Origin of the sequence: Methanobrevibacter cuticularis, from assembly GCF_001639285.1 — an archaeon.
In the GTDB taxonomy this organism is placed as follows: Archaea; Methanobacteriota; Methanobacteria; order Methanobacteriales; family Methanobacteriaceae; genus Methanobaculum; species Methanobaculum cuticulare.
Genome location: NZ_LWMW01000033.1, coordinates 1 through 57,671, shown reverse-complemented (window position 1 = coordinate 57,671; position 57,671 = coordinate 1). Strand labels below are relative to the sequence as shown.

General features: G+C 25.0%; 41 protein-coding genes. 10 read left to right on the top strand and 31 right to left on the bottom strand.

Features of this window, described 5'->3' with window-relative positions:
* Positions 1-309 precede the first annotated feature (309 nt).
* On the top strand, positions 310-1,398 hold the full coding sequence (locus MBCUT_RS01085; protein WP_067257709.1) for a Coenzyme F420 hydrogenase/dehydrogenase, beta subunit C-terminal domain: 1,089 nt from the start codon (positions 310-312) through the stop codon (positions 1,396-1,398).
* Positions 1,399-1,720: 322 nt separating this feature from the next.
* Here MBCUT_RS01085 and MBCUT_RS01080 read toward each other — a convergent pair whose 3' ends face one another.
* From MBCUT_RS01080 to MBCUT_RS01070, 3 genes are all read right to left on the bottom strand, one after another.
* A complete protein-coding gene (locus tag MBCUT_RS01080) occupies positions 1,721-2,764 on the bottom strand; it encodes a ribonuclease H-like domain-containing protein (protein WP_067257690.1) in 1,044 nt (347 codons plus the stop codon).
* A gap of 463 nt (positions 2,765-3,227) precedes the next feature.
* On the bottom strand, positions 3,228-3,518 hold the full coding sequence (locus MBCUT_RS01075; protein WP_067257687.1) for a hypothetical protein: 291 nt from the start codon (positions 3,516-3,518) through the stop codon (positions 3,228-3,230).
* A gap of 443 nt (positions 3,519-3,961) precedes the next feature.
* Positions 3,962-6,910: a DEAD/DEAH box helicase gene (locus MBCUT_RS01070; protein WP_084270667.1), complete on the bottom strand. Its 2,949-nt coding sequence runs from the start codon at positions 6,908-6,910 to the stop codon at positions 3,962-3,964.
* A gap of 994 nt (positions 6,911-7,904) precedes the next feature.
* Between MBCUT_RS01070 and MBCUT_RS01065 the strand changes: the two genes are divergently transcribed.
* The gene (locus tag MBCUT_RS01065; protein ID WP_067257679.1) at positions 7,905-8,510 is read left to right on the top strand and encodes a TetR/AcrR family transcriptional regulator; all 606 of its coding nucleotides are present in this window, start codon (positions 7,905-7,907) and stop codon (positions 8,508-8,510) included.
* A 495-nt stretch (positions 8,511-9,005) separates the two neighbouring features.
* Here the strand turns inward: MBCUT_RS01065 and MBCUT_RS01060 are convergent, their stop codons facing one another.
* Positions 9,006-9,479, bottom strand: coding sequence for a flavodoxin family protein (locus MBCUT_RS01060; RefSeq protein WP_067257675.1), 474 nt, complete (start codon positions 9,477-9,479; stop codon positions 9,006-9,008).
* A 1,014-nt stretch (positions 9,480-10,493) separates the two neighbouring features.
* Entirely contained in the window at positions 10,494-11,105 is a 612-nt protein-coding gene (locus MBCUT_RS01055; protein ID WP_067257672.1) for an IS1096 element passenger TnpR family protein, read from the bottom strand.
* Positions 11,106-11,503: 398 nt separating this feature from the next.
* Between MBCUT_RS01055 and MBCUT_RS01050 the strand changes: the two genes are divergently transcribed.
* Together MBCUT_RS01050 and MBCUT_RS01045 are read left to right on the top strand one after the other, a co-directional pair.
* Positions 11,504-11,947, top strand: a complete 444-nt coding sequence (locus tag MBCUT_RS01050; RefSeq protein WP_067257668.1) for a hypothetical protein — start codon at positions 11,504-11,506, stop codon at positions 11,945-11,947.
* A 2-nt stretch (positions 11,948-11,949) separates the two neighbouring features.
* The gene (locus MBCUT_RS01045; protein ID WP_067257665.1) at positions 11,950-12,354 is read left to right on the top strand and encodes a type II toxin-antitoxin system VapC family toxin; all 405 of its coding nucleotides are present in this window, start codon (positions 11,950-11,952) and stop codon (positions 12,352-12,354) included.
* A 382-nt stretch (positions 12,355-12,736) separates the two neighbouring features.
* Here the strand turns inward: MBCUT_RS01045 and MBCUT_RS01040 are convergent, their stop codons facing one another.
* From MBCUT_RS01040 to MBCUT_RS00990, 12 genes are all read right to left on the bottom strand, one after another.
* Positions 12,737-14,089: a nitrilase-related carbon-nitrogen hydrolase gene (locus MBCUT_RS01040; protein WP_067257662.1), complete on the bottom strand. Its 1,353-nt coding sequence runs from the start codon at positions 14,087-14,089 to the stop codon at positions 12,737-12,739.
* A 9-nt stretch (positions 14,090-14,098) separates the two neighbouring features.
* Positions 14,099-15,223, bottom strand: coding sequence for a hypothetical protein (locus MBCUT_RS01035; protein ID WP_067257659.1), 1,125 nt, complete (start codon positions 15,221-15,223; stop codon positions 14,099-14,101).
* Between the two features lie 36 nt (positions 15,224-15,259).
* The gene (locus tag MBCUT_RS01030; RefSeq protein ID WP_067257657.1) at positions 15,260-16,270 is read right to left on the bottom strand and encodes a hypothetical protein; all 1,011 of its coding nucleotides are present in this window, start codon (positions 16,268-16,270) and stop codon (positions 15,260-15,262) included.
* Between the two features lie 37 nt (positions 16,271-16,307).
* Complete coding sequence (locus MBCUT_RS01025; RefSeq protein ID WP_067257654.1) at positions 16,308-16,880, bottom strand: hypothetical protein; 573 nt, start codon at positions 16,878-16,880, stop codon at positions 16,308-16,310.
* Between the two features lie 59 nt (positions 16,881-16,939).
* The gene (locus MBCUT_RS01020) at positions 16,940-18,202 is read right to left on the bottom strand and encodes a hypothetical protein (RefSeq protein WP_067257651.1); all 1,263 of its coding nucleotides are present in this window, start codon (positions 18,200-18,202) and stop codon (positions 16,940-16,942) included.
* A gap of 3 nt (positions 18,203-18,205) precedes the next feature.
* Positions 18,206-18,874 carry an HNH endonuclease gene (locus MBCUT_RS10460; protein WP_084270665.1) on the bottom strand — a complete coding sequence of 223 codons (669 nt, stop codon included), beginning with the start codon at positions 18,872-18,874 and terminating at the stop codon, positions 18,206-18,208.
* A gap of 703 nt (positions 18,875-19,577) precedes the next feature.
* Positions 19,578-20,306 carry a transposase gene (locus MBCUT_RS10455; protein WP_169805345.1) on the bottom strand — a complete coding sequence of 243 codons (729 nt, stop codon included), beginning with the start codon at positions 20,304-20,306 and terminating at the stop codon, positions 19,578-19,580.
* Positions 20,307-20,451: 145 nt separating this feature from the next.
* Positions 20,452-20,916, bottom strand: coding sequence for a helix-turn-helix domain-containing protein (locus MBCUT_RS01005; protein WP_169805344.1), 465 nt, complete (start codon positions 20,914-20,916; stop codon positions 20,452-20,454).
* 156 nt (positions 20,917-21,072) lie between these two features.
* On the bottom strand, positions 21,073-21,216 hold the full coding sequence (locus MBCUT_RS10690; RefSeq protein ID WP_157082419.1) for a hypothetical protein: 144 nt from the start codon (positions 21,214-21,216) through the stop codon (positions 21,073-21,075).
* Positions 21,217-21,289: 73 nt separating this feature from the next.
* The gene (locus MBCUT_RS01000; RefSeq protein ID WP_067257645.1) at positions 21,290-21,670 is read right to left on the bottom strand and encodes a type II toxin-antitoxin system VapC family toxin; all 381 of its coding nucleotides are present in this window, start codon (positions 21,668-21,670) and stop codon (positions 21,290-21,292) included.
* 1 nt (position 21,671) lies between these two features.
* Complete coding sequence (locus MBCUT_RS00995) at positions 21,672-21,983, bottom strand: hypothetical protein (protein ID WP_067257642.1); 312 nt, start codon at positions 21,981-21,983, stop codon at positions 21,672-21,674.
* A gap of 498 nt (positions 21,984-22,481) precedes the next feature.
* The gene (locus tag MBCUT_RS00990) at positions 22,482-25,832 is read right to left on the bottom strand and encodes a beta strand repeat-containing protein (RefSeq protein WP_169805343.1); all 3,351 of its coding nucleotides are present in this window, start codon (positions 25,830-25,832) and stop codon (positions 22,482-22,484) included.
* Between the two features lie 1,113 nt (positions 25,833-26,945).
* Between MBCUT_RS00990 and rhuM the strand changes: the two genes are divergently transcribed.
* The 4 genes from rhuM (at position 26,946) to MBCUT_RS00970 (ending at position 33,005) form a co-directional block, all read left to right on the top strand.
* On the top strand, positions 26,946-27,230 hold the full coding sequence (gene rhuM, locus MBCUT_RS11490) for a RhuM family protein (RefSeq protein WP_245634921.1): 285 nt from the start codon (positions 26,946-26,948) through the stop codon (positions 27,228-27,230).
* A 250-nt stretch (positions 27,231-27,480) separates the two neighbouring features.
* Positions 27,481-30,306: a DEAD/DEAH box helicase gene (locus tag MBCUT_RS00980; RefSeq protein WP_067257632.1), complete on the top strand. Its 2,826-nt coding sequence runs from the start codon at positions 27,481-27,483 to the stop codon at positions 30,304-30,306.
* A gap of 380 nt (positions 30,307-30,686) precedes the next feature.
* Positions 30,687-31,868: a PD-(D/E)XK nuclease family protein gene (locus MBCUT_RS00975; protein WP_067257629.1), complete on the top strand. Its 1,182-nt coding sequence runs from the start codon at positions 30,687-30,689 to the stop codon at positions 31,866-31,868.
* Between the two features lie 372 nt (positions 31,869-32,240).
* Positions 32,241-33,005: an exodeoxyribonuclease III gene (locus MBCUT_RS00970; protein WP_084270663.1), complete on the top strand. Its 765-nt coding sequence runs from the start codon at positions 32,241-32,243 to the stop codon at positions 33,003-33,005.
* A gap of 266 nt (positions 33,006-33,271) precedes the next feature.
* Here MBCUT_RS00970 and MBCUT_RS00965 read toward each other — a convergent pair whose 3' ends face one another.
* The 3 genes from MBCUT_RS00965 to csa3 all read right to left on the bottom strand — a co-directional run bounded on the left by MBCUT_RS00965 (position 33,272) and on the right by csa3 (position 36,370).
* The gene (locus MBCUT_RS00965; RefSeq protein ID WP_067257626.1) at positions 33,272-34,003 is read right to left on the bottom strand and encodes a hypothetical protein; all 732 of its coding nucleotides are present in this window, start codon (positions 34,001-34,003) and stop codon (positions 33,272-33,274) included.
* Between the two features lie 324 nt (positions 34,004-34,327).
* Positions 34,328-35,359 (bottom strand): glycosyltransferase family 2 protein, encoded by a 1,032-nt coding sequence (locus MBCUT_RS00960; RefSeq protein WP_067257623.1) that lies wholly within the window; start codon positions 35,357-35,359, stop codon positions 34,328-34,330.
* A 417-nt stretch (positions 35,360-35,776) separates the two neighbouring features.
* Complete coding sequence (gene csa3, locus MBCUT_RS00955) at positions 35,777-36,370, bottom strand: CRISPR-associated CARF protein Csa3 (RefSeq protein WP_067257619.1); 594 nt, start codon at positions 36,368-36,370, stop codon at positions 35,777-35,779.
* Positions 36,371-37,640: 1,270 nt separating this feature from the next.
* On the opposite strand from csa3, the gene MBCUT_RS00950 reads away from it, so the two are divergent.
* On the top strand, positions 37,641-38,339 hold the full coding sequence (locus tag MBCUT_RS00950; RefSeq protein WP_067257616.1) for a DUF169 domain-containing protein: 699 nt from the start codon (positions 37,641-37,643) through the stop codon (positions 38,337-38,339).
* Between the two features lie 37 nt (positions 38,340-38,376).
* Here the strand turns inward: MBCUT_RS00950 and MBCUT_RS00945 are convergent, their stop codons facing one another.
* The 5 genes from MBCUT_RS00945 to MBCUT_RS11450 all read right to left on the bottom strand — a co-directional run bounded on the left by MBCUT_RS00945 (position 38,377) and on the right by MBCUT_RS11450 (position 46,549).
* Positions 38,377-39,066, bottom strand: a complete 690-nt coding sequence (locus tag MBCUT_RS00945; RefSeq protein ID WP_067257612.1) for a nucleotidyltransferase family protein — start codon at positions 39,064-39,066, stop codon at positions 38,377-38,379.
* 116 nt (positions 39,067-39,182) lie between these two features.
* Positions 39,183-40,370 (bottom strand): hypothetical protein, encoded by a 1,188-nt coding sequence (locus MBCUT_RS00940; protein ID WP_067257609.1) that lies wholly within the window; start codon positions 40,368-40,370, stop codon positions 39,183-39,185.
* Between the two features lie 113 nt (positions 40,371-40,483).
* A complete protein-coding gene (locus MBCUT_RS00935; protein WP_067257606.1) occupies positions 40,484-43,963 on the bottom strand; it encodes a Mur ligase family protein in 3,480 nt (1,159 codons plus the stop codon).
* A gap of 555 nt (positions 43,964-44,518) precedes the next feature.
* Positions 44,519-45,808, bottom strand: a complete 1,290-nt coding sequence (locus MBCUT_RS00930) for a Mur ligase family protein (RefSeq protein ID WP_067257604.1) — start codon at positions 45,806-45,808, stop codon at positions 44,519-44,521.
* Positions 45,809-46,375: 567 nt separating this feature from the next.
* Positions 46,376-46,549 (bottom strand): hypothetical protein, encoded by a 174-nt coding sequence (locus MBCUT_RS11450; RefSeq protein WP_211263742.1) that lies wholly within the window; start codon positions 46,547-46,549, stop codon positions 46,376-46,378.
* Between the two features lie 885 nt (positions 46,550-47,434).
* Here MBCUT_RS11450 and MBCUT_RS00925 point away from each other — a divergent pair.
* Positions 47,435-47,827, top strand: coding sequence for a nuclease (locus MBCUT_RS00925; protein WP_067257601.1), 393 nt, complete (start codon positions 47,435-47,437; stop codon positions 47,825-47,827).
* 211 nt (positions 47,828-48,038) lie between these two features.
* Here the strand turns inward: MBCUT_RS00925 and MBCUT_RS00920 are convergent, their stop codons facing one another.
* From MBCUT_RS00920 to MBCUT_RS00895, 6 genes are all read right to left on the bottom strand, one after another.
* A complete protein-coding gene (locus tag MBCUT_RS00920; RefSeq protein ID WP_067257598.1) occupies positions 48,039-50,777 on the bottom strand; it encodes an AAA family ATPase in 2,739 nt (912 codons plus the stop codon).
* A 347-nt stretch (positions 50,778-51,124) separates the two neighbouring features.
* Positions 51,125-52,297, bottom strand: a complete 1,173-nt coding sequence (locus MBCUT_RS00915) for a metallophosphoesterase family protein (protein WP_067257595.1) — start codon at positions 52,295-52,297, stop codon at positions 51,125-51,127.
* Positions 52,298-53,060: 763 nt separating this feature from the next.
* The gene (locus MBCUT_RS00910) at positions 53,061-54,599 is read right to left on the bottom strand and encodes a helicase HerA domain-containing protein (protein ID WP_067257591.1); all 1,539 of its coding nucleotides are present in this window, start codon (positions 54,597-54,599) and stop codon (positions 53,061-53,063) included.
* Between the two features lie 12 nt (positions 54,600-54,611).
* Positions 54,612-55,070, bottom strand: a complete 459-nt coding sequence (locus tag MBCUT_RS00905) for a GNAT family N-acetyltransferase (protein ID WP_067257588.1) — start codon at positions 55,068-55,070, stop codon at positions 54,612-54,614.
* A 259-nt stretch (positions 55,071-55,329) separates the two neighbouring features.
* Positions 55,330-56,421: a DNA double-strand break repair nuclease NurA gene (locus tag MBCUT_RS00900; RefSeq protein WP_067257584.1), complete on the bottom strand. Its 1,092-nt coding sequence runs from the start codon at positions 56,419-56,421 to the stop codon at positions 55,330-55,332.
* Between the two features lie 201 nt (positions 56,422-56,622).
* A complete protein-coding gene (locus MBCUT_RS00895; RefSeq protein WP_067257581.1) occupies positions 56,623-57,369 on the bottom strand; it encodes a geranylgeranylglyceryl/heptaprenylglyceryl phosphate synthase in 747 nt (248 codons plus the stop codon).
* Between the last annotated feature and the right edge of the window lie 302 nt (positions 57,370-57,671).

The following is a 57,671-nucleotide window of genomic DNA, read 5'->3' as shown; positions in this document are numbered from 1 at the left end:
AGATAGTAAAGTTTAAATTATAAAATATCCAATATAAGTATTATCTAATATAAATATTATATAGATTATATTTTCTTTATATTCATTTTACTAATTATTTTTATTAGCCTGTTTAATTGCTAGGATTATAGTATAGTAATTATCGTAATTATGGAGAATAAATAAGGCAACAATAATGAAGATAATTATTGATAATGAAGATAATTATTGATAATGAAGATAATTATTGGTATAAATATAATTATTAGTAAATTATTTAAGAATAAACTACTTATAAAAATTATAAAAAGATTATTAAGGATCGATAATATGGAATTTAATAATAAAACAGCTATGGTGGGGACTCCTTGTCAAATTTTAGCTGCTACTAAAATTAATAGCTATTCTGAAGAAACTGGAGGATCTCCAATTGATATAAAAATTGGATTATTCTGTATGGAAAATTTTTCATATACCTATTTAAAGATGTTTTTAGATGAAAAAAAAATAGATTTAAAAGATGTTAAAGAGTTTCGTATTGAAAATAACATGTTTAAAATATTTTTAACTAATGGAAAAGAGAAAGATTATACAATAGCTGAAACTGATTCCTTTAAAAGAAGAAATTGTGAAATTTGTGTTGATTTTACTTCAGATCTTTCTGATATTTCAGTAGGGTCCGTTGGTTCACCTAAAGGTTTTTCAACTCTAATTATTAGAACTTCCAAAGGTAAAAAAATAGTTGAAGGAGCTATTTCTGAAAATTATATATCCTCTGAACCAATCACTGAAAAAGGAAAAAAATTACTTGAAAAAATAGCTAGTAAAAAGAAAAAAGAAAATTTGAATTATATAACATCCAGAGAAAACATTTCCCATCCTGTTTTATATGAGAGAAAAGTTACAGATGATATTATAAATGAATTAGCTATTCAAAGTCAATTTGAAAATTTGGATAAAGATGTGATAAGTGAAGGTGCTTGTGTTCTTTGTGGTGCCTGTGAATTTGTTTGTCCATCCGATATAATTCAAATCAATGAACGTAAACCAGTACGAAAAGGAAACTGCCCTGAAGATTGTCATGCATGCTATTTTGCTTGTCCAAGAACGTTTCTTAGTGAAAACATACGCTCACATGATTTAAATTCTAAGCCATTAGGAGATTACTTAGAAATACTCACTGCTAAATCAAAAAATGTTACAGGGCAAGATGGAGGAGTTGTAACTTCAATACTACTATATTTGTTAAATAAAGGATTAGTTGATGAAGTATTTGTAGTTGGTGAGGAGAAAAAGAACCCTTGGAAACCAATAGCCAGACTAACTAATGATACAGAAGAAGTTTTAAATGCCGCAGGAACTAAATATAGTACCGTTCCAGTAGCTTTTAAAGCATTAAAATCTAAAAATAGTTCTTAGATATGTTTTATTACAATTGAAGTAGTTAAATTTTTATTTTATGTTAAATCTATTTTACTAATTTTATTTATTTAATTTTATTTATTCTTTTTTTAATTGTATCTAATTTTCTAGAAAAAATATTATTTTATTGAAAATTTATTGATGTTACTATAATGTATAATAGTAATGTATAATAGAAATTAAGTTTTAAATGATTAAATTAAAAATAAAGAATAAAAATTAAGTTTTAAATGATTAAATTAAAAATAAAGAATAAAAATTAAGTTTTAAACGATTAAATTAAAAATAAAGAATAAAAATTAAGTTTTAAACGATTAAATTAATTAATTTCATCACACATCCTCATTAAAAAACTAGCTAATGAGACAATATCCATACGATTGTGTTCAATTATTGGAACAAGAGGACCAATATTATTCTTTTTTAGATAAGTTTCATAATATTTAGGGATCTGAGAACCTGGAACATCATCAACTCGATTTATATCAAAAAGATGAGATTCTATTGTAGTTAATTTACAATCAGGGACTTGATTTTTCCATAATCTCCTTGCAAAGTAGAGAAGATCATAATTAATTAAATTATGAGAATAATCCATCCTATAATAATTAAATCTATTTTTAATAAATGGAATATCAAAACTAGCACCATTATAAGTTACAAAGACTGAATCCTCATCTAAATGAGAATTAAATCCTTCTAAAAGAGCCGGTTCCTCTATTTTATCTCTAAGCAAATATTGAGTAGATTCAATATATTTTCCTTTAATCTCAGCTAATCCCATAAGAATGATTGGAACATTGGATAATCCCAATGTTTCTATATCCATGAATTTGAAATTTTCTTCTTCTACAGAACCTGCACATTTTAAAACATTGTTTGGAGAATAGCTATTTTTTCTAACTAAATGAAAAGTTTCAACAAAAGAACTAGATTCAATTTTGTCAATAGCTATTTGAGCCAACTGGGAAAATTTTTCATGTTCTAACAAAGAAGGAATATCGGTATAACCTTCTTTTAATAACTTTTGTTCAGTAACTTGACCAATTTTTGGAACCAAAGTTAAATCACTGAATAAATGTTTCTTAAAATCATTCTCTTTTAATGAAAAGTCGATTTTCTGTTTTCTGACTATCTTTAAAGTCTCTCCAGATTTTGTTTCAAAAATCTCACTACCTTCAATATCATCTATTTTCTGATTTTGATATTCAGTAAGAAGCTTTTCCTTTAATTCTGTATATGAATTGTTGGAATTTAGATGAGCTTTAGCTATTGTCTCTTTAGATGGATTTTTTGAAGACAGTGATTTTGATAATATTGATTTCAATATATCATCTTTATGTGTTTCATAATTGGATGGCATTTTTATCTACTTCCTACTTTTAATATAAATTTAATGATTATTAGTTAGTAATATTTTTTTAATTAAAGTAAAATATAATGAATTATGATGAAAAACTTGATAAAATTAATAAATATGATAAAATTAATTTATACTATAGATACCTAATAATTATAATTTTCCATCAAAATACAGACTCAAATAATATCTTTTAGTAAAATTATTATAACAACATACTTTATTTCATCAAAATACAGACTCAAATAATATCTTTTAGTAAAATTATTATAACAACATACTTTATTTCATTAAAATACAGACACGAATATATTATATTAAAATATATAACAACATACTTTATTTCATTAAAATACAGACACGAATATATTATATTAAAATATATAACAACATACTTTGTTTCATTAAAATACAGACACGACCAATTTATTTTAATAGAATTATACTAAACAGGATTTATTTTACACTATATATCTATTTTAAAACTAATTAAAATGTAATTGGGAGTACAACAAGATTGAATATTCTCTATGTTGAAGCTATTTTTACCATAGGCATCAAATAAAGATTTAAGTTCAGATTTAACTTCATCAATATTTTCAGTATCAAAGAATTTAATATTTCCTAAGTATGATTTTTTATTACTTAATGAAATTGTAGTGATATCTTTAAGCTCGGATGTATATTTTTTTAATAAATCTTGTGTTTTTAACAAAATCTCTGTTTTAATATGATTATCTTTATTATTTTCAGTCATAATTGATCACATATATAATTAAATCCATAATTGAATTTTGATACATTATTATTATTATTATTATTATTTGAATTTTATATTTTTTATCTAAAATATTTAATTTAATATTTTATCTAAAATAATTTAGATTGTTATAACCTATGAATAATTAATTCAATAAAATTTATTATAACGATTTATTTTATATTTTAATTTAATGATAGCAATTAATTTAATGATAGTAATATATTTGTTTGAAGTTACATAAATATTTGACTTAAGAAATATGATAATAGATAGTAATATAAGAAAACTATTAGTTAAAAATAAATGCTAGGTATTATTTTTATCATTTATTTTTACTATGATAGTTATAATAGTTCTTATGATTTTTGTATATAAAATCATGAAAGATATTAAATGAAAAATATGATTCTTATGATTTTTCTATATAAAATCATGAATTATTTTGCTTGATTTTTCAGTTTTTCCAACAATAAATAAGCATTTTCATGAGTAGGATCTATAATTAAAGCTTTTTTTAAGAAATTAGATGCACCTAAATAATCTTCTTGAAGTTCTAAAATGACTCCTAGAAGATACCAAGCATTAGAATATTGTTTATCTTCATTTATTATTTCTACAAGAATATCTTTGGCATAGGTATAATTTCCTTCTTCAAAAAGACTTACAGCTTCCTCATATTTGGTTTTAGAATCATTTATATTAATACTTTTATTAATATTAATCTTATCATTAACATTAATACCCTTATTAATCTTATCATTAACATTAATACCCTTATTATTCTTATCATTAACATTAATACTATTATTAATCTTATCATTAACATTAATAGCCTTATTAATCTTATCATTAACATTATGATGTTGATTATTTATATTGGTAACATTAGAATCATTTAGACCAATATCATCCTTAATCTTATCAACGGTGCTGGAAATAGCTATATTAGAATCATTATTTATCTGTTCTTGAATGTAATTCAATATATAACTAGTTGCATCTTTATGAAGAGGTTTATTTTCATTACCGCATTTAGGAGAATAAATACATGCAGGACAACCATCACTACACTGACAGGTATCAATTAATTTAGTTGTTGAATCTATAAGATCTGTGAAAACTTCCATAGCTTTCTCAGTAATTCCAATTCCACCTTCATAAGCATCATAAATAAAAATTGTAGCTTCTTGAGTATCTTCATGATAATTAGTAGAAAGTCCACCTATATCAAACCTATCACACATGACATGAAGGGGGAAAAGTCCAATTAAAGCATGTTCAACACCATGGAGACCTCCTGCAAATACATCATCTTGATCGAACTTCTTTTCTAAGCTATCTTTTATCACTTTTGGAATTGTAAACCAAATTCCTTTTGTTTTAAACTTCAATGGAGGTAAATCTAGGAAATATGTCCCAATAGTTTTAGAAAAATGCATCTTCTTATACTTAAAAAAGTCTTCAGATACTTCTAATTCTCCAAAATTTACAGTAAAATCTCCAATTTTCTTTCTTTTTAATTTTTTTCTTATATTGATATCAACAGTCTTTAAAACAATGGTATGATATTCAGTAGCTCTCTTAAATACATTTACATATTTATTTTTTAGATTTACACTATCAACTATGTAGGTTTCTCCTTTATTAATTAAAACAGCCCCTTCATGAGCTTCTCTATAAACCTGAGATCTCTCCATTATTTCAAGTAGTTGATTGTTATTCATTACTTTAAAAATATCTGTAGATAGCTGATCAAGAGAATGGTTAAAAGAAGGTTGATCATCATAAGGATAGATATATTGACCTCTTGAATTTTCAACAAGATCCTCATTTTCAATTAATTTATTTAAATAATTATTCCCTGTTTCTTCATCATGAATATTGAAAATATTTTCAGCCTCATCATTGGCAATAGGAAGTTCATTAGCTGCACAAATAACATGAGAACTAGCTATTATTTCATTATTCAAATCTACAATTGCATTTTCATGAGGTTTATCAAAGAAAAATCTTGGATTATTCATGAAATATTGATCCAATTGATTTTCAAAAGCAAGTAAAATCACCAATGATTTCTGATTTTCTCTTCCTGCTCTTCCAGCTTGTTGCCATGTGGAAATCATGGTTCCAGGATAGCCTGAAATGATAACTGCATCAAGGGATCCGATGTTGATTCCAAGTTCCAGTGCGTTGGTACATGTCACTCCTAAATATTTCCTAGATTTAAGACCTTCTTCGATTTCTCGCCTTTCATTTGCTAAATAACCTGCCCTGTAGGCAGTTATATTATCTGCCAATCTTCTTTTATAAGCTAACATATCCTTTTTAGCCCACATAGCTATGAGTTCAGCTATTTTACGAGATACTGTAAAACACAAAGTTTGAATGTCTTTTAATAGAAGATACAGAAATATGTTCTCTGTTTCTTGATGAATTGATAATCCATCAGCTATTTTAGATCCTTGATCAGAATTATTGGTATTAGCTATTCTATCTTCAATAAATTGATCTTCAGTATTATTTCTATTGATTTTGTTATTATTCTTATTAAGCAAAGCTTCATTATCATCTTTATTATTTTTATCCTTAGTATTTTTCTTAATATTCTTATAAAAAGGATTATAAAATATGAAATCTTTTTCTCCACTTGGAGAAGTATCTTTATCAATTAAATGGAAATTTTCTCCTACAAGTTTACTAGCTAATTCTTTAGGATTAGCTAAAGTTGCAGATGAAAGAATAAACTGAGGTTTGGAGCCATAAAAATTAGCTATTCTTTTTAAACGCCTAATTAGATAAGCCACATTTGAACCAAATATGCCCTTGTAATAATGAGCTTCATCAATTATTATATACTTTAAATTACTATAAAATCGCTTCCATTGATGATGCCAAGCTAAAATATGATGTAATTGATAAGGATTAGTGAGAATAACTCTTGAACTTTGGCGAATCCCATAACGTTCACTTTTTTCAGTATCTCCATCATAAGTAGCTGGTTTAATATTTATATTTAAATTCTTTTCAAGGATAGAAAGAACATTTAATTGATCATTAGATAATGCCTTAGCAGGATAAATATACAATGCAGTTGCATCCTTATTAGATGAAAGTGTATCTAAAACCGGTAAATTAAAAGCAAGTGTTTTTCCAGAAGCCGTAGGTGTGGTAATAATTATATTATTTCCATTTTTAATCTCATCGTAAGCTTGAGCTTGATGTTCATAAAGATGAATATCTTCATCTTTTAGATATCTAGCTATTTTATCATTTAGATTGTTCACTTCTTTAAAAGTAGCTATTTTTCCAGGAATAGTCTCAACATGAGCTATTTTATGGCGAAAACGAATATCTTTTTTAAATTTATCAATAGCTATTTTGTCCATAAGAATCATTATTTAATTAAATAGGTTAGATTAATAAAAATGGATATAATGTTATTAAACTCAATTATGCTAGTGTAATTAATTGTTATCACATTCACAAATAATGTTAATTTTATAATATATAGTAACAATTTATTTCTTATTTCTATTCTACTAATGATTATATATTACAAGTAAATAAATATTTTCCTAACCTCATATCAATTATTCATTATAACAAAACTTTGAGAGTGTTTCATAAGTTACTTTTTTGGAAATTTTCATGAAATTAATTTTCATATAAATCCTTTAAATATTAAACTATTGTAAAATAGCTACTAATCACTATAATAAAGTAGCTATTTTATTTTAAAAAATTTATATTATTTTAACTATGTAGAAATCATATTAAGTATGATGGAATCAGATATTAGTATTAACCAAAATAATAGTGTGATTCCATTTTAGTTCATGCAAAAATGAGTTAATAAAATTTACCTTTGTGTCTTTTAAGTGTGTTAAATGTCTTTATCAGAGTATTCTTGTGAAAAAATTTCTTTATTTCTTAACTAAATCATTCTAATGAATCTTTGATTTATAAATTTAGACTTTTGGCCGACCCTCAATCAATGAAAAAAATTAATTAGTAATTATTATATGAATAAATATTATTAGATAAATAAGATTATTGAATAAATAAGATTATTAAAGTAATTAGTATAGTTAAATATTTCATTAGATGACTTCAGCAATATTTATATACTAGTTTGCTATAAGAATATATACAACAGTTCGTTTGTTAAGATATTTGTTAAATATTTTATTTGAAATTTTTTATTATAAGAATAATCATATAGTTTGATAATTCACTATTAATATCATTAGTAATTATTTAATTATATCATAATAGTTTAAAAGTTATATTATAACTATAATGTTTTTTATATATATAATATAAAGAGTGCTTTTTCTTTAGTTAAAAATAATCAGTTTATAATTAAATTGGGGAGATATTATGAGTAATAAAGATAAAATAGCTGAGGCGACATTTTTGTTAGCACTTAGCCATGGTTTTGATAATGTAACTATAAAGCAAATTCAAGATACTGCCGAAGTTACTACTGGTGCGATATACTATCATTTTAAAGATAAAAATGATATTTTACTTTATTTACTTAATAAGTATTTTTTATCTCAACTCGATGAGTTTAGAAGAATTTTACTCGATTATGAAGGTTCAACTACTGAAAAATTGAAACTTCTTTTTCATTGCCATATAGGTTCTGATATTAGGAATGAAATTGCTTTTGATATGTCAGGCCTTGAAATCAATTATAAAGACTACCATCTCTTGCTTAAAGGTATTTATCATCAACATCCTGAGTTCAGACACTTATTCCATGATTATGATCTTAAAGCATGTAATCTTTATAAGGAAGTGGTTTTAGATCTGTTTGATAAAAAGGAGTTAAGAAATGATATTGATAGGAATGGACTAGGATTGTATATTTTTTCACTTTTAAGAGGATTTGTAGAAACTTGGGGAGCATTTCCAGAAATGTCTGTAGAAAAAGCTATTGATGAGAATGTTAAATTAATGATTGATACATTAAAGAAATAAAGTTAGTTAAATTCTTTATTTTAAAAAACATGACCTGAAGATTTAAGAATAAAGATATTATAATAATCTCATTTTAAAACAACTCAAGTTGAATGTTTACATTTGTTTTATAGCTATAATTCTATTAAATCAAAGGAAGATAGATTTAATATATTGAAGGTTAATAACTTTGGAGAATAATTAACTTCACCACTACAGGTTATTAATTTAAAAGATATTCTAAATTAATATATGTCTAAATAATTCTAAATGATTTAATCACCTTCCTTTCTTTAATTTCCGCGTTATATTATTATTTAAAAGATATTTTTATATTGTTATTTGAAAGATTACAATTCATATTCTTCTTTTATATCATTATTTAAAAGATTATATCTTTATAATTTTTTAGAATATAAAAATATAATATCATATTAGTTTCTATATTTTTATGCTTTTTTATATTATTTTTAATTTTTATGCTTTTTTATATTATTTTTAATTTTTATGCTTTTTTTATAATTTATTTTTAATATATTCTGTAAATTCGTTAATTTTAGACTCTAATTCTGAATCAGAATTTGCATTAGTTTTGTAAAATGTTTTCAATGGTGTTTTTTCAGACACTTCTTCCATTTTTTCTAGTGTTTTCTCATATCCACTTCCCCCACATGTACAAAAAAATGCAAGGTTTTTGAATTTTGATTTATTGTCAAGAATATATCTTAAAACTGAACTTGCCATAGTAGATGCCCAAACAGGAGTTCCAATGATCACCAAATCGTATTCAGATGGATCATTTTTTATAGGTTCAATCTCACTAGGTTTTCCCCTCATAGCTTCAAAAGCAGATAAAAAATAGTTTAAAGCTCCTGAACGATTTTTTGTATCTATGATTTCTTCTATATCACAATTTAAATTTCTTTGAATCTTTTCAGCTACTTTAGCTGTTACAGATGTTCTTGAATAATATGCTACTAAAATTTTCATTAATAATCCCCCATTTAATTTGATTAATATATATTAGGATTGCATTGTTTATAATTATTTGTATTTTGTAGATTATTCTATTATTTCATGAAAATAGCTATTTTAATCTCTAAATTAAAAATTTTAAATCAAGTAATTCATTACAATCTATTAATCATCAAATTATCATTTTTTCATATTTAATTTCTTTTTTATAAAATTTAATATTTTAATATTTAGTTTTATTAATTTTATCTTATTGTTATCTTATTTATTTTATTTAAACGAATATTTTTTAGAATAATCAATTAAAATTTATTAAATATTGTAATAAAGTATAAATACATGATTATGTGAGTAAATAGCTATAATAAAATCATGCAAAATTAGTATAAAATTAAATATTTTATATATAAGAATATGAAAAAACAATATAAAAAAAATGAAAAACATGAGGATTTAAAGGAATTTAGATAAATATAAGATGTTATTAAGATTATGAATAGTATTCATCTTTTCGTATCATCTTTTATATTAGATTTATCTTTTTTACATAGTATTTATATCTATATATTTCTATATTATCTTTGATTTTTTTTAAAATGGATTTATGCATTCTTTTTTCATTTGGGATTACTAAAATCAACGGGTTGGGCTTTAAAATTTAGGATGAAAATTTTTTAATTCAATTTGAAGAAATATTTAGTAAATTTTCATAACTTGATTTAAATTGTGAAAATTTGCTATTAAAGTTTATTAAGAATTAATTTTCTCAATTATAAAAATCTCTACTTTTTATCAATTATAAAATAAAAAATTTTTAAATATTTAGAGTAATGCACAATTCTAAAATGGTGAACAATATTGAAATATATCTTACTAATAACCTATTATGTTTAAAAAATAATCAACAATCACTAAATTATTCATTTTAGTATGTACTAGTTGAACAAAGGTAATTGTCCAACAAGACACAAGTTTAAAAACACAAAGCGTTTTTCTTAACTTCAATCTATCTACTTCAATCTATCTATTTTACATTATTTTATTTATTTCAGTTAAAGTTATCTTTTTTCCATTAACTGTAAATACATAGTCATCATCTATTTCTTCATGACTTGAATTCATTTGACTTAGAAGTTCAGATAATAGTATTTCTTTACCATTAATTTCAACAGTGTCTTTAGGATCGCCTTGAAGAGCAAAAAGATCATTTTCATCGTTAAAATCTTCTTCGTAATCATCAAAGGTTTGGTATTGTTTTAATTTGCCTTGAGATTTCATAACTCGAGGTTTATCAAATTTTGTGGTTTTTTCAATATTTAAAACAGTTATATTAAAAAACCAATCATCTCCAAAATCATACCAAAGTTGAAATTTCATTCCTTTTTTCAAAGCAAGATCTTTCAAACTTATTTTAACAGAAGGTTTAGAACTATCTAAAGATCTTTCATAAGTATTTTCTCCTTGATAATAATTATTGTCCATGTTAAATAGATACATATGGTCATAATCAAATTTAATTGATTTTAAAAGAGTTTTAGCTAAATCTTCTAAAGAGTGATCCTCTCTAATCTTTATAACTCTAAAAATTTCACTGTCACCATCATAAACTACTTTTAACTCATATACTTCTTTTTTTGTCATATTATGTCTCCTATTATAATAATAGTAATAATAGTAATAATAATAATAATAATAATAATATATTCATTTCTATTATATAACATACTTATAATTGAATTTTATTATATAATTGCTTTTTTCATTGTTTTTAAATTAAATTAAAAGTAATATTTTATTAAAGTAATAATGTTTTATTAAAATAATATTTTATTAAAGTAAGTAATAATACTTTATTAAAATAATATTATTATTAAGTTTATAATTACATTAATTATTATGAATTATATAATGATATGGTATTATATAATATTATATTATGAATTATATTATATAACATGAAATATATACTTAAATGGTTATTTAAGGAAATACCGAAATAATTAAATAAGGATAGTTATAAATTATTAATAGGTGTTTATATGTCAAAGAAAAAAACTAGCTTCACCTTAGATGCAAATTTATTAAAAGATTTAAAAATCAAAGCTGTTCAATTAGGAACTAGTCAAACTGAACTAATTGAAAAATTCATTAAACAAGGTTTATTTAAAGAAACAGAAAATCATAACTTAATAAATGATGAAATTGGAACTATTCAAATTGAAAACATAAAACCTAATTTATTAAAGAGAATTAGTAAAATAGCTAAAGATGAAAAAATTACGGAAGAAAAAGCTATAAAAGAAATAATAGAAAAAGGAATAGAAGCTAAAACAAAAAATAAAATACCGAAACATTTAATAGCTAATAAAGATACTTATGACCCTGACCCTGAAAGACTTATGAATATGTCAGGTATAATTGAAACTGATGAACCTTTTGACACTGCTCAGGCCATAAGAAAAGTAAGGAATATGGAGTATTGATAATGATTTTTTTAGATGCTAATTTCTTAATTAATTTCTATGTTAAAACAAATAAGGATTATGAAAGAGCTAATGAGTTAATGGAAGAAATGAAAAACAAAGAAAGAATAATATCTAATCTTGTGATAATGGAAGTTATAACAGTTATGAATGTTAAATTGAAACAAGACCATTATTTAGTGTCAAAAGTTTATAAAGAGTTAAATGAAAATTATAAGGTCATTATTGATAATGATTTTTATGGTAACGGTTTTGAAATACTTACTAAGCAAATGAAGAAAAATAAGAGAAGAATACCTTTATTTGATTCTGTTTATATAGCTCTGATGAGAGAATTAGGAATTAAAAAAATAGCTACATTTGATAATCATTTCGACAATATTATTGGTATTATTCGGGTTTGTTAAGGTTTTTTTGAATTATTCTAATAAAGTATACTCTTGTAAATTTTCTTTTGAAAACTCTTATGAATATTTTAGGGAGTTTATAAAGTAATAAATGCTTATTTTCAGTATTTTTCACATGAATTTCTCTTATTGTAGATTTTCAATCACCATGATTAACTGTATAATGATTTATAATTTTTTCTTGGTTTATTAAACTATTGTATAAAATTTATAGTATTGGATAAAACTTCTCAAAATTATAATACTTTTAAATATTCATATTATTAATCATTATTTTTATATATTAAAGAATTTATGATTATAGAAATTTAATATTATTTTCAAATCAAATGTCCAGTACGATATATGCCATAAAATGGTCATTGGTATAAAAAATTTTTTATTATATAGAAATATGTTCAATTAGTTTTTCAAACCCCTTTCTCCAAGATTTTTTCATCCCACTTTTATTCTTCCAAATAACTTCAGGTCCTGTCATTCTTTGCAGATCAAGGTTATATCTGTTTTTTTGTTTTTTAACTAGCTGTGAAGATTTGGTTTTGGTTGTTTGATAACATTTTTCCAATCCTTTTGATATTAAAATAACTCCACAGTAATTTTCCATTGCCCTAACTCTTAAAATATCAGATATAACTGATTCATATAATTCTTTATCTAACTTATCCCATTTACTTATTAAAATGTATTTTTTATTTTTAAACCTCTTTAATTTTTTATTATACATAAGTTTAAGATATATTTCTGGTTTACATATTTCATAGTCATTTAAAATACATAAAACAATATTAAAACCATTAAATTCGTTTAAATATAAATTTTCATCTATTTTTAGGGATGATTTTAATAATAATTCTATTTCATTAGGATTTATACTCAAATCTTGGTTTTTATTAATGGTTCCTTTTTGATTTGTATCTTTTTTATATGTGACATCTAAACTTTCAGTATCAAACACAAAAATATTACCTATCTCATCCCACTTATCATTAATTGGAAAAATAGTTTTATTCCATTTTATTTCTTCACCTTTAGGTGTGAATGCATAAATATAGGAGTTTGGTCTTTTAGCATTTTTATACCCCATAGTACAAAAATTAAAACACTCATTTTCTAATGCTCTTACTTTGTTGTATTTATACCATTTGTCAAATACAACATTCCCTCCAGTCGAATTTATAATCATATCAATGTTTTGTTTTCCATATGCTCTGCTAAATGCCGAATGATTACAGTCATAGCATATTGTCATTCCAATTTTTTTATTTTTTAGTGTTATTGGGCTGAAAAATTTATCAATGCTTTCTTTATAATTTTTTAACCCTAGTGGGGATGATTCTGCCATTGTATGTTTAAAATATATTTCAGTTAATGTTTCATTTCCTTTTGCATATGCATTAGCATAATAACTATAAATATATTTATCTCCCAAAGAAAGAGACTTGTTCAATTCATTTTTAGCATTCACATAGTGTTTGTATTCATGTTTCTGATGTGAACTACCAATTTCTCCCCCAATTATTATTGCACAACCAAATAGATTACTTATCTCTAAAGCAGTTGTTTCTATGGTTTTCCAATCTATATTTTCATAAAATTTATCATCAAATGGTGTTTTACTAAACTCTGGAAAGACAAATAAATCTATTTTTTCTTTTTTTACTGATGAAGTAATTTTATTAAATTCTTCTTTATCAATATCTTTCCTATTATCTTGAAGATATAAAGCAATTTTCATTTTTATCATCTACATGTCTACATAATAATTTAAAATATTATTTAATCCCAATTCGTTTTTAAAGAATGTCACATGATTTTTTGCCATAGATTTATCAGTACTTTTGGTTACAAGTATTCCCATAAAAGAGTTTTTAGACATATTATAAACTCCACCATTAGCATGTTTGCTGACACTAGTTTCTATTTCCATAGAAATTAAAGGAATAAATAACTCGTTTATAGAAATTAACTTTTCTTTAAGTCCAAACAAAATAGGATAATGCACATAGTCATTTTTCATCGATTCCGATATCTTTAAAAGCCAAGAAACAAATCCTTTTGGTGCATTAAAACCTAAAACCAAATCAAGTTTAGGAATATAAAAATTATCTCTTTGTTGTCTAGCTTTTGATACTTCATTTTTATCTGGGAATTTATAATACTCTTGTTTTAAGAAAAATAACGGAAATTTATCGTCACTGTTAGGATTCACATGTTTTCCAACTCTTTTTAAGATTTTATGCTTAATTTTTGGAATAATAGAGGAATAATTTTGCTTTACAATTAAATCGGTTTCCAAAAATGGACTAATTTTCTTATAAATATCTTCAGATTTTGTTTCTCCACCAAATCTGCTTCTAGAATCCATAGATTCATCACATTTTTGTATATTCATATCAAAGTAGCTTAATCTTTCAATGCTTTCATCAAACTGTGCTGTATCTAAGAAAATTATATTTTTGTCCCCACTATTCTCAGCAAAATAATGCTTAATTTTCATGCCTCTTCTATAAATATCCCTTTCGCTATGTCCATTATTATTCACAATCACAAAATTATATATGAATTTACCACTATACAAATTTAAAAAGTTACCCAGTTGGTATTTACTATTTGTTGATGAACCTTCAATTTCAAATCCAGCAAAAGGTAATCTTTTAATTTGTTCAAACATTTCAGGATCTTCTTTAAAAAATTCTTTAATATTTTCCAAATTTAAATGTTTTTCCAAATCCAAATACCAAACAACATCATATTCTGGTACATATGAGTTATTTTCATGCAAAGTTTCTTCAGTAACTGAAATAAATCCTAGTTTCTCACCTAATTCACGAATTTTCTCCTGAATTTTCAAAGTATCTTTTTTTGGCATAAGTAAACCTCCATACTAACAATATAAGTAAATCTATCATTGGAAAGACTTAAATTTTTCAGTTTCATGTAAAACTTTCTCTAATTTTTCTCTAGAATCCACACCTTTATCATAATAGTAAACATTGAATTTACTTTCAATGTTTTTAATCTCTTCTTTTGAATGAATTTTTCTTATTTCATCAAAATAAGAAATGTCTTTTATTTTTCTTGAAACAAATGGGCCTTCGGTTATATTACATGATGCATAAGTGAAATAGCTATTTACATTTATTTCTCCTGGAAATTTGCTTAAATTTTGCACAGGTGAATGTTCAACATTTCCTACATTAGCTAAAAGTGCAAAAACTTCACTTCTATAATCTACTTTTCCATCCACATTCTTTGCATTGATTTTATTCTTATTCACTTTATCTTGATGCTTTTCAGTCAAATCAAAATAATTTCCATGAATAAGCAACTCATGCATTCCTGGCTTAATAGCTATTAGCTCAGTGTAAACATTTGGTAAATCATTTTGATAATATTTTCTTAAAAATCTAATAATGAAATTAAACTCATTTGTTTCTTCTTCAAAATTAACTCCTGTTTCTTCTGGAGATTTAAATCCAATATCTTTAAAAATATCATCATTGTCTTTTCTTACATCAACATTTCCTTGATAAACATTTTTACCAGCTAATGCTTGAAATGGTCGATTATAGCTACTATGCAAAAACTTAGAAGGATTATCAAACCCAGATTCAAAGATAGATAATAGATACTTGTATCTTATACAGTTAAATATTCTTTCAAGCTCCATATCCCAAGGAACTAAATAGCTCAATATGTCTTCATTCCCGTCCAAACCTAGTAATTTAGTTCCAATAGCTTTTAAGGAATATCCTAATTCTCTTTCTCTAAATTTTTCACTAATCTCTTTAGAACTAATTAATCGATTTTTGTCATCAAATTCAAGAAGAATATGATTGTTATCATCAGTTACAAAAAGACCTTTTTTATCTAATCTTGTTAAAAAAAGATAATTCTTTGAATATTTAAGATTCATTATTATCTAACCTCATAATTACTTTATTTTCATCTTTTTAAATTACAAATTTATTGTACTTATGAATTAAAAATTCATAATGCCGTTTGATATAAAATTTAATTATATTATCTATTTCAATTTTTTTTCCATTTTCTTTTTTAATATCATAATGAGTTTCGTTATCTTTGTTTTTAATTATTTTTAAAATAAGTTTTTTTGGATCTGGATGGCCTTGCTGATCAATATTAACTTTTTCATTTGATGTTATGAACATACGATAAACCGATTGTTTATTTTTAAGTTTACATTGATTAAGAATATTTTCATCATCTTTAGGTTTAAAAGAGAATGCAACTTCCATATGTTCTTCTTTAAATCCAAATGAAACGATATTATTATCAATCCCATCAATTTTGAAATTAATATAATCTTTTGGACTAGGATCAATATGGATATCATTATCCCATTTTAACACTTTTTCTTTTATATATTCATATAAAATTTTTAAATTTCCATCCTTTGTCCTATTAATCTTATCATATTCTTCAGTAGTTTCATCTGAACCTTTTTTTAAAATATCCATAACTGTCCGTAATTTTTCATTCTTAGAGTTATTTTTACCATTCATAAATTCACCATTTCAATAGTTAATAGAATTTTTATTATTTTTTATTAAAAATAAAGATTTTAATTAGTTGCATTATCAATTAAACCTAATTCAAATATTTCATCCAATTGCTCAATAGATTCATTCCATTTTGAAATTTCATAATTTGTCTTTACTTCACTTTTTACTATCTTTTTCAATACTCCAAGAGACATTTTTGCTTTTTCCTCAGGAGATTGCTCTTCATGGGAGAATTTATTGTAAATTACTTCAGCATCTCTTAAAATATATAATATATTTTTTCTAAATTCTTCCATTAAATCCAAAAATTTTTCTTTTTTAATTTCTGAGATGGAATTATCATTTTTTTCGTCAATATTGCCATATAATCCAATTTTCATAGCAAAAGCTACAACTATTGAAGATATTATTTTATTCATTTGACTATCATTGAAATAGCTATTTTTTTGTTTTCTTTTTTCAATATCCTGAAAATAATTATCAACAACAAATCTCAAATTTTCACTAAATCCTTTATCTTCAATAGAATTAATTTTAGTTATTTGATTCTCAGTAAACATTACTGATTTTTTTTTGAATGATTTTGGTTTTATATTTTTAGCTAAAAACTCAAATAAGAGTTTGTATTTATTTTGATCAAAATCTTCAATAATATTTAGGAAATCTCTTGCTTTATAAAAAACTTCTTGTTGTGATGAACTTAAATCTTTACTTGAAAACGGTGATTCATTATAAATTAGTTTATAGACAATACATGCAAAATCAACACATTCATCATATTTCAATTCGAAGATTATTTTTGCGAAATTCAAAAAATAATATATTGCAGACTCATCTTTAAAATCACAATTTTCTAGTTTTGCATGAATAACAGAAATTAAATCACTGTCATTCTTAGAAATTAACATAATGGTTTGTGTATATTCACTATCTATTTCATCTTTCATCTCATAATCTATATTTTTTAGATATTCCACATATTCTTCAATACGAAATTCCATATTGTTTTTTTCACAATATTTTTGATACTTATCTCGATTATATTCATACTTCTTATATTCTTTATATTGTTTTTTATATTCTTCAATACTTTCTATATTTTCAAAACAACCTAATGAGTCCCAATAGAACATGTATTCATCAGAGGGTATCTTAATAAATTCATAAGTAGATTGTTTTAAAAATTTTTCATTTAAAAATTCATTATAATCTAGCTCTCCAACATACCTGTCTAAATCCATTAACTCATATTCAAAGTCATAAATGCCTAAATATTTATTATTATCAAGACCTTCATAAAATTCTTCTCTACTAATTAACATAATTCACACTTCCTGATTCATTTTTCTATTATCTATTATCATTTTTATTTCTTCATTAGTTAACATTGCTGCTCCTTTCAAAGAATTACATTCTTCGCATAGAATTTGTAAGTTATTTATATCATTGCCTCCTCTAAGGGAAACTGGATTTATATGATCTACTGTTAATTTTTCTAAATCCTTTTCCCCACACACAGAGCATTGAAAATTATCCTTTTCATATACTAACCTTTTTGTATCTTTATCTAACTGTATTCTTGGATTTTTCTTCTTCCTATTTTTTAATTTATTATATCTCGTTTTTACGTCTTTGTAGCTATTTTTTAATGCTTTATTTTGTTCTCTCAATCCAATCATTTGTTCCCAAAAATTTTTTTTATCCTCTGATTGTAAAAAGAGAATTTTTTCTTTAAATTTTATATTATTTTCTCTGAGAGTTTCATTCTCGTTGACTAAAGTTTTATTCTTTTCAATTAGTTCTTTATCTATTAATAACTTACGAGCTACTTTTTCTATTAAAAAATTATTATTTTTTAATAGTGAGTTATTATCAGTAAGAACATTCATCAAACTATTATTTTCAGGATTTTGATTACTAATATGCCCATATTGAATTGAGTTACCAAGATCTATTGTATGTTCGCCACTATTTTTTAAAATTTTAACATCCATTTTTTCACCAACATTTGAAGCACTTGAGTAAGAAATATAATATTATTATAAATATTCTTTCACTTCTTCTCTTTAATCTTAATTCAATTATTATTTAATTTCATATATAAATGTTTTGGTTTTAAAAATTCTGATAATGTTATTATAAAAATAAAATTTAATAAAAAAGTATTTATGAGTATATAAAATGAATTAAAATAAAATTTATAGTATGAATGAGTTAGATTATATCAAAATATAGTGAATAGATTTAGAATAATGGGGTGATATATTATTATTAATAATATTTTTTCACTATCTCATCATTTTATATTGGATTATCTTTTTTATAATATATTATTTTATAATATATTATTGAAAAATGAAATTTTAATATGGTTGATTATATGTAAATATAATTGGAGTTATAATTAAATGAAAGTATAGTTAGATACTTGTTATCTTAGTCTTTTAATGAATAAGATTAAATTAGATATTGTGTTTTGAATTTAACATAGTCTGTTATGTTTTTTTATTGGAATTTTTGAATTAGTTTATCATAACTTTGTTTTATAAGTTTAAATATATATTGGACTGGAATGTCCTCTCCATTTTCATTTTTAAATTTGTAATGAATATCATTATCCTCATTTTCTATTATTTCTAAAATATAGTTTATTTTGAAAAGTTTGAAAATAAATTATAAAAGGATTCATGATTTATTTTATGGTGTTAAAACTGCATATTCGCACATATCTGCGATTAATAGATCGTTATTTATGTCAAATATAAATTTATCAACCCATTTTTTCGTATACGACTTTTTGTCAATATTTTCATAAAACCATTTTTCAAAATTTTCAATTAGAAATTCTTCACTCTCGATAAATTCTGTGGATAATTCTTTTTTTATGGTTCTCCAGACCTGCTCAATAGGACTAAGCTTAGGAGAGTATGGTGGTAAATGTATAAGAGTTATATTAAGGTATTTACAGGTTTTTTTCAATATTTTAGCATGATGAACAGGATAATTGTCTAAAACAATGCCCATTTCAATTTCTTTTTTAAATAGGTTTTCTAGAGGTTTTAAAAGTTCTCTGTAGACTATTTCTAATATTTCTCCAAGCTTTTTTTTATTCTCTTTTTCATACTTTTTTGACATTTTAGGCTTTTCTACATAATTTTTTAAGTCTTTTATAATCATTTTTTTTGTTTTCATTGGAAAAACATGATTTAAAATAATATTCATTATTGTTTGATTAGTGGATTCGCTGTTTTCTAATTTTTCGATGATTGTGGTGATTTTTAATTGTTCATATGTTAGTATTTCATCTAATTTGTTTTTTAAGAAGCTGTTTGTGGAATTTATTTGAAAGAGTTCCATGAAAAATTTTATCATTTCTTTTTTTCGAGAGTTAGGTGGAAAGCTTATGTAAGATTTTCCATTTATCATTTGAACTCCTATTCCTGTTCTTGAAAACCTCATAGGGTTTTGATTAAGAATATTTTTTTCTTTTGTTTTACAAATCGTTCTGGGAGAATTAGAAAGATTTTGACATGCTACTTGATCTAAAATGCCTATTATGCAGTTGTCTAAATCATATTTTCTTAGTTTTTTTTAAAATAATCTCTGCATCTTCAGGCATTTTAGAATAGATTATATATCCTTTTTTATAAGAATATCCTAGTTTTTTCACGATTGCAGGTATTCTACTCATTGAATAATCAATATTGAATTCTTTTTTGATAATTTCATGAATTTTACGAGTGCTCAAGAAACTTTCATTGATCATTATTTCATCTAGTTTTTTAAACTCTTCTTCAGTTAATTTAGCTTTTCTCCCACCATTCTTGTATTTTGGATATAAATTTTCATATCCTCCCTCATTCCACTCATCTAACCATCTATGCCCAGTAGATAATGAAATTTCCATCAATTCTACTGCTTCATCAACGGTTTTTCCATTGTACAAAAATCGAATAAAAATCAATTTTTTTAAAACATCAGCTTCTTGCTGATGCCTACTAATAATTTTATTCAAACGACTTTTCTTAATACACATTTTAACTCTTTTTTGTATTTTATTTACCATAAAAATAATTTGTTTCACATTACTTTTAAACTTTTCGATTTAAACTATAGTTCAAGCTCTAATGTTGAAATAGTTTTATGATCCCTGAATATTGTTTTACCATCCTTCATTTCTTCATCAGGATTTTCAAGGAAATATTTCCAATCGTTTAAGCCACCTGCCATTTATATCTCCTTCACCTTTTTCAAGAACTTTTTCAAGTTGTTCAATTGACCCATATGTTTTTTCAAATTCTTTTATTAGGTCTTTTGCAGAGATTGTTCTTATCATTCTTATAGCTATCATAATAAATTCCTCAAATAATTTTTTAGGGTTTATTTTTTCATTTTCCTAACCTTGTAATTTAATGGATTCTTACTATGTCTTCGAATATATCAAAATCTTTGTCAAAACTAGCTATTTGTTTAATATTATTGTTTTGCATTACAATATGACTAAGATTATCAAAAAAACCAATACTATTAATTAATGTGTCTTCTAAAGCTTTTTCATAATATGTTATATCTTCGTAAACAATCATTTCTTTTAATTTTCTGTAAACTGTATTAATCATTTCATCATTTTGTTTTAGTTTTCTTAATACTGTTAATGTTTCGTATATAACCATTTCACTAATTATAGCTTGACTGTCTTCTATATTTTCCATAATTTTTAAAGCTTTTTCATGATTTTGTGCTGTTGGAACAAATAAATTAACTAATAAACTTGTTTCAAGGAATATCATATTAATACAGTCCTTTTTTCATGTGTATGTTTCCTAGTACTTCATCAACATCTATATTTTTATCTACTTTTACAATACCCGCCATGTCTTTTAAGCTTTTGTATGTTTTGGTTTTGGTTTTTGGTTCTGGTAGTTCGTCGCTGATTATTCTGGCTTTAACTTTTCTGTTTTTAGGTTCTGTATTTTCAAGTCCCTTATTTATAAAATCTATGATTACTTTATTTTGTGTTGTTCCTTTTTCAACTGCTATAGCTTTTATTTTTATTAATGTGTCTTTTGGTATTTGTATGCTTGTTTGTTTAATTTCTATCATATTTTTACACTCTATAATAATATAATCAATTTTACAAATATATATTTATACTTTTGGATATTTATACTTTTATACAAAAAATTAGGGACTGTCAATTTGTTAGTTGATACAATTTTTAAAATTGAATTTTAAGCTTGAATTTACAAATACTTGATTTTTAGAAGAGAAATTTTTCTTACCAACTAACATTTTGACAGTCTCAAAAATTAGGGACTGTCAATTTGTTAGTTGATACAATTTTTAAAATTGAATTTTAAGCTTGAATTTACAAATACTTGATTTTTAGAAGAGAAATTTTTCTTACCAACTAACATTTTGACAGTTCCGAAAATTAAATAACATGAAAAAATAATAAAAAGAAATACTTATTTTCGGAATCATTAAAAAAATATTAATCGATTAAGAATAAAAAAACTTTAATTAGTTAATAAATTACAAATATGAGTAAAAAAAATAAATAAATAGAGGAGAAAATAAATAAATCCTCCTAAAAAATGTTTAATCTTGCTTTTTTCTAATACTTATTCCAATTGTAGTTAATAACACTAATATGATAGCTATTATCGGCATTCCTGTATTTTTCATAGTAGCTGTAGCTACTGGATTGTTACTTGTTTTATTAGGATTATTAGTATCATTTTTGTTGTTTTGTATTTCAAATTCAGCTGAAACTGGATTAGCATTGTAGTTTTCATCATCAGATAGAACTGTAATCACATGATGACCATCACTTAGTTTACTGCTTGGTATATGGATTCTTCCAACACCAAAAACATCAGTAACGATATCTCCGATGTGTTTACCATCCAATTCAACATTAACTTTATAGTTTGGTATTGGATCGCCGTCTTCATCAGTCACTGTCACAATTACATCTACAGATCCATCAGAATTTTTAACTACAGTTGCATCAACGATAGCTTTACCTTTTACCACATTAAAAGTTGTAGTGTTGGTATAGCTAAAGTATTTATCGCTTCCTGCATAATTCAAAACAGCATTAACACTTCCAACATGAGTTGGTTTATAAGTAAGACTCCAACGACCACTATTATCAGTTTTTAAAGAATAAACTTTACCACCAACACTAACACTAACAACAGCATTAGCTACAACATTACCATTCTCATCAACAAGCACACCATCAATTGTTATGGTTTTACCCACATTAATAGTTCCCGGAACATTAATAGTTGAATTAACACCTAATTTAGTAACATTGAAAGTAGTAGAATTACTAAAAGCTGTATAATTTTCATTACCAGCAAAACTAACAACAATATCTAAAATACCAGTGACATTAGTAGTGTAATTCAAACTCCAACTACCATCAGGATTAACAGTTACATTCTCAAATAATACACCATCAATAGTAACATTAATCAAAGCATTAGCTACTGGATTACCATTCTCATCAACAAGTATTCCATCGATTGTTATGGTTTTACCCACTTTAACATTAGATGGAATGTTTATAGTTGAATTAACAGCTAATTTAGTAACATTGAAAGTAGTAGAATTACTAAAAGCTGTATAATTTTCATTACCAGCAAAACTAACAACAATATCTAAAATACCAGTGACATTAGTAGTGTAATTCAAACTCCAACTACCATCAGGATTAACAGTTACATTCTCAAATAGTGTACCATCAACAGTAACATTAATTCCATTAATTCCAGTATGATTAGCTAAAACACCACTAACAGTAACATTTTCACCAATCTTAACAGAATCAGGATTCACAACAATAGTTGAATTTGTATTAGCTTGTGTAGCACCGAAAGTTGTAATATTATATGCAGCATCTAAACTAGCATCTAAAATATTAGTACCTCCTTTTGGAACTGTAAACTCATAAACAAAACCATCAGCACGACTAACATTATAAGGCACACCATTTAAAGTACCATTAATAACAAAATCAGGCAAATTCCCAACATCAGTATTATCACGAGTAGTATTCAAGACCAACAGATAAAAACTAACAATATCACCAAAATGAACATCATCCAAACTACTAGAGTTAGTAATATTCAAAATATAATGATTATTAGTATCGATACCAAAAATCTTATTAGCTATATCGTCAACTCCCCACCAATTATAATCAAAACTACTATTATCATTATAACTAGTGATATTAACACCAACCAGAGATATAATACGATTATACTCAACAGTAACATTAACAAGAGAACCAGCAAATAATCCAGTAAAATTCAAACCAGCACCATTCTCAGCATAAATAGTATTACCACGAACAATAAAATCACTAACACCAATAACTGAACCAGTGCTGAAACCGAATCCATCACCACTTGTAGCATTAATAGTATTATTCAAAAACCTAATACCACTAAAAAAATTACCAGTAGGATAAACATACACAGCATAACTACCACCAGTAATATTATTCTCATTAAAGGTTATGTTGTTGTTGTTGCTGTATGCATACAGATAAACACCATATGTTCCTGTGATGTTGTTGTTAGTGAAGGTAAATTCTACGTTGTTGCCCCTGACTACAGTCAGATCAACACCTCTTGGTGTTCCTTTGATGTTGTTGTTAGTGAAGGTAAATTCTACGTTGTTGCCGTCGATTGTAGACAAATAAACACCATAGCTGGATGTTCCTGTGATGTTGTTGTTAGTGAAGGTAAATTGTGAGTTGATGCTGGTGAGTGAAACCAGATAAACACCATATGTTCCTGTGATGTTGTTGTTAGTGAAGGTTATATTGACGTTGTTGCTGCTGGATGCATACAGATAAACACCATATGTTCCTGTGATGTTGTTGTTAGTGAAGGTAAATTGTGAGTTGTTGTTGGATGGAGACAGATAAACACCATAGTTGGATGTTCCTGTGATGTTGTTGTTAGTCAAGGTAAATTGTGAGTTGATGCTGCTGGGTGTATACAGATAAACACCCTCGTATGTTCCTGTGACGTTGTTGTTGGTGAAGGTTATATTGACGTTGTTGCTGCTGGATGCATCCAGATAAACACCAGAGCCGGATGTTCCTGTGATGTTGTTGTTAGTCAAGGTAAATTGTGAGTTGATGCTGCTGGGTGTATACAGATAAACACCATAGTTGGATGTTCCTGTGATGTTGTTGTTGGTGAAGGTTATATTGGTGTTGTTGCTGCTGGATGCATACAGATAAACACCATAGTTGGATGTTCCTGTGATGTTGTTGTTTTCAAAAATCAAATCAAGAGAACAACCAACAGTATTAAAACGAACACCATTAGAATTACTCGCACCATTACCAGTTATATTGTTATTAATCAAAGAAACATCAATAACAGCTCTACTATTCGTTGGAGCATAAACATAAACAGCACCATAATTAGTATTAGCTATTGAAGAAACAATAACATTGTCCTCAATAGTTATATTATTTAAATCCCCACCAGAACTAGTCAAATTAATACTAACACCAGAAGTTGTAATATTATTACCGCTAATAGTTAAATCACTAGAATTTGAAGCTATAGCCGAAGTATAATCAACAATAGTTAAATTAATAATACGAACATTAGGAGCAGTAATATTAAACAAAATACCTGATCCAGAACCTGTTATTACAGGATTACCTTTACCTTGAATAGTAACATTACTACGAGTAACATTAATCGGACCTAAAATATTATTGTATGAAGCACTAGTAAGATTAATTTCTAAATCAGCATCATTATCAATATCAATAATACTCTGAAACTCCGCAGTAGTATTAGAACTAATAAACTCATGAGAACCAGCACTGACACCAGATACAGTAAAACAAACTAAAATAGCTAAAACAATTAAACTAAATGACATAAACCGTTTATTTTTTATAAACATTTTCATTTTCACCTCCTGATCCAATCAATCATAATAAAAAATAATATCATATAAAATATGATAGACAAGTTAGAAAATAGAGAATAATCACTCATAATCTAACAAGGATAATTATATCCTATACCATATATAAACCTTATTGAAAAAGAATATATATATATATATATATATCATAAACAAATAAATAAAAAACAATGAAAAGAACTTAAAATTAGTAAAAACATGGAAAAGGCTTCGAAAAATAATTAAAATTGAATTTTAAAAGGATATAACTCAAAAATACACTTCAAATAATGGTTTAAATACTGATAAAATCAATCTATGAACACATTACACTAATAATTAAAAATACATAACTAATTGTGAGTTTTATAAACTGGATAAAGCTATATAACTAAAATTATTATAAAATATATAAAAATATTAATATAAAAATGTACAAAGCTTTTTAAATTTAATTTAGTTGAATTTAATTTAGAAATTTCATGATTTATATTAATTCACTAAATAGCTAATTTTAAAGATATTCAAACACAATAGCAATCTTTATTATAATTTTGAAAAGTTTTTTCTACTATAGTTAGACACCTATTTTTTGGTAATATATTTAGCTACCCATTTTTCAATAAACGAGGGTTTGTCCACTAATTTTTCATATAATTTAAAAGTTTCCTCTTTTAAATATTGAATATTTTGAATGGGATTTCTATGTAATATGTTTTTAATAGATCTCTATAATTGTTCTATTGGATTTAAAAAAGGAGAGTATTTTGGCAAATATATCATTTATAATATATAAATATGTACCAAAAAATAGGTATCAGACTATATAATTACTCTTCAATAACTCTATGAAAAAAGATTATAATCGCATAGAATAAATAATATTATAAAAAATAGATATTAAGATAGGTGGTTAATATGAATAATAAAAATTATCAATTAACAGAAACATTACTTTATAAATGAATAGAAGGTGCTGTAACTGGACAGTTTTTAATAGATATTGGTAATGAAACATTATGGGCAAGCCAAAAGACTGTTGCAGAAATTTTTGGAACAATTTCTCCAAATATTAGTATGCATATGGCTAATATTTTTCAGGATGGGGAGTTGAAGGAAAATGAAGTTAGTATATCTTCTAAAAAACTATTTGAAGATCAAAATGAGTTTATTAAGAAATCCTTAATAAACTCTAAGAAAGGAGGTAGGCCTGAAAAATGGTATAATTTTGATGGAATCATATCAGTAGGGTATCGTGTCAACTCTAAACAATCAACTCAGTTTAGAATATGGTCTACTAATGTTTTAAAAGAATATATGATTAAAGGTTTTGTTTTAGATGATGAGCTATTAAAAAATGGGTCTCGTTTTGGTAAAGATTATTTTGATAACTAAACAAATAATATTATAGTAATGATTGTAATGTTTGTAAATTATTAATATTTTTATCTCTCTTAAAAATTGTTTAAATTGAATTTAAAGATAAAAAATTGAATATTATAATTTTATAAAATGATAAATTTTTCAATAATGACTATAATAACAGACAATATATCTAGTAATCCAAGTTGGTCTATAGCTATTTTTATTAATTAATAGTAAAAGCATTTAATAGAGAATATAAATATAAATATAGGAATAAATTATGATTAGCTACAATCAATTTAAAAATATTGTTGTAAACGAATTACAAAGAGATATTTCATCAAATAATGATCAAAACATAGCCATATCTTCTAAAAAAGATCAATCTCTTTTCATAGTGGCTGGACCAGGATCTGGAAAAACTACTGTCATGGTACTTAAAATATTGAAATTCATTTTTGTAGATGATGTCAATCCAAATGAGATAGTGGCTACTACTTTCACTAGAAAAGCAGCTAACGAGCTTCATTCAAGAATATTAAGTTGGGGAGATGACATCAAGAGACATCTTTCTAAAAATATCTCTGATGATGAAATTAAGAATAAAATCAATAGAATTGATTTCAATCAAATTATCACAGGGACTATTGATAGTATAGCTGAAGAAATACTCAGGATTTATCGAGAGCCTGGAACAAACTTACCAGTAGTTATTGAAGAGTTTGTAGCTAATGCAGCTATGATTAATTCAGGATTATTTAATAATGATTCTTATTTAGATAAAGATCTAAGAAAATATTTAGGGACACTAATTGGTGTTGAAGAAGTTAAAAATCCTTCTAAGATGAGTGACATTTTACTTGATATTAAAAACAGATTATATTATGACCAAGTCGATTTTTATGAATTGATGGCTAATGAAACAGTCCCTGGAGCCAAAAAAGCTTTAGATATAATAGCTAATTATATTAAAGAATTGAATAATAGAAACATAATCGACTTTCCAATGTTAGAATCAATATTCTTAAAAAAATTAAAATCAGAAAAATTAAATCTCTTTTTAGATGAAATTAAAGTTATATTAGTGGATGAATATCAAGACACCAATCTATTACAAGAGAAAATATATTTCACATTGGCTAAATCAGCTATAGCTAATGGAGGAAATATAACTGTGGTGGGTGATGATGATCAATCGCTTTACAGATTCAGAGGAGCTACCGTTGACTTATTCACTAATTTTTCAAAAAGAGCTAGGGAAAAATTAAATACTGAAGTTAAAGAGGTTAATTTATCCGTAAATTACCGTTCAACAGAACATATTATAGATTTATGTAATCATTTTGTAGAATTAGATGACATTTATCAATCTGCTCGTGTTAAAGAAAAGCCTAAAATAAAATATCCTAAATCAAATAAAGATATGAACTCACAAAATATAGGATTAAATAATACAAAACTCACAAAATCAACTAAAACAAAAAATACCCCACCAAATAATACAAAACTCACAAAAACAACTAAAACAAAAAATACCCCACCAAATAATACAAAACTCACAAAATCAACTAAAACAAAAAATACAGTACCAAATAATACAAAACTCACAAAACCAACTAAAACAAAAAATACAGTACCAACTAAAAGTATGATTCAAGAAAAAATTGAAGTAAACCAAAGCAATTTTCAAGAAGAACTTGGTGAAATAACTGTTCCAGTTTTAGGTATGTTTAGACAAAATCCAGAGATGTTGGCTAAAGATTTATCTATTTTAATCAAAGATTTAGTAGAAGGAAAAGAGATTAAAAAGAAAATAAAGCGAGTATTGAGACCTAATTCTAATATTAGTAATAATATGAATAATACTGGTCATGATAATTATAATATTAGTAATAATATGAATAATACTGGTCATGATAATTCTATATTAAATAAATATGCATCTAATAAAAAGGAATTTAAATCTAATGAAAATAGCTTTAAAAAAGAATTACTAAAAAATAATGAAATAAAATTTAGATTGGATGAAAAAAATGGTTCTCCTTCTGATATAGCTATTTTAACATATTCTCCAAAAGAATTATCCTATGGAAATCAGCTATTTCCACACTATCTTAGAAAGAATCTAGCTAAATTCAAAACTCAAATTGATGTATTCAATCCTCGTGGGCAAGATTTACAAACTTTAAAACCTGTAGCTATTTTTTGTGGTTTAATTTTAGAATGTATAGACCCTGAAGCTAAGTTTCAAAAATCTATTAAAAAGATTCCCAAGTTAGCTGAGAGAAATATGAATAAATGGAGACGAATAGCTAATGAATACATCGAACTTTCACCAGAACCACACCAACCCATTAGTTTAAAGGATTTTGTTGATAAATGGAGATCTAGAATTCCATATAATCATAAAAATTTACAAGGACATGAAATATGGCCAGAAACTGCAAGTTTAATAGAACTTGCTTATAAATTGATAACATGGATTGAAACATTACAAGAAGATGCTGAGGGAATAGTATATCTACAAGCTATTACTCAGACCATTACTCAAACTGGATTTTTTAATGAATTTTCAGGTAGTATCCACTTTGATGATGAACATATCTTAGAGAAGAAGTCTGTGTTGGAAGCTATTTGGAATATCTTTATTCCAATAGCTACTGGAGGAGTGACAATTGATGAAAATCTATTAGATACTTTGCCGAATAATAGAATAAATATTATGTCTATTCATCAATCCAAGGGATTAGAATTTCCTCTTGTGATTGTTGATGTAGGTTCACGATTTAATAAAAATAGAGTTAATACCTCTTTTTTACGGTTTCCTAAAGAAGGTGGTAAGTCAGCCAAGCTAGAAAATAAAATCAGAGCTTTTAGTGATCTTGGAATTGGTGAAAGAGAAGCAAGAGATAAAGCTTTTGATGATTTAACACGTTTATATTTCGTTGCATTTTCAAGAGCTAAAGATGTTTTATTACTGATAGGCCTAAATTCAACTATAGATGGATATATGGCTAATGATGAACACAAAAAAATACCTAACATTGCATTAGGGTGGAAAAGAGATGAAGTATTTGTAGGCTTCGATGAAATATTTTTAATTTAATGTTAGCTATTATTCATTAAAAAGAATATATTATTTTGTTAGTTATTGTTTTGAGACTATTAGCTATTGTTTATAAATTTAAGATAAAAAATAATTTAAAGTTATCTAAGTTCTCTAGAATTAGGTAATTTTTAATTGATATCTTTAAAAAAGTTAAAAAACTAAATGAAAATTACTAAACATCATAGTACTTTAATATTCAATAATGTTTAATTCTAATTCCTCTTTTTTAAAAAATTATAACTAATGAATAGAAAAATGAAACTAAATCATCTAAAAAAGATTTACCTAAATAAGTTTAACAAAATATTGTCTAAATAGTTAGATATTCAACAAAACATATTAAATAGAGTTAAATCCATAATAAAAATGGTGGAAAAATGAAATTATCTTCAAGATCAAAAGCATATATTATCCCAGAGTATAGTTTAACTGGAGATCTTATATCATTTTTAACATGTAATCTTCAATATAGATATCAAAACAAGGGAACTTTGCCCCCTTCAACACCTATCCAATTATGGTTTGGAGAATTTATTCACGGAGTCATGGAAGAAGCATATCTCAAATGGAAAAATGAAAAACCTAGTTTTCCATGGGATTGGGAAAGCAATATAAGATGTATTGAAAAGATAATTGATTATCGTCTTAGAGCCAGAGGATTATATGCACCAACCAATCTATATTGTACGAAATATAAAAAATATGAAAAATCTATTCCTCCTGGTAACGATCATCCTTATCAAAAAATAGCTAGTGGAAGAACTGAAAGAGCTATTAATATATTAGGACCTGACTTATTTCCATTGATCGATTCAGCAGAAGTATTAATAAAAGGCACTAGAAAAATGCCTAACTACAAAGAAGGACAGAGTAGATCAAACTACTATGGAATAAACGGAGTCATCGATGTTATAAGTTCATTGAAAATAAGTGAAAATAAAAACAATGGCATAATAGAATATTTAAATAACAATGAAGAATTTCATGAAATAGTTCACTCTATTGACAGTGATGAATATGAAATTATAATTGATTACAAAGGTATGAAAAGACCTTCTGTTGATTCAGATAATTGGAACTATCATCAATGGCAGCTATTAACCTATGCCTGGTTGAGATCCAAACAAGAAGATTCTAAACCAATAGCTGCAGGAATTATCTTTTATTTAAATGAATTGTTACCATCTACTGAGGATTTAATAGCTATTAAAGAAGACATAAATCAGAATAGAACAGATGTAGAAATTGGAAAAGAAGATGAAGATAAACTAATGAACTGGGATGAAAATAATGAAGAAGATAATTATGTTTATCTCTCCAAAGAGTTCATGAAAAATAGATCAATTAGAATAATACCAATAGAAGAAAAACCAATTCTAAATGCTCTTGAAGAATTTGATGAAGTAGTTTCAAAAATTGAGAATTCAATGATTAAAGAAATAAACGGCACACCCATTAAAAAAGCATGGAAAGGAAAAGCAGAGAAAAGAACATGTATGGCCTGTGATTTTAAAACTTTTTGTAATAAAATGGATTCAAAAGATATAACAATTCCTTAAAAACCATACTATTCAAAAATAGAAAATGAATAGTAAATTAAATAACAATATGCATCAATTTCTAAATTAATATAATATTCTAAATTAATATAATAATAAAATTTTTAATTTTATCATTCAATAACAATGTTGTAATAGAAACTATAAAATTTTTAATTTTATTATATAATTTATTCTAATAATGTTAATTTGTAATAAGTTTTATAAATGAATATCATAAATTATAACAATGATATCATAATATTTATAATAATAAACCACTAGATTAAATAGTAATGAGTAATTAATAATTAATTATAAATAAAACAATAGCTTAAAAATTAGTTTATAATTAATAAAAATATAGAAAAAAATGAATTTGGAAGGCAAAATATGAGTAAAATGGAAATCATATCATGGAATATTAATGGAATTAGAACCCGTTTTAAAAACAAAGAAATAGACCCAATATTCAGTGAAATCCCAGATATTATATTATTTCAAGAAACCAAAGCTAAATATGAACAATTAGATTCTAAATTAAAAAACATAGATGATTATTATTCCTATTTTTCTCCAGGACAAAGCACAAGAGCTGGAGGAATAGCTGCTTTTTCAAAGATAAAACCACAACTAGTTAAAAAATTCTTGGATAAACCAGATGATTCATTAAATGGGAGAGTTTTAAATTTCACTTTTGATGAATTTGTTTTACTACATATCTATGCTCCTTCAGGAACTGGAGCTAAAGTTAATTTAGAAAAAAAAATTAGTTTCTTTGATGAATTACTAAAAATAGCTAAAAAATTAGCTGATAAAAAAGTTATTGTTGCTGGTGATTTTAACATAGCTCACGGTGAAAAGGACATTAGCAATCCACAAGATAACCAAAAGTCTGTGAATTTTTTAGAGAAAGAAAGAGAAGTTCTGGATAAATTAGAAGAATTGGGGTATGTTGATTCTTATAGAAGTCTAAATACAGATAAAACAGAATATTCCTCATGGAAATCTGCAAAAGCTAAAGAAACCAATGAAGGTGCTAGACTAGATTATTTCTTTGTATCAAAAAATTTAAAAGAATCTATCAAAGAAGCCACCATAATGTCTGATATTGAAGGCTCAAAACACGCTCCAGTGAAAATCGTGTTAGATATTTAATTATAATAAATATAAAATCGTGTTAGATATTTAATTATAATAAATATAAAATCGTGCTAGATATTTAATTATAATAAATATAAAATCGTGCTAGATATTTAATTATAATAAATATAAAATCGTGCTAGATATTTAATTATAATAAATATAAAATCGTGGATATTTAATTATAATGATTATTGAAAATAAGTTCTCAAATATAATTTATAATATGAATAACATTTTTAAACTCAAATTATAGTAAATTAAAAATCACTGAAAATAAATTAAAAAATAATGGCTATTTTTTCTAATTCCAGTTGAAATAGCTGTTTCTTAACTTCTTCTGTTAAATAATTAGCTTCTTCATTTATATATTCTAAAAAAGTTGACTCAATATCATATTCTTCTGTATTAAAAACTGAGCAATCATAATAAATTGTACTGGATAATAGCTCTTTTATATCTTCATTTATATGTTTTATCTCTTCAATATATTCATCTATTTTATCTTCGATTGTTATTATTTCATGTAAAATGGGATCAATCCCTTTGATATCATAGGTATTTACTGAGGTATTTCTATTCTCATAAAATGAATTCAATATGTTTTTAAAATGATTGTCTGATATTTTTTTATCAAGAATAGCAATATTTCCCTGTATTTGATCATTATCCTCTTTTTTAAAAGAAAAATTAGAATACACTAACAATTCATGGAATAGCTCTTCAAAAGTTTCCTCAATATTCTTTTCTAGCAATTCTTTTTCTAAAAGATTTTCTTTATTACAATATGATAAAAACGAATTTAAAGATTGGATTCCTGATCTAAAATTTGAAATAATAGCTATATTTTTATTATTAACACTTTTTGAATAAGATATGGTTCCAATAACTTCTGAAAACAACAATTTAAAACATAAAGGCATCTCTTGGTCACAATTAAATATTTTATTTATAGAGATTCTCTTTTCTGCATTTTCATATTCAAACAAGTAAATAAAATATTCACTAGACACCATAACACCTTAAAATGAATGAATTAGAATGATAAGATTTTTTAATTTCATACTTCATTTTATTCAAGCTCTATTTTAATAAAATCAATTGATTTCTATTAACTCTTTTTAACAATGACAAATATATTGCCCATTATATTAAATAGTTTCTGTTTTTTAGATTTAAGGTAATCTTAATCCTCCTTTTAAAAGATTATTTTTAATTAATATAAATTAATCATAAAAAAGTATTAAATCGAAATATTTAAATATATAGATATTTATCTCTAATAATAAATTTATAATCAAATATGATTATTATTAAATCAATACAATACTAGATAATTAATTTTTATAAAATTTTGTTAAATTTCTATATATTTTAGATACATATATGGGGAAATGTATATGAATAGATGATATCTTAATAAAAATATTAATAAATACATTTAAATGAATTGAAATAGGCAATAATCTTGTGTTATATTTATACATTTTAAAATAAGGTTTCATTTTAGTAAGTAAATCTAGTTTAAAAGTTGGATTAGAATCTAATAAAATTAAAGATTTCATAAATATTAAACTTTGCATTCCTATTAATGAGTGAGCTATTGGTGAGTGAGTTTTATTGAATTCTTTCAATAGATTAGTAAGTTCTAAAAAACCGGCAAAAAATCTAAGTAAATATTGTTCTGTAAGATTATGAGATAAAGATTGAGAATCTATTGTGTGTCTATATCCAAAAAAATTATTTAATAAAATTATTTTATTACAATAAAAGTAGTATTTTAATGAGAAATATATATCTTCACTTAATATCTCCTCAGGAAACTTAATATTATTTTTTATTATTAATCGTTTCTTGAATATTTTATCCCATATCACTCCTAAGTTTGTAAACAATTCAGGGAATTCATCAACAGAATCAACAATCATAAAATCTTCATATTTATTAAAAAATGAGAGAGGTTTTTTTAATATAGAATTAGAACAATAATTATGTCTAGAAACAACAAGATCAGCATTATATGAAATTATCAAGGAATACAGTTTTTCACATATATTTGGATAATAATAATCATCATTATCTAAAAACATTATATATTCAGTTGTAGATGCTCTAATTCCAATGTTACGTGGATTAGAAGGAAGTCCACTGTTACTTTCCAAAAATATCGGTACAATATTCTCGTACTCATTTGCTAAATCATTAATAATGTCTTTTGTTCCATCATTAGAGCAGTCATCAACTAAAATAATCTCAATATTTTCAAACCCAAAGCTCTGATTAATAACTGAATCAATAGCATTATTCAAAGTTTTTTCTGCATTATATACTGGGACAATAACAGATATTTTATAACTTGATTCTTTCATTTTATCTTCTCTAAGACTAGTCTATGATCACATTTATAAAAATGACTTATGACAATCGTTAGTTGAGATAGAACATTATTATCATTAAGAATAACTTAACAAAAACATTATTATCATTAAGAATAACTTAACAAAAACATTATTATCATTAAGAATAACTTAACAAAAACATTATTATCATTAAGAATAACTTAACAAAAAACTATATCATTAATAATTTAAAAGAAATATTATTTTTATTAGGATTTAAGAATAATAGTAAAAAAGAAAAAGATTTTAATGTATTTACTTTCTATGAAATAGAATGATACTATTTAATAGATTATCTATATTATAGAAAGCAATAAGAAAAAATGAAAATGATTATTTATTTAAATAAATAATCAAGATAATAAAATAAAAATTTAAATTACTTTATTATACAATAGCTAATCTTCCAGCTGTTGTAATTTCAAGTAGTTCTTTATTTATTAAGCCCATATCTCTTAATTCACGAATATGGTTATAGGTCATTCCTCTACTGATACCTATTTTTGTTGATAGATCTTTGACTGTAGAACAACCTTCAATTAAACATCTTAAAATGTCAACTTTAGTGTTGGAAATTCCATATTTAAGAATTGGTAAATCAACAACTTCTTTTTTGAAGTAGTCAACAAAAATAATCCTATCTACGAATTGGTGTTTTGAATAAGCTCCAAATAGAGCTCCTAAAGCTTGAGGCCTTTCCCCCCCACTAATATTAACAACTATTCTATTACCAAATTTCTTTTCTTCTTCGATTTCAGTAGCTACTGCTGAAGCAATTTTAACTGAATCATTAGAATCGATTTCTTTAGATTTAATTTCAATGAATCTTCCAAATGCATTGGTCAAAGTTTCTTCACTTTGCTTAATGACTTCAGAAGCATTGTCTTCAGTTAAGAGTATAACTTTTTTAGGAGAAAATTTAGTTATGCAAATCATAACTGGTTCGACATCATAAATTGTAGATATAAGAGTAGTTTCCATTTAATCACCTAGTAATTTTGAATTTTTATATTTTTAGTTGTATTTTCTACTTGTATTTTTATTCAATTAATTATTAATATTAAGAAAAAATTCTTATATAAATAATTAGGACTTAGTATCACTTGAATACTATTTTTATGCAATGATTTCATATATAATCATTTCTGCATTTTATATAACTAACCAATCAACGAACATTTTATTAAATAATCAAAATTAGCGCAAAACACTTTTTATGGATTCTAGTATATAAAAATCGGTATTATTAAAAAATATAGCTTTGATAGCTATTCATAGCACCATTATTTTACTTATTAAATTACTTATTAAAGCACTGATTTTATAACAATTATAATCATGTTAGTATTACAAAATATTAAATTTATGTTAGTTTATTGATTATTATTAACTTCATAATATTAAAATACTACTTCATAATATTAAAATACTACTTCATAATATTAAAATACTACTTCATAATATTAAAATACTACTTCATAATATTAAAATACATTATGATAGTCAATTATATAATTATACTTATACATACTATAAATAGTTATCCTAATATAAATTTTTATATACATGTTGGAAACCATATAATAAAAAAATATTTCATTGAACTATAGTTACATCAAAAAAATGTACTCTATTTAATAACAAACGTTAAGTCGAATCATTAAAATAATATTCAATATTTTAATATTATATTTTAAGAGCTAATAGTTTTTTGATGACAATGCCTAATTTTATTGTACAAGATTGAAAGTCACTAAAATAATTGCATATTTATTTATCATATCTACATTTAATATGTTTAAACTAATATATAAACATTTCCATTGATAATAATTGTTAATATTGTTTTGAAAGTTTAAAACTTTAAATATATTAATTAACACAATGTGGTTTGGATTACTATTATAAATTAATATTAATATATTCTATGAGAATGAAAATAAGATAATCTATTATTCAAAATATTTTTTCTATAACCAAAAATTCTAATTCAGATGAAATAAATAATAAATATTATTACTAATGAATTATATAACATTAATGGAAATATAATTATAGTAATATGATTATAGAATTATAGGTAATATAAAATCAGCAGAACATCCTACAGCTACTAGTGAAAGACAGTTATTAATATTATAATTAAAATAAAGATAAATAATTAAGTATTGATTTATTTAGTAATAAAATAACTTAAAAGATGAAAATATATTATTCAATTAGATATTCAATTATTTTTGAGATGATAAATATGAATAAAAATGATGAAATTAATAACCTAAAGATGAATTATCATTTTTCAGAGGAACTAAAAAGAAATTTGGATTTAAAGTCACATCCAGTAGCTATTAAATTTATTTTACATAAAAAGGATATTCCTAAAAATATTAAAAAAATTAATCAAAAAATAAGACATTGCGAAATGGTTCAAAATGCATCGCAAGGAGATGAATTTTATAGTACATGTAATGAACAGCTATGTAAAGGAGGTTCAGCTGCATTAGGTCTTGAAAAACCTCCTAAAAATGTAACTACTGGAGAATTTTATCATGATTTAGGTCGATTTAAATCAGTGGGATCTGCAAAAAGAACTATGGATGAAATTCCAAAAATGGATTTAAATAGCTATGCAATATTATATTCTCCATTAGAAAAAGCTGATTTTACTCCAGATATCATAGTTATAATAGCTAATCCTAAACAAATAATGTTGTCATCTCAAGCTATTGTTTATAATTTAGGAGGTAAATTAGAATCTAGTTTTGCAGGAATTCAATCAGTTTGTGCAGATGCAGTAGCAGGACCTTTCATTAATAAAACACCCAATGTCACACTAGGTTGTAATGGATCTAGAAAATTTGGTAAAATTAAAGATGAAGAGTTAGTAATGGGTTTAAATGGTGAAAATATCGATTCTATAATAACTGCATTAAATAGCATGGAATCCTGAATCATCTTATTATGATTTGATGGAAAAAATATTGATTCTAAAAATAAGCAGATTTAGTATTTATAAATTCTAAAAATAACTGATAATCTTCATGATTATTGATATTTAAAAGTTCAAATTTATCTTTCTCTTTTATTCCATAAAATGTAAATCCATCCCTATGCATTTTTCTTAAAATAGGATTTAAATTATCATCTTGATTTTTAAGATATTTTAATAATTCTTCTCTATTAGCTATGAAAGGCATTCCGAGACCTTTTGCAGTTTTTAATAAGCCAATATCATTTCTTCTAAGAATTGAAATAGTTTTTTTAGGATTTTCAGAATTCAACATTTTGTTTACCATATTATTATAAGTTTCTGCACTTATAGTTGGTTGATCTCCAGCTATAGAGAAAATAAATTCACTTTTAGAATTTTTTATCCCATTATATAATGACTCTGATAACTCACAGGTAACTGCTCCATTATGGACTATTTTTAATCTATCATCATTTATATTGTATAAAGCTTCAGTTATTTCACAATCATCATGACTGACCACTACAATACATTCATCAATTTCTATATTTAGAATATTTTCTATTGTAAGTTCAATAATTGTTTTGCCTTTTGAATCAATTGGAAGAATTAATTTATTTAAAGAAGGAATATTTCTTTCTTTTTGATCATTTATCATTCTTGAACTTTTACCTGCTGCAGTTATAATAGCTGAAATTGAAACCATTTTTTTCTCCTAACTAAAAAATTATGAATATTACCCAATCAAAAGTTAACATATAGGGATATTATTTATTAATTAAAGATAATAAATTATATATCTAGAATATGAACGCTTAATAATTAATTGGGGACGAATTTAATTAATTTTGCATATATAACAGTTCCTGTTCCACTCCCTTCAGTCCACATAACAATTTTCACAGGATATTTCTCAGAGTTAGTGACATAAATTCCAGATCCTGGATTTACACCAAAATTAACAGCGTTAAAATCCCCATTCATTCCAGAAGGTAATGGAAAATCAGCAGATAATACTGCAGATCTTAAAGCTCTTGCTGCTGGGCAGACTCCATGGGATGCTGCACCTCCTGGAGCTTTTGGATCTATTGAGCTAGCGAAACCAACTACAGATTGTCCAGAACTTGAAGAGTTTGGAGGGATTATTGTCCCATTCCATGCTTTAGCAAATTGTTGAGCGTTAAATGCCCTATTTGCATCATTATATTGAGGATAAGAACCTAAATAGCTATAGCCTTCAGTATATTCTTCTTCAGTATAATTATGCATATATACTAGTATTGGAGAATTCAAGTTATGAACTGTTGTATAGTTGTAAATATCCTCACCAAAAATCTTTTTGATTTCATCAGGTTTAATTAAATTTCTACCATCTGAAAAATTAGATAAAGCATACTTTACTACCATGCTATCCCCAATTGTTGTTTTATTATACCATTCTTCTATTTCTTCAATTGATACATAATCATGAGGAATAGTATTGTTATTTATATTATTACTAGCTATAGTAGATATAGTTTTATTGTTCTCAACAAGATTTATTCCATCTTTAGATTTAACCAATAGTGTGTAAGGAGTCGTATGTCCCCATACAAAATTATCTGGTGATTTAACAGATAATTTCTGATTCTCAAAAACTAATACTCCTGGACCTTCAAAACCTTGAGCATCACCATCATCAGAAATGCCAGTTTCAGAAATTTTATAAACAGGTACAGATACAGTACCAGTTGTAATTGAAATAAAAGCATCTAACAATTTTAATCCTTTAATTTTATAAAAAAGGTAATTGAAATTTGTAGCAAGAGGATATTTCATAATTTTACCATCATCAATCACATGAGTACCTGGTAGAACTGTACTTCCAATAGGCACATCTGCTACATCTTTAATATTATTTGAATCATACTCAGAAGCACCAATAATTGAAAAAGATGCTAAAACAATGACAACAATTATTAACAATACTAAAATTTTAAACGATTTTCTTCTTGAATACCTCTCTAACATGTTAACCCTTACCCTATATACCCAATAGTCTATAAAATATGTTTTTTGTTCATTTCCAATTATATATTGATTAATATATTATTATATAATGATTATTATTTGATAATTACATGTTATTTAACTTCCAAAATATCTTTTGAATATTTTACCCCAGCTTCTCCGATTATTAATATTATATCATTCTTATTAGCTATTTTTAGTCCAAGTTCAATGCCCTTTTTTACCTGGTCAAAACTTGCTCCTAAGGTTCCTTTTTTACAATACTCAAAGTCTGAATCAATATATAAAACTTCTGTATTTATATGTTCTGAAAAATTATATGCTGAATTAGAAACTGGAATAACAATATCTCCATAGGATAATAGCTCAGCTATTTTTAAATCCCCTTCTTCACCACTTTCTGAAGATATAGTGTTTAAAATAATGAATTTAGCATCCCTGCCTCCATTAATGTCATTGGTAAATTTATTAATATCTTCCAAATTATAATCGTTGTTATACTTATTATCCTTAATATTAATATTCTCCCCATTATTATCGTTATTATATTTAATATCCTCAATCTCAATATTACTATCATTCTTAAGATTAGTATTATTCTTAAGATTAGTATTATTCTTAAGGTCTAAAACAGCTTGAATTATGGATTTAACACCAGAAGGATTATGAGCATAATCTAAAATGATCTTTGGTGAATCATTTAAGATCTCAAACCTTCCAGAAACTCCTCCAAATGTATTTATACCTTTAACAATATCTTCAAAATTAATTCCTGATACCCAAGCACCAGTAGCTGCTGCTAATGAATTATAAATATTAGCTATTCCCCCAGTTTTTAAAATAACTTTTCCTTCATTTTCAGCTATTTTCAGAGTGTATTGATAACTATCATCCTTAATAGATATATTTTTAGCTTCAACATCCAAAATAGGATTTTTAAATCCACAATGGCATTGATAATCTCCTAAATGACCCAAATAATATCTTGAATATTTTAAAACATCTCCACATAGATAACATGGTCTTGTTTCATTAAAATCATCTTTGTTTAAATTATTATTGACTGGAATGAGTAAGGGATCCGAATTAATTCCAAAGAAAATAACATCTTCTTTATTCTTGGATAAAGCTAAATAGCTAACTAGTGGATCATCAGCATTTAGAATCAATGTATCTGCAACTTCTAAAATCTCTTTTTTACAACTGATATAGCTCTCAAAGTCTCCATCTACCAAGTGATCCTTTGAAATATTAGTTATTATACCAATATTCACATCTGCACCAATAGCTGAATTTTTCACTTCACCTATATTTCCAAATGTTCCTATTTCAACAACCCCCACATCACCATCTAATCTTGATTGAAGTGAAGGTATTAACTCAGTATTTCCCTGAATATCAAGCATGTGCTCAGTTACCTTTAGTCCAGATACCGTGAATATATTTTTTAAAATATTAGTCGTTGTAGTTTTTCCATTAGTCCCCGTAATCCCAAGTACAAGTTTATCTGATTTGAAGTATTTTAATACTTCATCAACACTAAAAATTGGAACATCAACCAATGATTTTAAATAATTCTTAAGTTTTTTATTATTTAGTAAGCTAGGAGCTAGGAAGAATGAAGAAGCAGATTTTAGTAAATCTTCATTATGGCCTCCTAAATCGAGTGTAATGCCTTCTTCTTTAAAAATTCGATTTAAAGGAGTGTTTGGTGCTGAATCAGAAATTGTAACATCGACATTATTATTTTTCAAAACTCTAGCCATTAAACTTCCTACAGTTCCACAACCCCCAATAACTATAACATTTCCTGAAATAGCCCTGTAAAAACTTATAGCATCTTTAATATCTTTTTTTATATTATCATAAGCATTAACTACTCCCGGACCAATATGAATAATATTATCTCCATCAGTTGCGATTGATAATGCTTTAAAAATAGAATCAACAACATTTTCAGTCATATAAGATTCAATTTCTCCTGCACCTTTTAGAACTTCCAAGGATGCATTTGGATCTAATGTTTCAATTGTTTCATTTTTAGAACTAACTATTATAACATCTGAAAATTTGGATAAAACTTCTCCAATTTTAAATTTATTTCGTACTGTAAGAGTATCAGGATTATCTAAACTGATTACTAATCTACCTGAAATATCTAATCCTTCAAATAGCTTTTCCATACTTTCAGGATTATGAGCAGCATCCATAAAAATATTAATCCCTAAAGAATGATTATTCATTTTTAAAGAAGAATTACTTTTAGAAGATAAAGAAGAATCACTTTCAGAGGATAAAGAAGAACCACTTTTAGAAGATAAAGAAGAATCACTTTCAGAGGATAAAGAAGAACCACTTTTAGAAGATAAAGAAGAATTACTTTTAGAAGATAAAGAAGAATTACTTCCATGGAAAACAGTATTCTTTTCAGAAGTAGAAACACTCATAGGATTAACACAATCAATTTTTTCAAATCTTCCTTTAACACCTTTAAATGTAGACATTTTTTTAATGGAATCTTCTAAAGAACTTCCCAAAATCAAAGACATGATTAAAGTAGCTAAGGTATTTTCAACATTCAACAAGCCTGGAACTTCAATACTAATTTCTTTTTCAAATGGAGGAATGGTTTTTCTTTTAAAACTACCACATTTACAATTAATTTCATTACAATTAGAACAGACCAATGTTGGTAATTTACTAGAAACAATTGTGAAGTTAGAACCATTAAGACCATTTAATTCAATATTCTTAGCTATTATATCATACTCTACATCATTATTATAATAGCTATTTCCTTCAAATTCAATTTTTTGAGGATTTTTAAGGCCATAAACAATATAATCATGAGTAAATGTATTTAGTCTACCACTGACTATAGGGTCATCTCCGTTAACTATCATTAGACCATCCTTTTTAAGAAGTTTCTCAATAGCTATATTACGATCAATGTACTCTTCAAATGTCTTAAATTCATCCATATGATCAGGAGTTAAATTAGTTAAAACACCAGCATCAAGTTCCAATCCTTCAGCCATTCGTATAGTTCCATGTGGAAGTTCAAAAATAGCTAATTCTTTATCTTTATTTTCACCATTCACAATCATCTCAACTAAGCCTTCAATTACAAGAGAATCCTGAAGTGATGAAAATATCAAGGTATCAAAATTATCTTCAAGTGCAAAATTAATCATATTAGTTGTGGTAGTTTTACCATCAGTTCCAGCTATTCCTACCATAGGAATAGCTATTAATGAATTTAAAATTTTCCCTATATCTCTATTTTCAATTATACTTATTTTCTCTATTTTAGCTAACTCATGAATTTTTTTAATAAAATCATTTTCTGGAATGTTAGGAGAAATATAAATATTGTCCACATTAGTTAAGATATTTTCATCATGATATCCTAACTCAAAAGCTATTCCTCTTTTTTTAAGGATTTTTATCTTTCTCTTAGCCTTTTTAGGAAGATCATTAAAAGGATTAATATCTGTGACTATAACTTCATTATCTAAATAGTTTAAGAGATTTGCTACAGGTCGACCTGCATTTCCTGCACCAACAATGAGAATTTTTTTCCCTGAAATCACAATATCAACCTATTATTAAATATTTCTAATATTAAACAATTAGATAATTGTAAATAGCTATTATTCTAGATTATAAATTTTAAATCTAACTAAATCTGATTTAAATAAATTTTAAATCAAATCAGACATGAGCTAAATAAACTATTATATATTATAATATAGTACCTACTAATTTATAAAGTTTAAGGTTTTTTAAATAGAATTAGTATATTCTATTAATTGTGAAATATTTTAAACCAAATTAACAGATCAATTTTTATATTTAAATTAAAGTAGTTTGAGTTCTGATTAAAAGTCAGATTTTTTTCAAAATTTAATCTCTGGTCATGACTCGTTTTTAAAAAATTAAATTAAAAAAATTAAGAATAATACATATATTACTTTCAAATTCTTTAAAAAGTCATAAAATCTCATACAATATATAATATTTAATTTAAATAAAATCATAAAATCTCATACAATATATAATATTTAATTTAAATAAAATCATAAAATCTCATACAATATATAATATTTAATTTAAATAAATTTTATTAAAATAAGAACAATGAAAAATTAATTACAATTCTTTGTTAATAATTCTAATCTATCCTGAATCTCAATTATATTTTTTTGACCATTTCCACCAATGAAAATAGCATCTTCATGAGAATATTCGGCTAATAATGAAATGATTTCATCAAGGTTGTTAGCTATTTCAATTCTTCCTTCATATCCAATAGACTTTAATCTATATAATCCAAATTCAACGGTATCTTCTAAACCAGGGAATAGTACAATTATTTCTGGATTGTGTGAAGCAACAGTATCAAGAATTTCAAATCTATGCTCTTCATTAGATCTAGGAGTTCCTATAAAAGTAGCATAAAAATACTTTTCATTTAAGATAGACTTTACTGCATCAGAATTATCTGTTTTACCAATATAAATTTTGGAATCATTCAATTTAAATTCTTTTAACCTTCCTTCAACAGGTTCAAAGTTTCCTAAAGTATTTTTAATTATAAAATCCTCAACATCTAAAACTTTAGCTATTGCTGTAGCTAATCCTGCATTTAATCGGTTAAATTTTCCAAACAGCTTAAGATCATAGTTTGATTCATCATATTCTACAAGCTCATTAATTTGATTAGATTCTTTAAATTCTTTGAGATAGATCTGATTTTTATCAATAAATGTAGTTTTATTCTTTGAAAAGTTTAATAAAGAATTTTTATAGTTTTCAATGGAACCATGAACATCTATATGATCATTTCCAATATTGGTTAAACCAACAAGATCGAAGTTAAATGCATAATCACAAAATTCTAATGTCATATCACAAACTTCTATTATGATGATATCATAATTTCCTTTTTCAGCTTTTAAAATAAGGTCATAATACCCTTCAAATCCTCCACCAGCATTTCCTCCAATGAGAATCTTCTTACCAGCATTTTCTAATATTTCTTTAAGAATCAAAGATGTTGTTGTTTTTCCATTGGTACCAGTAATTCCAATTGTAAAAATTTCTTTATGTTTATCCAATATATCACTTAAGAGTTTACCAGAAGATAAAGCTTTTTTAGCTATTTTAGTATTACATAAACTAGGACTTATTACAATAGCATCACTACTATCTATTTCACATTCATCAAGATAACCTAAGTCTATAGTTAAGTTATTGGTAGAGATATTAATTTTCTCATCATATGTAGATATCTTTGCATCAGATATTGATATTTTTAGTTCCTCTAAATCAATCTCTGTTTGTAAATCAGTAGCATAAACTTTCCACCCATAGTCTAAAAGTGCTTTAGTTGCTTTTATTCCTTCCACTCCCAATCCAACAACAGCTGCCTTCATTTTTTCCCTTTAATAAATTCTCAATAATCATTATAAATAGAAATATTATGAAAATATTATAAATCTATCATTATAAGCACACTATACATAAAATATTATAAATTTATCATTATAATCACAATATACATAATATATTATTATGTATCATTATATGTTATTATTTTTATTAATGTCTTTTTATTAATAGTCTTTTATTAAAATAATATATAAATTAAATTGCATAATATTAATGTAATTATAATATTAATATGAAATTTAAGCTCTGTAGAGATCATATTGGATTTTTATAATTGTTTTCATGATTTATAATTATTTCCCAGCCAATATCATTCTAAAACAGTTTATTAAATATTATAATGAGTTTTATTTTATAATGAGTTTTATCCAATTATTATTATTATAGATTTTTTTAGAAAAATAGTAATTATGATAATAATTTTGCATATTAGATTCTCATATCTATTTAAATATTCTTAAATCCTTAGATTATTGTTTATTTCAGTTATTTTATTTGTTTATTATTAATTAACGAGGATATTTGAGTAATAGCAACTTTGTTTAATTCTATCAATCTTCTGATTGAGGGAGTTCTTGATGGATTAATAATGCATTTATACTTTCCATATTTGAAAGAACTACTAATTGTTCTAAGGTTGCATAATCTCTCATATTTCCATTTTTCTCAGAATTTTCTTTTTTCCACTGAGAAGCAGTTTTACCAAAAAGAGCGACATTTAACAAGTCAGCTTCAGTTGCATAAACAAACTGGGATTGTTTTTTAGTAACTAATTGAGGGATAATTTTATCCTTAATTGCATCAGTATGGATGCTATAGTTTATTTTTGATAAGGTTCTTTGAAGACTCCATTCTTTAGATTTTAATTCATCTTTTTTAAGCCTTTGAAACTCTTTAACAATATATAATTCAAATTCTACAGAGATTCAATTTGCAAATTTAAAAACAATGTCTTTATGAGCATATGTTCCACCATAACGTCCAGGTTTGGAAATTATTCCAATAGCATTTGTTTTTTCTATCCATTTTTCAGTGATAATTTAAATGCATTTAAACCTGCTTGTTTTCTAAACCCCTCGAATTCGAGGGGTTTAAAAATAACATACTGATAATAATAGAATGTCCATATATAAAAATAAAAACTAATAAAATCTACAACAATAATAATCAACCATAAGATATAAAAATTATAATAACAATTCAATCAAAAGAATAAATGATGAAAAAAAGTGCAAAAACAAAGCTATTAACCAAAATAGAAGTAATCAACTAAAAAAATAAAGAAACTGAACTCAAAAACACTTGTTATGACATATATCACCACACAAAAATATTTAACATGAAAAATCCAAACATGATTTCTAAAAAGCCAAAATTTAAATAAATATTTAATAGAATAACCAGAAAATTATAAATGACATTTGTAATTTTTTAATAAAATAATTTAATAATTTAAAAATAATGTTATCATAATAAACTACAATGCGTAAATGAATAATTTAGATGATACAATTATGTTTTTATATTTATTTGTCATATAGTTATTAATTATTTTAACTTAGCTATCATTTGCTAATGGTTAATAAAAAAAATCAAAGGAGAGAATTTAGATGTTTGAAGAAGATAATGATGATAGGATATATAATCTTTTAATAAGTAAAGGATTGGATGCCAACAATGAATATCCTCAATTTGTAGAAAAGTTGTATTCAAAAAATGATTTCTTATGGAAAGAATCAGTGACTGGATCTTATCTAAATATGTCAGAGAAATTTTTCAACAAAATAGATGTTGTTATAATTTTAGCAGGATTATATGAAAAAAATAAAGAAGACATCGATTCTATTGTAGAAACAGCATTAAAGTACAAGAAACCTATAATCCTTGTAAGACCCCATGGTTTAGAAGAAGTTCCTGAAAATCTTGAAAAAGTAGCTAATTCACTGGTAGGTTGGAATGTTAATTGTATTGTGGATACTCTAAAAAGCGTTATCAACTTTTAAATTATTTTTAGGATACTTTTTCACGGTTTATTGCTAATGAGTTCTATGAATTTTCTGTATACCTCAAATTTTATAAATAAATTGTGAAATATTTTTAAACAATACTTTAGACACCACATAATAAGAATATGTTAAAATAAAAAATTATATAATAAAAACATTGCTGCAATAATTGAGTTAATCTAATAAAAACACTGCTGAAATAATTGAGTTAATCTTCTAACACCAATTCAGAAATTCCATTTTGCTTTAGAACTTTAATGATGTTATCTGCTGCATTTTCTAATTCTGCATCATGAGTTACAATTATCATCTGAGGGAGAACTGCCATTTTTCTAAGTAAATCAATTAGTTCTTGTCTTCTATAATTATCTAAATGGATGGTAGGTTCATCTAGAAGTATTGTTTCAATATTTCCTTTAGACATTGCTCGAGTGATTCCAAGGCGAAGAGCTAGTGCAATAGCTATTTTTTCTCCACCACTAACCATGTCTAAACTAGTTTCTCCTTCTGGGCCATAAACAGACACATTATAATCTTCATCAATTATTAGGTCTGAGTAATTAAAGTTAAATTGTTCAAAGAATTCCTTGGTGTATTTTTGAATAAGTGGTTTAGAACGGTTTCTTAATTCTTTTTGAATACCATCTTTATTGTAAAGTTCTCGAATCTCTTTAAGAAGTCTAAGATAATCATCAATATTTTCTAATTTTTCTTTTAATACATCATTTTCATTGAGTTTTTTGGTTAATTCTTCAATGTTAGCTATTATTTCAGTAGCTTTTCCCTTAATTTCAGACATGATTTTGTTTAATTCTGTTAATCTTTCTTGAGATCTTTCATAGATGAAAAGAATTTTCTTATAGATTTCTTCATCATATTTAGAAGCTTTAATATCGTGATTGATGTTATCTATTTTAGATCTTATACTATCAAAGTCATCGTTTTTAGATTTAATTTGAGATTCTATGATAGATTTTTGTTTAATTGAACCCTTTAGTTCATTGTATCTCCTATTTCTTTCCATCAAATCGTCAATTCTACTTTTAAGATCTTCTTCTTCAATTTGAGTTGATAGATAATTATCTTTAGAAATAGCTTCTTTTATTTTTTCTATTTCAATATCCACATTTCTAATGATTTCTCTTAATTTATCCCTAGCTTCATGCTCTTTTCCTAATGTATCAAGTGATCCTTCACCATGAATATAATTATCATAATTCTCTTTAGTAATATCCTGTCGTTTTTTCTGAGTATCAATCAATAATAAAATATCTTTAAGTTTGGATTCAGTTTCTTCTTTAGAGTTTAATTCATTATCTAATTCTTTTATTTTCTCAAGGTTTTTCTTTATAATATTTTCTAGTGAAGACTCATGTTTATTGATATCATTTTCAATAATTTGTAGATCCTTAAGCTTATTTTCAAATACAATCATTTCAGTATCAAGCTTCTTTAATCCATTTTTTAATTTAGAAACTTTTTCAGTGTTATATTTAATAGTATCATTGTAAGAATTGATCAATTCAGTTTTTTTATCTTCAGATATATCTGATTTACAAACAGGACATTGATTGTCAATTTGTTCTAATTCAACTAAAGGCTTCTCTGCAGATTTTATTCCTTCTTCTAATCTCGGAACTTCTTGAGATTTAGATTTATATTCTTCAGTTACTTCCTTAAGTTTATCTGAAAGTTCGGATTTGATTTCTATTAATTTCTCTTTAAAATCCTCAAAATCTTCAATATCTATATTTAATGATTTACTTGAATTATCTAAAAATTCATCAATCTTAGTTTTAGTAATGTTAATTTCTTCACTTAGAGAAGCCCTATCTTCTTCAAGTTTTTTAGCTACCTCTAATTTACCTTCAATTTTTGATTTTCTCTCATTAAAATCATTTAATTTGTTTTGAATCTGAATATATTCCTCATAAAGAGGTCTTTCTTGTTTTAAAATCTCTTTTTGCTTTTTTATAGAAGCTATTTTATCTTCATAATATTTTTCATCTTTTTTAAGATGTTTTAGATTATTCACAGATTCTTGAAAATTAAGATACAATGGAAGCTTATTTACATATTTTTCAAGGCTTTGCATTTCTTCTTCCATTTTATTAATTTCATCTAATTGAGTCTGAAAGTTCTTTTTATCATCAATGATTTTTTTAATGTTTTCAGTTTCATTAAGAAGATTATTATTTAACTTATCAAAGATAACTTTTTCTGATTCTATATTAAACTTTTCAGCTTCTTTTTTTTCTTTTAACCTTTCAAGATCCTTGAATTCCTTTTCAAAATCCGTGGCTCTAATTTTTAAATCATCTAAAATAACTATTTTAGTTTTTAACTCTTCATCTAATTTAGATGTTGATGATACTCTCCCTTTAAGCTCTGATTTTTGATTTTCATAGATATTAATCAGTGGTAAACTATTTTTCCAAGCTTTTTCAAGATCTTCAATACCCATTAACTTTCCAATTAACTGTTTCTTTTCAGAAGGAGTTTTACCAATTAGATTAGCTATTTCTCCTTGTCTTATATATATAGCATTTAGAAACAAATCTGCATCCATGTTAATAATTGATTGAATCTCTTCATTAACTGAAGTATCTCCAGAAGCTATTCTGATATAACTTTCTTCATCTTTAAGTAATAATTCTGCTTTGGAAGTACTGGACCTAGATCTCTTAATTTTGTATTTATTTCCATTTGAATTAAATTCTAAACTAACAGACATGGTTTCATGAGAATTTTTATTCTTTGTAATTCGAACTAAATTATCAATTTTCTTTCCAGAATGTTGTTTAAATAGTACGAAACTAATAGCTTCCAAAATAGTAGATTTTCCAGCTCCATTTTCACCAACTATTATGTTGATTCCTGTTTCAAAATCAATGATGGCATTACTATAAGATTTAAAATTTTTAAGTTTTAATTTTGTAAATATCATTTTTATCACAATATGGATTAATAACAATGTTTATAATGAATTATCTAATAATAGGTCAATGTTTACAATGAATTAACTAATAATTGATTAATGCTTATATAATAAATTAACTAATAATAGGTCAATGTTTACAATGAATTAACTAATAATTGATTAATGCTTATATAATAAATTAACTAATAATGGGTCAATGTTTACAATGAATTAACTAATAATAGGTCAATGTTTATAATAAATTAACTAATAGGTCAATGTTTACAATGAATTAACTAATAATAGGTCAATGTTTATAACGAATTAACTAATAATAGGTTGAAACTATAGTAAATGCAATATAATCCTTAACTTTAATTGCTTACCTTGTTTTCTCCAAAATATTCTTCATAAAAATTATTAGCTATTTTTTCAGATTCTTCTAATTTATCTTTAGAAAGATTATCTAAGAGATCAATAGCTAAATTACTTATGTCCTCATTGTCAAAAGATTTAAGATGTTCAATCAATAGATCTCTTGGTTCTAATGAACTATTATCTCCATTGATATTTTCTTCATTTATCATTGTGTCAGTTTTGAAAGTAGGTCTTATCAATAAGCAAGATTTTGAAAAAGCTTCATTTAGCTGTTTATACATATCTGAAATGTTGAAATTCCCTTTTTCAATAGTTATATTAAGAATTGGTTTATCCTTTAAAGAAGAAATATATCTTTGTAAGGTTAATAACTCTGAATCAAGTTTCTCATATGCAATATTTTTTGATATAAATTCTCTTGGAAGATCTAAATTGATTGGTTCGATTTCAGGAATATCCCCACCTATGTCTACAAGATAGAAGCCTTTACCATTCTTTTTATAATCCCCTAATTCATTAATTCTCCAAATCTCTGTAGATCCTGGATAAACAAGTTTTCCATCTCCAAAATCATCTACAACTCTGTTGTGAAGATGACCAAATCCATAATAATTGAAATTAGTTGGGATATCAGCTATTTCCAATTCATATTGGAAAGGAATGTATTTATCAATTCCTTGATGAGAAACTAAAATTTTCATTGAATAATCTTCTGCTTTTTTAGATAATTCATTGAATTTGGATTTTAAAAATTCATTTTGTGATTTTGGTATAAATGGAAATCCTCCCATGAAAATATCATTTTCTCTTAAAAATGAGCTTTTAACAACAGAATTATCAGGACTGATTAAAGTAAGACCTAGTTTTTTATATAAGACTTGGGGTGGAAGAGCATTTTTACGCATGATTGTATCATGGTTTCCAGCTATTGCATAGAATGGGATACCAGAATCATGTATTCTCATCAAGCCTTCTTGAAAAACAAGCAGAGCGTTAGGAGAAGGCTTTGCCATTTCAAATAAATCACCACTATGAATTACAAAATCGACTCTTTCTTCAATAATTTTATCTACGATATCATTAAATACATTATAAAAATCTTCTTCTCTTTCTATTAATCCATATTGCCGATATCCTAAATGAGTGTCAGCTAAATGAGCAAATTTCATATTTTCCCTCCTAAAGTTACAAATTAATAGTTTTTCATTATAAAGTTCTAAATTAATTAAAATTGTAAAGTTAAATTAATAGTTTTTCATTATAGTTCTAAATTAATTAAAATTGTAAAGTTAAATTAATAGTTTTTCATTATAAAGTTCTAAATTAATTAAAATTGTAAAGTTAAATTAATAGTTTTTCATTACAAACTTCTAAATTAATAATTTATATCTTTTTCAAATTTATAAGTATTACTATAAAGAGATAGTAATATAAATCAATAATATCATCATAAACTTATAATTATCAATAGATTGTTGTAGGACATGACATTAAGAAAATAATCATTGATAATTATATTTAACTATTATTCTTATATGATTTTATTTCTATTAAAGCTATTTATTATAATGTTGTCATAGCAAATTATGAATAATAATGATAATTATTTTTTTACTAAATTTCTAGTAAATATTATAATGAGATTAATAATAATTAGTAATTTTTATTATAACTAATTATTTTTCCTAAATATTTTAATAAACTGGAAATAAAGAATAATAACTAATAATAAGGAATTATAAAGAATAATAAGTAATAATAAATGATAATAACTAATAATAAGAAATTATAAAGAATAGTAAGTAATAATAAATGATAATAAGTAATAATAAGAAATTATAAAGAATAATAAGTAATGATAAATGATAATAAGTAATAATAAGAAATTATAAAGAATAATAAGTAATAATTAGCAATAATTAGTGATTAATATTAATAATTACCACCTAAATCTCGAAATTCTTGTTCTTGTTCATTTACTATTTTTTCATCGTCTTCTTTTTTTGATTTCCATGCTGAAATAATGTCAATATCATCCCCATGAGTACGACCTTTGAATTCATCAATTTTAACTAGAGTTGGTACTTTTGCCATAAGTCCTAGAATCATAGCTTCACCAATATTCAGTGAAGGTAACTGATTAACAAGATCTTCACTTAAACTTTCACTTGCTGATTGAACGTGTCTTTGATCTTGTGGTTCAACAAGTCGAAGAATTATCATGTTGTTAGCTTGAGATAGTGCATCAGGATCAATTGATTTAGGACTTTGACTCACTAAACAAAGTCCAAGACCAAATTTTCTACCTTCTCTAGCTAGTCTACTAATCCAAAATTTAGAGTTAGTGGATCGACTTTTTGGAGCCAATATATGAGCTTCCTCCAATATAAAGAAAACTGGAAATTCAAGATGCTTATTGTATAAATCTTCTTTTTTATTATGCATAAATGCTTTTCTACTTGTAAGTGCATTTCTAAGAACATGACTAACTATAACTTCAGCTGCAGATTCATCAGTCTGTCCTAAATTCAATACATTAGCTTTTCCAGGTTGAATTTGACTAAGAATGTTTCCTGCATTTATATTTAATAATGAATAATATTTAGTCTGTAAATCATCTACTTTATTAATAACATCCATGACTTTGTTTTTATCTGCTCCACTGAGTTCTTTATTCCTAAACATCTCCTTATCAAACCATTTTTGAAGAATACTCCTCATAATTTCTATGAAGTCCCTAGAATCTGTTTTTCCTTCTTTAGCTAAATTACTTGCATCTTTATATGCTTCTCTAAAATATCTTTCTTGAATATAAGCAGAACTTGGTATATTAGCTAATCCCTTTATCTCAGCAAATGACATATACAATGGGTTTATAATAGGATCTATAATATTTACTTCACCATTATTAAATTCAGCCCCAACATATTCAGAATGCATATCAAAAATGAGCATACATCCATTGCACTCTAATAATCCATCAATAAGAACCGATACTGTGTTAGATTTTCCTGCCCCAGTCATTGCCAAAATAGCTAAATGGCGAGACACCATCTTATTTATATCTACATTAACCTCAACATTTTCTTGACTAATAAGATGACCAATTTTAAGTGAGTTATCAACTTGGAAGACTTCTTTTAATATAGATTCATCTGCTAATTTAATTTCAGTTCCAGGTGGTGCAGGAGTCCTAGGAATTCGAAGATTATCATCAATATCTCCAAGAATTCTGACTTTGCCTTTGATATAGAAATCATCTCCCTCAATCTCTCTAATTTTTTCAATAGTATTAGGATCATATATATCTCCGTTTAATGAAACACTACCTCTTACAAGAGACTCAATCATTCCTAAAATAGTTTTACCATCATAATTTAAGGATACATACTCTCCTACTTTAGGCATTTCCTTTGAAATGAATCCTACATCAACAAGTGATGTTTCACCAATACATCTTCCAATAATCATAAAACCACCATATTAATAATTTTCTTTTCTTAAATAAATAAAATAAAAGACATCAGACACTTTTTCCTTTTTGAATTCTTGATAACCACATTTATTGTATAAATAAAGATTTTTATCACTCTTATGACTTGTAAACAATTCAAATCTTTCATTAGGATAATAGTTTTCAATACCCTCAATTAATTTTCTACCAATTCCATTATTTTGATAATCCGGATGAACTATGAGCTTTTCAATATAAGTAACATTATTTTCACTGTATGCTCTAACAGAACCAATAATATTATTAGATTCTTTGGAAATAGCTTTTAAAACAATACCTCTTTTGAAATCTTCTTGGACTTCTTTTAAAGTTTGAGTAAGGGGTTTGATTGAGTAATCATTATGTAACTCAGCTTCACTAACATATGATAATTTTTGTAATTTTAATATCTCTTCTAAATCCTCAAAGTTAGCTATTTCTATTTTCATGAATCACACCATTAAATTACGCTAATTTATTAAATTAATATTAGAAATTATAGAATTTATTATTAGCAATACAATAATATTATATTATATAATTAATAACATTAATTAAATAACCATTACTAACTAAAATCAACTAAATAACCATTACTAACTAAAACCAACCAAATAACCATTACTAACTAAAATCAATTAAATAACCATTACTAATTAAAATCAACTAAATAGCCATTACTAATTAAAATCAACTAAATAACAAGATTTAAAGCATTTCTCTACCTGTTCTTTCATAAAGTCCAACTATTTTAGATAATTGTTCTATATCTTTTTTTCTAATTACAACATCATGATGAGCTTTTTTAAGAAGATATGGATAACCTTCTATGGAATCTTTAGCTATAATTTCAATAATATCTCTTATTTCATCTTCAGTTGCTTTATAAGGTAATTCAACTTTTAGAATATTTTTATTTTTTTCAATTCTCACATAAAATATTGTGAAAGTTAAACTCTTAAAAAAGTCATTTTCAACAGGAAACTCATGTTTGATGTTTTTTTCCTCATTTACAGATTTTATTTTATGACTAGAATAGCCAGTTTCTCGACTAAACTTAGATTTATCAAAAATAGCAATATCTGGAATATTAAGATCAAAATAATCAGTAGCAGTAGAAGTTTTAGAAATAGCTATTATCTTTTCTTTATCTTTTAAAAGATAAGATAATGATAATAATTTTTCAATATTTTCTAAATATCCTAAATATTTAGTAGTATTATAATTTTTAAGTTCTTTAGGGTGTGATTTTACTTTTGAGTTTGTGTTGACTACTTTACTAGAAGAAATCTCAACATTATAAGAATTTATTTCTCTTCTAAGATTATCTTCAAATAAATCTAATAAATCATATCTTACTTCTTTAGGAATTTTTTCTTCAAGTGGAAATGGCCTTATAAGATCTCCCAAAATAGAACCATCATATAAATAATAATCAATATCATAATCATTAATAAGTTTTAAAGCACTTTTAACTTCAAAAATACCCATATAATTACGAAGTCTATCTTCTACAAATTTGCTATGAGGAATAATATTGATTTCAGAATTTTCAATTTTAATCAATTCATTATTATATATCAAAGATTCCGAAGCTATTGCATAAAAATTAAAACTTAAAAATTTCTTTTTATTTAAGCTGCCATCCCCTGCTGCCAAAGTAAAGTCTTTGTTGGATTTAGCTATTTTTATTTTTTTCCAATAATTATAAACATCAATATTTTTAATATCATAATGTTTTAAGTCTTTATTTAGGATTCCTTTTTTTTGAACTGCTTTTTCATATAATGATTCTAACATTTAAACCAACTAAAATTGATAATAAAAATTAATAAAATGAAAATAAATAATGAAATAAATGAATAACAAATAATTTTTATTAGAAATAATTTTTATTAGAAATAAATTTTATTAAAAATAAGTTTTATTAGAAATAAATTTTATTAAAAATAAGTTTTATTAAAAATAAATTTCATTTAAACCATTTATTTTTTGAAATTTTTATTCTGAGGCTTTTCTAATAGCTCCAACCAATTCAGCTATTTTTGATTCAACATCAATAGTTTCTTCAACTATTGTTCCTGTAACTATTATGTCTGCACCAGCTTTAGCTATTTCATATGCCGCTTCCTTTGTTCTGATCCCTCCACCTACAACAAGAACCATGTTATCAGTAGCTTTTTTTGAATAAGTGACCATTTCAGGAGGAATGTGCTGTTCTGCACCAGAACCTGCTTCAAGATAAAAAAACCTCATACCTAACATCTCTGAAGCAATAGCATATGCAGCAGGGATTTTTGGTTTGTTTCTAGGCACTAATTTCGCCTCCCCTATCCAACCAACTGTTCCACCAGGTTGAACAACCATATATCCCATTGGAATAGCTTCAATTCCTGCTTTTTTAACAGCTGGTGCACCTAATGCTTGAGCTCCCATTATCCAGTAAGGATTATTTGAATTTAAAAAACTCATGAAGAATATTGCATCAGCATATTTACTTATGTTGCTTGTATTTCCAGGGAAAATAATTATAGGAAGATCAATATTCTCAGATAGTGCTTTAGCTGTAGCATCAATTTGATCTCCATCTACAGTAGATCCTCCAAGCATTATTCCATCAGTTCCCCCACTTATGGCAGCTTTAGCTATTTGCACAGCAGCTTCTGAAGATTGTTCATCTGGATCTATTAAAGTTAAATGGACTTTACGAGTTTTTAAAATATCTTTGATTTGATTTTCTACTATCATATAAACCCCTGATTAAATTAATTCTGATACTACTAATTACTACAAATTATAAATTAATCTTTTTAATAGCTAGTAGCAAGTATAGTTAATAGATAATTTTTATAATAATCAATTTATATAAATATTATAAATACTACTATAAATGAATTATTATTAAACTTTTTCTATTATATAACAACTCTGTCAACTTTAGAAATATTTCTCTTAGATGTTCTTTATTTTATTAATTTTATTTAATTAGTCAGTTGTTGATTGGTTTAAGATTTTTAAAGACCTTTTTAAAATTAGACTTATTTTATTTT

Bases quoted from the DNA above. Each gene is read 5' to 3' on its own strand.
- MBCUT_RS01085 (WP_067257709.1), top strand. From the start codon at position 310: ATGGAATTTAATAATAAAACAGCTATGGTGGGGACTCCTTGTCAAATT.
- MBCUT_RS01080 (WP_067257690.1), bottom strand. From the start codon at position 2,764: ATGCCATCCAATTATGAAACACATAAAGATGATATATTGAAATCAATA.
- MBCUT_RS01075 (WP_067257687.1), bottom strand. From the start codon at position 3,518: ATGACTGAAAATAATAAAGATAATCATATTAAAACAGAGATTTTGTTA.
- MBCUT_RS01070 (WP_084270667.1), bottom strand. From the start codon at position 6,910: ATGGACAAAATAGCTATTGATAAATTTAAAAAAGATATTCGTTTTCGC.
- MBCUT_RS01065 (WP_067257679.1), top strand. From the start codon at position 7,905: ATGAGTAATAAAGATAAAATAGCTGAGGCGACATTTTTGTTAGCACTT.
- MBCUT_RS01060 (WP_067257675.1), bottom strand. From the start codon at position 9,479: ATGAAAATTTTAGTAGCATATTATTCAAGAACATCTGTAACAGCTAAA.
- MBCUT_RS01055 (WP_067257672.1), bottom strand. From the start codon at position 11,105: ATGACAAAAAAAGAAGTATATGAGTTAAAAGTAGTTTATGATGGTGAC.
- MBCUT_RS01050 (WP_067257668.1), top strand. From the start codon at position 11,504: ATGTCAAAGAAAAAAACTAGCTTCACCTTAGATGCAAATTTATTAAAA.
- MBCUT_RS01045 (WP_067257665.1), top strand. From the start codon at position 11,950: ATGATTTTTTTAGATGCTAATTTCTTAATTAATTTCTATGTTAAAACA.
- MBCUT_RS01040 (WP_067257662.1), bottom strand. From the start codon at position 14,089: ATGAAAATTGCTTTATATCTTCAAGATAATAGGAAAGATATTGATAAA.
- MBCUT_RS01035 (WP_067257659.1), bottom strand. From the start codon at position 15,223: ATGCCAAAAAAAGATACTTTGAAAATTCAGGAGAAAATTCGTGAATTA.
- MBCUT_RS01030 (WP_067257657.1), bottom strand. From the start codon at position 16,270: ATGAATCTTAAATATTCAAAGAATTATCTTTTTTTAACAAGATTAGAT.
- MBCUT_RS01025 (WP_067257654.1), bottom strand. From the start codon at position 16,880: ATGAATGGTAAAAATAACTCTAAGAATGAAAAATTACGGACAGTTATG.
- MBCUT_RS01020 (WP_067257651.1), bottom strand. From the start codon at position 18,202: ATGTTAATTAGTAGAGAAGAATTTTATGAAGGTCTTGATAATAATAAA.
- MBCUT_RS10460 (WP_084270665.1), bottom strand. From the start codon at position 18,874: ATGGATGTTAAAATTTTAAAAAATAGTGGCGAACATACAATAGATCTT.
- MBCUT_RS10455 (WP_169805345.1), bottom strand. From the start codon at position 20,306: ATGATAAATGGAAAATCTTACATAAGCTTTCCACCTAACTCTCGAAAA.
- MBCUT_RS01005 (WP_169805344.1), bottom strand. From the start codon at position 20,916: ATGTGTATTAAGAAAAGTCGTTTGAATAAAATTATTAGTAGGCATCAG.
- MBCUT_RS10690 (WP_157082419.1), bottom strand. From the start codon at position 21,216: ATGATAAGAACAATCTCTGCAAAAGACCTAATAAAAGAATTTGAAAAA.
- MBCUT_RS01000 (WP_067257645.1), bottom strand. From the start codon at position 21,670: ATGATATTCCTTGAAACAAGTTTATTAGTTAATTTATTTGTTCCAACA.
- MBCUT_RS00995 (WP_067257642.1), bottom strand. From the start codon at position 21,983: ATGATAGAAATTAAACAAACAAGCATACAAATACCAAAAGACACATTA.
- MBCUT_RS00990 (WP_169805343.1), bottom strand. From the start codon at position 25,832: ATGTTTATAAAAAATAAACGGTTTATGTCATTTAGTTTAATTGTTTTA.
- MBCUT_RS00980 (WP_067257632.1), top strand. From the start codon at position 27,481: ATGATTAGCTACAATCAATTTAAAAATATTGTTGTAAACGAATTACAA.
- MBCUT_RS00975 (WP_067257629.1), top strand. From the start codon at position 30,687: ATGAAATTATCTTCAAGATCAAAAGCATATATTATCCCAGAGTATAGT.
- MBCUT_RS00970 (WP_084270663.1), top strand. From the start codon at position 32,241: ATGAGTAAAATGGAAATCATATCATGGAATATTAATGGAATTAGAACC.
- MBCUT_RS00960 (WP_067257623.1), bottom strand. From the start codon at position 35,359: ATGAAAGAATCAAGTTATAAAATATCTGTTATTGTCCCAGTATATAAT.
- csa3 (WP_067257619.1), bottom strand. From the start codon at position 36,370: ATGGAAACTACTCTTATATCTACAATTTATGATGTCGAACCAGTTATG.
- MBCUT_RS00950 (WP_067257616.1), top strand. From the start codon at position 37,641: ATGAATAAAAATGATGAAATTAATAACCTAAAGATGAATTATCATTTT.
- MBCUT_RS00945 (WP_067257612.1), bottom strand. From the start codon at position 39,066: ATGGTTTCAATTTCAGCTATTATAACTGCAGCAGGTAAAAGTTCAAGA.
- MBCUT_RS00940 (WP_067257609.1), bottom strand. From the start codon at position 40,370: ATGTTAGAGAGGTATTCAAGAAGAAAATCGTTTAAAATTTTAGTATTG.
- MBCUT_RS00930 (WP_067257604.1), bottom strand. From the start codon at position 45,808: ATGAAGGCAGCTGTTGTTGGATTGGGAGTGGAAGGAATAAAAGCAACT.
- MBCUT_RS00925 (WP_067257601.1), top strand. From the start codon at position 47,435: ATGTTTGAAGAAGATAATGATGATAGGATATATAATCTTTTAATAAGT.
- MBCUT_RS00920 (WP_067257598.1), bottom strand. From the start codon at position 50,777: ATGATATTTACAAAATTAAAACTTAAAAATTTTAAATCTTATAGTAAT.
- MBCUT_RS00915 (WP_067257595.1), bottom strand. From the start codon at position 52,297: ATGAAATTTGCTCATTTAGCTGACACTCATTTAGGATATCGGCAATAT.
- MBCUT_RS00910 (WP_067257591.1), bottom strand. From the start codon at position 54,599: ATGATTATTGGAAGATGTATTGGTGAAACATCACTTGTTGATGTAGGA.
- MBCUT_RS00905 (WP_067257588.1), bottom strand. From the start codon at position 55,070: ATGAAAATAGAAATAGCTAACTTTGAGGATTTAGAAGAGATATTAAAA.
- MBCUT_RS00900 (WP_067257584.1), bottom strand. From the start codon at position 56,421: ATGTTAGAATCATTATATGAAAAAGCAGTTCAAAAAAAAGGAATCCTA.
- MBCUT_RS00895 (WP_067257581.1), bottom strand. From the start codon at position 57,369: ATGATAGTAGAAAATCAAATCAAAGATATTTTAAAAACTCGTAAAGTC.